The organism is Nonomuraea sp. NPDC048826, from assembly GCF_043198225.1.
Taxonomy (GTDB): Bacteria; Actinomycetota; Actinomycetes; order Streptosporangiales; family Streptosporangiaceae; genus Nonomuraea.
In genome coordinates this window covers 1,026,847-1,069,116 of the sequence record NZ_JBICUQ010000002.1, presented here as the reverse complement: position 1 = coordinate 1,069,116, position 42,270 = coordinate 1,026,847, and the positions used below count along the sequence as shown (strand labels likewise).

Annotated in this window: 33 protein-coding genes, 2 pseudogenes and 3 CRISPR repeat arrays (1 of these 38 only partly in view); of the genes and pseudogenes, 19 read left to right on the top strand and 16 right to left on the bottom strand. The window is 70.0% G+C overall.

All coding sequences use genetic code 11. The features are described 5' to 3' along the window. Nucleotides 1–203 precede the first annotated feature (203 nt). A pseudogene (locus ACGFI7_RS10570) lies at nt 204–866 on the top strand (DUF4389 domain-containing protein); the annotation flags it as partial. 936 nt (nt 867–1,802) lie between these two features. Here ACGFI7_RS10570 and ACGFI7_RS10565 read toward each other — a convergent pair. Both ACGFI7_RS10565 and ACGFI7_RS10560 read right to left on the bottom strand, forming a co-directional pair. Next, nucleotides 1,803–1,988: a dihydrofolate reductase family protein gene (locus tag ACGFI7_RS10565; protein WP_393401852.1), complete on the bottom strand. Its 186-nt coding sequence runs from the start codon at nt 1,986–1,988 to the stop codon at nt 1,803–1,805. Continuing rightward, entirely contained in the window at nt 1,954–2,385 is a 432-nt protein-coding gene (locus ACGFI7_RS10560) for a dihydrofolate reductase family protein (protein WP_393401850.1), read from the bottom strand. The genes ACGFI7_RS10565 and ACGFI7_RS10560 overlap by 35 nt, the downstream gene beginning before the upstream one ends. Before the next feature lie 310 nt (nt 2,386–2,695). Here ACGFI7_RS10560 and ACGFI7_RS10555 point away from each other — a divergent pair, with 310 nt between their 5' ends. After that, nucleotides 2,696–3,553, top strand: a complete 858-nt coding sequence (locus tag ACGFI7_RS10555) for an RNA polymerase subunit sigma-70 (protein ID WP_393401847.1) — start codon at nt 2,696–2,698, stop codon at nt 3,551–3,553. Nucleotides 3,554–3,556: 3 nt separating this feature from the next. On the opposite strand, the gene ACGFI7_RS10550 is transcribed toward ACGFI7_RS10555, so the two are convergent. Further along, a complete protein-coding gene (locus ACGFI7_RS10550) occupies nt 3,557–3,901 on the bottom strand; it encodes a transposase (RefSeq protein WP_393401844.1) in 345 nt (114 codons plus the stop codon). Nucleotides 3,902–3,922: 21 nt separating this feature from the next. Then, nucleotides 3,923–4,702, bottom strand: coding sequence for an SAM-dependent methyltransferase (locus tag ACGFI7_RS10545; protein WP_393401842.1), 780 nt, complete (start codon nt 4,700–4,702; stop codon nt 3,923–3,925). A gap of 232 nt (nt 4,703–4,934) precedes the next feature. Here ACGFI7_RS10545 and ACGFI7_RS10540 point away from each other — a divergent pair, with 232 nt between their 5' ends. The 15 genes and pseudogenes from ACGFI7_RS10540 (at nt 4,935) to ACGFI7_RS10470 (ending at nt 22,726) form a co-directional block, all read left to right on the top strand. Continuing rightward, nucleotides 4,935–6,599 (top strand): MFS transporter, encoded by a 1,665-nt coding sequence (locus ACGFI7_RS10540; RefSeq protein WP_393401840.1) that lies wholly within the window; start codon nt 4,935–4,937, stop codon nt 6,597–6,599. Between the two features lie 11 nt (nt 6,600–6,610). Next, nucleotides 6,611–6,826, top strand: a complete 216-nt coding sequence (locus tag ACGFI7_RS10535) for a hypothetical protein (protein WP_393401838.1) — start codon at nt 6,611–6,613, stop codon at nt 6,824–6,826. After that, nucleotides 6,823–7,584, top strand: coding sequence for an SDR family oxidoreductase (locus ACGFI7_RS10530; RefSeq protein WP_393401836.1), 762 nt, complete (start codon nt 6,823–6,825; stop codon nt 7,582–7,584). The genes ACGFI7_RS10535 and ACGFI7_RS10530 overlap by 4 nt, the downstream gene beginning before the upstream one ends. A 35-nt stretch (nt 7,585–7,619) precedes the next feature. Continuing rightward, nucleotides 7,620–8,783: an isochorismate synthase MenF gene (locus ACGFI7_RS10525; RefSeq protein WP_393401834.1), complete on the top strand. Its 1,164-nt coding sequence runs from the start codon at nt 7,620–7,622 to the stop codon at nt 8,781–8,783. Nucleotides 8,784–8,824: 41 nt separating this feature from the next. After that, nucleotides 8,825–9,469 (top strand): isochorismatase family protein, encoded by a 645-nt coding sequence (locus ACGFI7_RS10520; protein WP_393401832.1) that lies wholly within the window; start codon nt 8,825–8,827, stop codon nt 9,467–9,469. Between the two features lie 18 nt (nt 9,470–9,487). Further along, nucleotides 9,488–11,107, top strand: coding sequence for a thiamine pyrophosphate-binding protein (locus ACGFI7_RS10515; protein ID WP_393401830.1), 1,620 nt, complete (start codon nt 9,488–9,490; stop codon nt 11,105–11,107). Beyond that, nucleotides 11,107–12,405, top strand: a complete 1,299-nt coding sequence (locus ACGFI7_RS10510; protein WP_393401828.1) for a hypothetical protein — start codon at nt 11,107–11,109, stop codon at nt 12,403–12,405. The genes ACGFI7_RS10515 and ACGFI7_RS10510 overlap by 1 nt, the downstream gene beginning before the upstream one ends. A 26-nt stretch (nt 12,406–12,431) precedes the next feature. Next, entirely contained in the window at nt 12,432–13,868 is a 1,437-nt protein-coding gene (locus ACGFI7_RS10505) for a hypothetical protein (RefSeq protein WP_393401826.1), read from the top strand. 19 nt (nt 13,869–13,887) lie between these two features. Continuing rightward, on the top strand, nt 13,888–15,183 hold the full coding sequence (locus tag ACGFI7_RS10500) for a hypothetical protein (RefSeq protein WP_393401824.1): 1,296 nt from the start codon (nt 13,888–13,890) through the stop codon (nt 15,181–15,183). 680 nt (nt 15,184–15,863) lie between these two features. Further along, nucleotides 15,864–17,597 (top strand): type IV secretory system conjugative DNA transfer family protein, encoded by a 1,734-nt coding sequence (locus ACGFI7_RS10495; protein WP_393401822.1) that lies wholly within the window; start codon nt 15,864–15,866, stop codon nt 17,595–17,597. Further along, entirely contained in the window at nt 17,594–18,124 is a 531-nt protein-coding gene (locus ACGFI7_RS10490; protein WP_393401820.1) for a hypothetical protein, read from the top strand. Before ACGFI7_RS10495 ends, ACGFI7_RS10490 begins: the two co-directional genes overlap by 4 nt. A 76-nt stretch (nt 18,125–18,200) precedes the next feature. Continuing rightward, nucleotides 18,201–18,962, top strand: coding sequence for a nuclease-related domain-containing protein (locus ACGFI7_RS10485; protein WP_393401817.1), 762 nt, complete (start codon nt 18,201–18,203; stop codon nt 18,960–18,962). A 369-nt stretch (nt 18,963–19,331) separates the two neighbouring features. Further along, nucleotides 19,332–20,699 carry an ISL3 family transposase gene (locus tag ACGFI7_RS10480; RefSeq protein ID WP_393401815.1) on the top strand — a complete coding sequence of 456 codons (1,368 nt, stop codon included), beginning with the start codon at nt 19,332–19,334 and terminating at the stop codon, nt 20,697–20,699. Continuing rightward, nucleotides 20,633–20,869 (top strand): annotated as a pseudogene (locus ACGFI7_RS10475) (ISL3 family transposase); the annotation flags it as partial. The gene ACGFI7_RS10480 and the pseudogene ACGFI7_RS10475, both read left to right, overlap by 67 nt. Before the next feature lie 168 nt (nt 20,870–21,037). Next, nucleotides 21,038–21,249: a CRISPR direct-repeat array (repeat unit 29 nt; unit sequence GGGACCATCCCCGCGTGCGCGGGGAGCAC). A gap of 121 nt (nt 21,250–21,370) precedes the next feature. Beyond that, nucleotides 21,371–22,726 (top strand): IS4 family transposase, encoded by a 1,356-nt coding sequence (locus ACGFI7_RS10470; RefSeq protein WP_393401812.1) that lies wholly within the window; start codon nt 21,371–21,373, stop codon nt 22,724–22,726. Nucleotides 22,727–22,795: 69 nt separating this feature from the next. Beyond that, nucleotides 22,796–23,556: a CRISPR direct-repeat array (repeat unit 29 nt; unit sequence GGGACCATCCCCGCGTGCGCGGGGAGCAC). Nucleotides 23,557–23,691: 135 nt separating this feature from the next. Here ACGFI7_RS10470 and cas2e read toward each other — a convergent pair. From cas2e to cas3, 8 genes are read right to left on the bottom strand one after another with little or no spacing between them, the layout of a single operon-like run. After that, complete coding sequence (gene cas2e, locus ACGFI7_RS10465) at nt 23,692–24,042, bottom strand: type I-E CRISPR-associated endoribonuclease Cas2e (protein WP_393401809.1); 351 nt, start codon at nt 24,040–24,042, stop codon at nt 23,692–23,694. Further along, complete coding sequence (cas1e, locus tag ACGFI7_RS10460) at nt 24,039–24,995, bottom strand: type I-E CRISPR-associated endonuclease Cas1e (RefSeq protein ID WP_393401806.1); 957 nt, start codon at nt 24,993–24,995, stop codon at nt 24,039–24,041. Before cas1e ends, cas2e begins: the two co-directional genes overlap by 4 nt. Before the next feature lie 2 nt (nt 24,996–24,997). Then, nucleotides 24,998–25,687, bottom strand: coding sequence for a type I-E CRISPR-associated protein Cas6/Cse3/CasE (cas6e, locus tag ACGFI7_RS10455; protein ID WP_393401803.1), 690 nt, complete (start codon nt 25,685–25,687; stop codon nt 24,998–25,000). Beyond that, the gene (cas5e, locus tag ACGFI7_RS10450) at nt 25,687–26,388 is read right to left on the bottom strand and encodes a type I-E CRISPR-associated protein Cas5/CasD (protein WP_393401801.1); all 702 of its coding nucleotides are present in this window, start codon (nt 26,386–26,388) and stop codon (nt 25,687–25,689) included. Before cas5e ends, cas6e begins: the two co-directional genes overlap by 1 nt. Next, the gene (cas7e, locus tag ACGFI7_RS10445; protein ID WP_393401798.1) at nt 26,385–27,572 is read right to left on the bottom strand and encodes a type I-E CRISPR-associated protein Cas7/Cse4/CasC; all 1,188 of its coding nucleotides are present in this window, start codon (nt 27,570–27,572) and stop codon (nt 26,385–26,387) included. Before cas7e ends, cas5e begins: the two co-directional genes overlap by 4 nt. Then, nucleotides 27,569–28,222: a type I-E CRISPR-associated protein Cse2/CasB gene (gene casB, locus ACGFI7_RS10440; protein ID WP_393401796.1), complete on the bottom strand. Its 654-nt coding sequence runs from the start codon at nt 28,220–28,222 to the stop codon at nt 27,569–27,571. The genes cas7e and casB overlap by 4 nt, the downstream gene beginning before the upstream one ends. Then, nucleotides 28,219–29,925 (bottom strand): type I-E CRISPR-associated protein Cse1/CasA, encoded by a 1,707-nt coding sequence (gene casA, locus ACGFI7_RS10435; RefSeq protein WP_393401794.1) that lies wholly within the window; start codon nt 29,923–29,925, stop codon nt 28,219–28,221. Before casA ends, casB begins: the two co-directional genes overlap by 4 nt. Next, the gene (gene cas3, locus ACGFI7_RS10430) at nt 29,897–32,815 is read right to left on the bottom strand and encodes a CRISPR-associated helicase Cas3' (protein WP_393401791.1); all 2,919 of its coding nucleotides are present in this window, start codon (nt 32,813–32,815) and stop codon (nt 29,897–29,899) included. Before cas3 ends, casA begins: the two co-directional genes overlap by 29 nt. An 870-nt stretch (nt 32,816–33,685) precedes the next feature. Here cas3 and ACGFI7_RS10425 point away from each other — a divergent pair. Beyond that, entirely contained in the window at nt 33,686–35,278 is a 1,593-nt protein-coding gene (locus ACGFI7_RS10425; RefSeq protein ID WP_393401789.1) for an ISL3 family transposase, read from the top strand. Nucleotides 35,279–35,354: 76 nt separating this feature from the next. Next, a CRISPR array of direct repeats spans nt 35,355–37,031; the repeat unit is 29 nt; unit sequence GGGACCATCCCCGCGTGCGCGGGGAGCAC. 830 nt (nt 37,032–37,861) lie between these two features. On the opposite strand, the gene ACGFI7_RS10420 is transcribed toward ACGFI7_RS10425, so the two are convergent. The 4 genes from ACGFI7_RS10420 to ACGFI7_RS10405 form a co-directional block, all read right to left on the bottom strand. Further along, nucleotides 37,862–38,089: a hypothetical protein gene (locus ACGFI7_RS10420; protein WP_393401787.1), complete on the bottom strand. Its 228-nt coding sequence runs from the start codon at nt 38,087–38,089 to the stop codon at nt 37,862–37,864. 339 nt (nt 38,090–38,428) lie between these two features. Then, nucleotides 38,429–39,976: a YfjI family protein gene (locus ACGFI7_RS10415; RefSeq protein WP_393401785.1), complete on the bottom strand. Its 1,548-nt coding sequence runs from the start codon at nt 39,974–39,976 to the stop codon at nt 38,429–38,431. Next, entirely contained in the window at nt 39,973–40,842 is an 870-nt protein-coding gene (locus ACGFI7_RS10410) for a toprim domain-containing protein (protein ID WP_393401782.1), read from the bottom strand. The genes ACGFI7_RS10415 and ACGFI7_RS10410 overlap by 4 nt, the downstream gene beginning before the upstream one ends. A gap of 13 nt (nt 40,843–40,855) precedes the next feature. After that, a complete protein-coding gene (locus ACGFI7_RS10405; protein WP_393401779.1) occupies nt 40,856–41,110 on the bottom strand; it encodes a DNA-binding protein in 255 nt (84 codons plus the stop codon). 182 nt (nt 41,111–41,292) lie between these two features. Here ACGFI7_RS10405 and ACGFI7_RS10400 point away from each other — a divergent pair, with 182 nt between their 5' ends. Then, a protein-coding gene (locus ACGFI7_RS10400) for a helix-turn-helix domain-containing protein (protein WP_393401777.1) crosses the window boundary here: on the top strand, nt 41,293–42,270 show its 5' portion. The gene runs 66 nt beyond the window's last position; the window shows 978 of its 1,044 coding nt (coding positions 1–978); the start codon lies at nt 41,293–41,295; its stop codon lies off the right edge, out of view.

Sequence of the window (42,270 nt, the reverse complement as noted above, 5' to 3'; positions counted from 1 at the left end):
GGCCGAGAACGTCGACGGCGTCGTCGCCGTCCATGACAACCTCAGCTGGAAGCACGACGACATCGCCGACCTGCCCATCTGGGGCGGCGCGTGACGCCGAACCGGCCCCCGGCCCGGCGGGCCGCGCGGAAGGTGCCCATCGGCGCGCCGATCAGGACTTTCGCCCGGCAGACTGCCGCCCGCCGCAGTGATGCGCTGGGAGCATGAGCACCCATTCCGTACGGGTCGGGGCCCGGCTCGAGGAGCCGCTGAACCGGGGCCTGTGGATCGTCAAATGGCTGCTGGCGATCCCCCATTACGTCGCGCTCGGCTTCCTGTGGATCGCCTTCGGCGTCCTCACCGTCATCGCGTTCTTCTCGATCCTGTTTACCGGCCGCTACCCGCGCCCGCTGTTCGACTTCAACTTGGGCGTGCTGCGCTGGACCTGGCGGGTGGCGTACTACTCCTACGGCGCCCTCGGGACCGACCGCTACCCGCCGTTCACCCTCGGGCCGGCGGCGGACTACCCGGCCACGCTGGAGATCGACTACCCCGAACGGCTCTCGCGCGGCCTGGTCCTGGTCAAATGGTGGCTGCTGGCCATCCCGCACTACCTCGTCGTGGGCCTGTTCACCAGCGGCAGCGTCATCTCCTGGCGCGGCGACCTGCCGGATGGCGGCGGCGTCCTCTACACGCTCGACTGGGGCGGCCTCATCAGGCTGCTGGTCCTCATCGCCGCTGTGAGCCTGCTGTTCACCGGCCGCTACCCGCGCGGCGTGCACGATCTCGTCGTGGGCATGAACCGGTGGGCGCTGCGGGTGGCCGCGTACGCGACGCTGATGACCGACGCCTACCCTCCCTTCCGCCTGGAACAGGGCGGGCACGAGCCGCCCCGGTTGAAGGACCCGCCCGCCGCCCGCGGCCCGGTCCGGTACGGCGCCGCCTCCGTCGTGGCGCTCGCCACGGGAGCCCTGCTCGCCCTCGGCGGGATCGCCGCCGCGACCGCCGGCGCCGGGGCGGCGCTGCTCGGCACGGCCCGCGACGCCGCCGGGTTCGTCGGCACCGGCGCGCAGCGGGTGACCACCGCCACCTACGCCCTCACCGGCGAGGAGATGGCCGTCTCCGGGCAGGGCGTGCCGTTCCTGCGGGAGAGCGTGGGTCGCGTCCGCATCGAGGCGTCCAGCAGCCCCACCCCGGTCTTCCTCGGCATCGCCCGCCAGGACGACATCGACGCCTACCTCGGCGGGGTCGCCCACGAGCGGGTCACCCACCTTGCCTTCCCGCCGCGGGCCGCCGGCCGCGACTTCGTTCCCGGCACGGCCCTGCAGGCCCCACCCACGGCGCGGACCTTCTGGGCGGCCTCCGGCACCGGGACGCTGACCTGGGAGGTCCAGCCCGGCGCGTGGGCCGTCGTCGTCATGAACGCGGACGGCACGCCGGGCGTGACCGCCAATCTCCGACTGTCCGCCACGCTCCCCGGGCTGGGAGCGGCGACCGCCACGCTCCTCGCCGCCGCGGCCGTCCTGCTCGCCGGAGGTGGCGCGCTCATCCTGCTCGGCGTCCGCCTGGCGGACGAAGGCGAAGGACGTCACCCGGGCGGGACCTTTGCCCCTGCTCCTGCCCACCCCCAGCCGAAAGCCTGAAGGGACGACGAGGACCAGTGCTCCCCGCGCACGCGGGGATGGTCCCAGCCATGACCAGCCTGACCAGCATCATGGCCAGTGCTCCCCGCGCACGCGGGGATGGTCCCGCGAGAGCGGAATCTATGTCCCGGCGCAGTTCAAGCTCGCCCAGGTCCTTCAAGATGAACCGAACCCACCAGATTAGGCGTCTCGGACGAACTCGTAGGTGAGGAGGGCCAGGCTGTCACCGATGGTCTTGGTGTCTACGAGACGCATGGGCTTCCTGCCGCTGGCCTCGCCGAAGAGGCGCTCGCGTGCCCCGAGTACGACCGGGAATACGACCAGCCGCACTTCATCGATGAGGTCGTGTTCGATCAGCGTGCGCAAGCCGATAGCTGGCAGGGACGACGATTTCCGTGTCCAGTTCCTGCTTCAGCTTCGAGACCTGGGTCACCACCACGCCGCTGAGAACCGTCGAGTTGCTCCAGTCCGGTTCTTTGAGCGTCGAGGACACCACGTATTTGGGCATGCTGTTCAACCTGTCGGCAAGTTCGCCGGTGCGAGGCCGCCACCGCGCCCCGAAGAACTCGTAGCTTCGCCGGCCCAGCAGCCAGGCCTCGGCCCGTAGCGCCTCCTGGAGCGCGACCTTGTTCCACTCCTCGAGATTCTTGCCCCCGAACTGGGCGAACCAGCCGCCCCGCTCGAAACCCTCCACACCGTCGGGGTCCTGAACCACCCCGTCGAGCGAGACGTTCTGCGGGCCACTGAGCACGATCTTGCCCATGGCAATCCTCCTTCGCGTCGGCGCCGTTCGCCGGTCACCCTCACCCATACAGCCGCCGATGCGGCGGAGAACTGGGCGCCCGCCGACCGCCCAGTTCACGCCTCGGCCGACGCCTGAACAGGGTGGAAGTGCGGCAACCTGTGGGAAGAAGGGACGGTGCGAGCGGTGGCAGTCGATCTGATCGCGCGGGCGCGGGCCGGTGACGGTGAGGCGTTCGGGGAGCTGACCGAGCCGCACCTTCGAGAGCTGCTGGTGCACTGCTATCGGATGCTCGTCCTTCGAGGGTGCCGAGGACGCTCTGCAGAACACCTTGCTGACCGCCTGGCAAAGCCTCGGCGGGTTCGAGGGACGGGCCTCGCTGCGCACCTGGCTGTACCGGATCGCCACCAACCGGTGTCTGGACGCCCACCGCGCGGCTGGCCGGCATCCGGCCAGGAAGTGGGACGTGCCCGAAGTCGAACCGCCCGAGCCGACCCACCTCGGCGAGGTCGTCTGCTTGCAGCCGTTCCCGGACGGCGCGATCCAGGTGCCGCTCAGCCCCGAAGCCCGCTACGAGCAGAGCGAAGCCATCTCCCTGGCCTTCATCACCGCCCTGCAGGCTCTGCCACCCCGCCAGCTCGCCGTCCTGGTCTTGCGCGACGTCATGGGATTCCACGCCCGCGAGGTGGCCGACATGCTGGACTCCACCGTCGCATCGGTCAACAGCGCCCTCAAACGAGCGCGCACCGGCCTGCGGCGCCGCCAACCGACGACCGCTGACCAGCGGTTGCTTCCGCCTGCTGTCGGCTCACCCGCCGAGGATGCTCTCGTGGCCATGTTCGTCCGCGCATGGGAATCCGCCGATCTCGACGCGCTGGTGGCCTTGCTGACCGACGACATCTTGGTGTCGATGCCGCCCATGCCCTTCGAATACGAGGGCCGGGACGTTGTGGCCCGCTTCTGCGCCCGCCTGTTCGGCGCCGACCACCGGTTCGACCTCGTCCCGGCGCGAGCCAACAGCCAGCCGGCATTCGGGGCCTACCTGCGTGCCTCCAAGGGCGTCAGCCACGGGGTCGGCCTCTACGTCCTCACAGTCGCCGGCGATCGGATCTGCGCCATCACCCGATTCGACAACAGCGTGTTCCCGTGGTTCGGGCTGCCCCGATCACTCCCCAGCCGACAGCCGTGACCATCAACGTGGAAAGGGGACCGCTCTCAGGTAAGGCTCCACGTCCCAGCCTCGATCAACCAAGATCCCCAAGTGCGCCTGGAGTACTTTTTGGGCGCGAACCCGCTCGGCGGCAGGCTGGTCGAGGATGGTGCGCATCAGAATGGCCACCGACCGCTGCGCCGGCTCGGGCACGGGTGGAAGCAGATTGCGCAGGCAGTGGGACGGCAGCGCTGCTGGCACGCGCCCTGGCAGACCGGCGCCAATCGCTTCCAGCAGGCCACGGTGTGCGTCAGATGCCAGGTCAAGGGCCACATCAGAGCGACGCCATGATGTGCCCCCTACGTTCCGCAGTAGCGGGTGAGCCATACCCTGGCCGAGAATCAGCCTTCAGCGTTTGCGGGCCACACCGCCCAGCACCCGCACCCGCCCCGGGGTGAAGTCATCGGCGAGGCCGTCCGGTTGCCAGCGCTGCACATCCACCATGCCTGGCGGAAGCAGGTCCCAGTCCGGCTGGTCGAAGAAGAGGGCGATCTCCTCCACCGTCCGGTACGTGATCGGGTTGCTGAGATTGTTGGCGTTGGTCGCCATCAGGATCTTGTACAGCTCAGGATCGATGTCGGTCCTGCTGACGTGGGAGAAGAGCAGGTAACTGCCCGCCGGCGCCGCCTCCATCAGCCGATACACCACCCCGTACGGATCGTCGGCGTCGGGCACGAAGTGCAGCACCGAGCACAACACCACCGCCCACGGCTGCGAGGGATCGAGATGCCGCACGGTCTCCGGGTGACGGAGGATGCCGTGCGGGTCGCGGACGTCGGCCTGGATGTAGCGGGTCCGGTCATCGCCGATGATCAACGCCTGGGCCTGCGGCAGGACACTCGGATCGTTGTCGACGTAGACGGTCCGCGCGGACGGGGTGACCGACTGGGCGATCTCGTGCACGTTCTCCTGGGTGGGCAGACCGGAGCCGATGTCCAGGAACTGGCTGACGCCCTGGCCGGCGAGGAAGCGGACGGCGCGGATGAGGAACTGCCGGTTGGCCGTCGCGATGGTCTTGATCTCCGGCGCATAAGCCAGTCCGCGTTCGGCGGCGTCCCTGTCGATCTGGTAATTGGTGGTGCCGCCCAGGAAATAGTCGTACATCCGGGCGGGAGACGGAGAGGACATCTCTTCTTCGGGCTGTTGCGTGCGCACGCCACTCCTCGAGTCACAGGGTGAGTTTCTCTGACATCGGGCCCATCAAGATCATAGAGAGATCTCGTACGGATTAGCCAGAAGAAGATCGATTACATCGAATTAATCGATCCCACACGCTGACCAGGAGTTCGCGACCGAGCGGCGCCCTGGTCCCAACCTCGCCGCGACCGGGCCCACACCGGCCCTTCCTACCTTGCGGCGGGTGAGCATCGAGGTAACGAGCAGCAGCCCGTCCCCCGCCGCCGACGAGCCCAAGCCTCCGGTACGAGAGCGGCCGAACCCGATCGGCCGTCCCTTGAGCCAGGCCCGCCCCGGCCTCCGCCCCACCCGGGGCGGGCCTGCCAGACGCGGCAGCCACCGTGCGCGCCATCGCCGCGGGTTGCTGCTCACCGCCTCCTGCGCGGCGATGGCGGTGGTCATGGCGGACGCGGGGGTGACCACGCTGGTGGTCAGCGAGCTGGCGGCCGATCCGATGACCGATCAAGTACCGGCATCACAGCTCACCTGGGTCAACGTCGTCAACTTCGCGGCCGTCGCGGCGCTGCTGGTGCCCGCGGGCCGCTGGGCCGATGCGCTCGGCCGGCGCGGCGTGCTCGCGGTCGGTGTCGCGCTGTTCGGTCTGGGCGCGGTCGCGGTCGCCTGGACAGGCAGCTGGCCGGTGCTGCTGGGTGGCCGGCTCCTGCAGGGGATCGGCGCGGCGATGATGTTGCCCACCTCGCTCGCGCTGCTGCTGGGCGGGCTGCCTCCCGCCCGCCGCCGCGGCGCGCTGGCGATCTGGAGCGGCTGCTCCGGGCTGGGCATCGCGGTGGCGCAGGCCGGTGGCGGCATGCTGGTCGCCGCCCACGGGTGGCGGGCCATCTACCTGTGCAGCGCTGGGCTGGCGACCGCTCTCCTGCTGGTCGTCCCGCTGCTGCCCAAGGATCGGACCCGGACGGCCCGGCCCGGGATGGCGGACACGCTCGTACCCGCTGCCGGCATCGCGGCGGCGGTGCTGGCCCTCTGGTTCGGCGGCCAGTGGAGCTGGACTTCCCCACAAACCGTGGGCTGTGTGGCGGTGACCATGGCGGCGGCCGTCAAGCTGACGTTCTCGCTTCGCCGTGCCGGAGCTGGGCGGCGGCCGGGGGCTGCCGTCAGCGCGATCGCATCCGGGCTGTTCGGGGCGGTGCAGTACACGGTCCTGGTGATGATGCCGCTCTACCTGCAGCAGATCCACGGGTTGCGGGTCGCGGAGGCGGGCTGGTGGCTGATCCCGATCTCGCTGGCGGTCCTCGTCGCCGCTCCGCTGGCCGGACGGCTGGGGCGGCGGCGGGGCACTCCTGCGGTGATCTACACGGGGGCGATCGCGGTAGGAGCCGGGTGCACGCTGTTGCTGGGCGTCGGTGAGCTGTCGGCCTGGATGGTGCTCGCGCTGGCGGTCATCGGCGCCGGGATCGGCGCGCTGGCCACGGGGACGTTCACGGCAGGCACCTTGGCGGCCGAGCCGCAGGAGTTCGCCACGGCGGCCGGCGCGGTGACCGCTGCTCGCATGGTCGGCGGGGCGCTGGGGGTCGCCGGCTCGTCCGTCTTGCTGGAGCGGCACGTGCTGTCCGGCCCGCACGACGGTTTCACCGCGGTGCTCGTCGCTGTCATCGCTGTGGCCTCGCTCCTGGCGGTCGCGGCCGTCTTCACTGCGCTGCGCGCCGCCCGGGGAGCTCATGCCCGCGCGGCCAATGGGCGCGTCTCAGCCGAGCAGGAGGTGCAGGAGCTGCACCGGCTGCTGGCCGAACTGCGCGCCGCCCTGGTCCAGGTGCGCAGCGAAGCCGACTACGAGCTGTCCCGGCTGACCTCCGGTGTCCGTCCCGCGTACTCGCTGTCCCTTCACCCTTAAGGGGAAACCACATGACCTCTCCCGGTGACCTGCTGACCATCCCTCTCCCTCGCCGCTCCGCGGACTCGACTGCCGCAGCCAGGCCGCAGGAGGTGACGACCGCGCACATCCCCGTGCTGAACGTGGCGTCCGCCGACCGCCTGTGCCGGCTGCACCACGTGCGCGGCGTCTGCGAGAACGCCATCGCCGCCATCGACGCGGCGCTGAACCGCGGGGGCCATACGTGACGGCCACGGAGCCCGTCGCCGGGATCGCCGGCCGCGTCGCGCTGGTGACCGGCGCAGGTCAGGGCATCGGCGCGGCGATCTGTGCCAGGCTCGCCGCCGCCGGCGCGCGGGTCGCCGCGTTCGACCTGCACCACGGCGAGCCGCAATCGCTGCCGCGCGTGGTCGCCTTCCATTGTGATGTACGAGATCCGCAGACGGTTGAGGCCGCGACCAGGTCGGTCCAGCGTGAGCTCGGCCCGGTGGACATCGCCGTCAACGTCGCCGGTGTCCTGCGGCACGGTCCGCTAACTCGCCTGAGCGAGCACGACCTGCGCGAGCTGTTCGAGGTCAACACCTTCGGCGTGATCCGGGTCTGCCGGGCGGTGGCCGGGCCGATGGAGCGACGCCGCAAGGGCGCGATCGTCAACGTCGCCTCCAACGCCGGCCACGTCCCACGCGTCGGCCTGGCCGCCTACGGCGCTTCCAAGGCCGCCGTCATCGCCTTCACCCGTCACCTGGCGTTGGAGCTGGCACCTGCCGGAGTGCGCTGCAACAGCGTCTCACCCGGCTCGACCGACACGGCCATGTTGGCCGCGCTCACCAGCGCCGACCAGGCCATCGCGGGCGATGCCGGCAGGTTCCGGCTGGGCATCCCGCTGGGCCGGGTCGCCCAACCGGCCGACGTCGCCGAGGCCGTGCTGTGGCTGGCGTCCGAGCAGGCTCGCCACGTCACCATGCAGGACCTCGTCGTCGACGGCGGCGCCAGCTTGACCGGGTGACACCCCATCCCTCCCCTGCGAAAGGCCCTTTCACCATGCCCGTTTCCACGCCGCCGCTGATCCCGATGCGCGCCCCGACGCCGGGCGACGTCCCCGTACCACTGCCTGTGGAGTACAAGCCTTCCACCGTCTTGATCGGCACTCCTGACTACAGCCTGCTGGCCGACGGCGGGGAGGGGGCGTCGTTGACCGCGCCGCTGAAGGCGCTGCCGAACCAGGTCGCTTCCGCCCTGCACCGGCCCGGCATGGTCGCCGCGGGCCTGATCGCCTTCGACGCCGAACGGTCCCGCCTGGTGCTGTCCAGCACGCCGCTCTGGCGCGATCCGCTGCTCGCCCCGTACTGCTTCGACTGCCGTCACCCGTCCTGGACGCTGACCGGCGATCCCGGGCCCGCCGCTTACCTGGCGGCGGTGGAACAGGCACGGACGATGATCGCCACCGGGCCGCTGGAGAAGGTGGTGCTGGCTCGCAGCCTGCTGCTGGAGGCGGACCAGCCGCTGGTGGTTCAGGAACTGCTGGCTCATCTTCCCGGCCCGAACGCCCGGTACGTGTACGCCGCACCCGCCGGCGAGGATGCCACGCTGATCGGCGCCAGCCCCGAGCTGCTCGTCTCCCGCCACGGCCGGATGGTGGCCACCACCCCGATGGCGGGCTCGGCCCGGCGCAGTTTCGACCCGGCCGTCGATCAGGCCCGTGCGCTGGCCCTGCAGAGCTCCGGCAAGGATCTGCATGAGCACCGGCTGGTGGTCGACGCGGTCGCGCGGGCGCTGGCGCCGTTCTGCGAGCACCTGTACGTCCCGGCCCGGCCGCAGGTCACCGCGACCGCCACCATGTGGCACCTGAGCACCCCGGTCACCGGCCGGCTACGTGATCCGGGTGCGTGCAGCCTGACCTTGGCGGCCGCCCTGCATCCCACCCCGGCGGTGTGCGGCAGCCCCGAGAGCGTGGCCCGCCAGGTCATTGAGGAGCTGGAACCCGTGGACCGCGGCTTCTACTCCGGGCTGGTGGGCTGGCAGGACGCGGCCGGCGACGGCGAGTGGGCACTGGCGCTGCGCTGCGGCGTCGTGTCGGGAACGACGCTGCGGCTGTTTGCGGGGGCGGGCATCGTGGCCGGCTCCGAACCGGAAGCCGAGCTGGCCGAGACCGGCGCGAAGTTCTCCACTCTCCTGCGGGCGCTGCGCGTCCGCACCGACCCGTGACCTCTCCGCGCGCCCGCGCGGATCGGACGAGAGGAGCCGCCGTGGCCATCCCCGCCATAGCGCCCTACATGCTGCCCGCTCTGCCCGACAACCGTCTCAGTTGGACGATCGACCCGGATCGCGCGCTGCTGCTCATCCACGACATGCAGCACTACTTCCTGCGGCCCTACCAGATGGACGCCTCGCCGATCGCCGACGTCCTGTCCAACCTGCTGGCCGTCCGCCAGCGCTGCGCCGAGTCGAAAGTCCCGGTCGTCTTCACCGCCCAGCCGGGCTCCCAGTCCCCGGACGACCGCGGCCTGCTGGCTGATGTCTGGGGTCCCGGGCTGACCGATGCGCGGGAGGACACCGACATCTGCGCGCCGCTGGCTCCCGCGCCGGACGAGATCCTGCTTCCCAAGCATCGCTACAGCGCTCTGACGCGCAGCCCGCTGGCCGCCCTGATGCGTGACTCCGGCCGGGACCAGCTGCTGATCGGCGGCGTCTATACCCACATCGGCATCCAGGCCACCGCGGTCGACGCCTTCAGCCAGGACATCAAGCCCTTCGTCCTCGGTGACGCGACCGCCGCCTTCAGCGCCGAGGACCATCGGGCGGCGCTGGCCTACATGGCCCGGCACTGTGCCCGCGTCGAGGCCACCGGCGAGGTGATCCGCGCCTTGGGCCGTCCCACCTCTACCTCTTGATCCGGAAGGCGATCTTTCATGCTCTTTCCTCCTGAACAGCGGCCCGGCCACCCGAGCGCTCAGGCGGCGGCAGTTCCGGTCGCCGAGGCGGCCGGGCTGGCGCTGGCCGCGCTCGGTGTCCGCACCGTCTTCGCCGTAGCGAGCGACGAATGCCTTCTCACTCCGGCACTGACCGCGTGTGGCCTGGACGTGATCGACGTCTGTCGGCCGGGGGCGGCGACGATCATGGCGGAGGCTCACACCGGCACCGGCGGCGAGCCCGCCGTGCTGGCTGTTCCGCTCGGCTCGGCCTTGGTCAGCGCGATCCCGGGGCTTGCGCATGCGGCGCGCAGCCGTACCCCGTTGCTCGTGCTCGCGGCCGAAGCCTCGGACGGGCTCGGCGTGGCCAGACAGGCGGCGCTGCTGACCGCCGCCGGAGCGCTCATCGAACCGGTCGCCGACCCCGCCGAGACGGTATCCGTCATCGCCTGGGCTCTGCACACGACACGAATCCAGCGCCGCCCGCTGGTGCTGACGTTCGGGCGGCAGGTCCTGGAGGCATCTTGTCCGCGACCGCCGGACGATCTGCTCGCTTCCGTCGGCGACCTGAACACTCCCGAACCGCCGCCGCCCGACGCCGGGACGATCAGCTCCCTGGCTGGGCTGCTCACCACCGCGAGCCGGCTGGTGTTCGTCGCCGGACGCGGAGCCCGGGATGCCGGGCGGGAGCTGAAGGAGCTGGCCGAGCGGACCGGGGCGCTGCTCGCGACGTCCGCCTCGGCGCATGGTCTGTTCGCCGACGACGGCTGGGATCTGGGTGTCGTCGGCGACTGGTCGGCGCCGGCGGTCGCGGAGCTGGTCCGCGATGCCGACGTCCTGATCGGCTGGGGGTGTTCGATGCGCGAGTGGAGGACCCGCCGCGGCGACCTCGTCGGGCCGGGCGCTCGCGTGGTCCAGGTCGGTCTCGACCCGGTCGTCGGCGCCGGAGTCGATGTGGGCGTGGCGGGCGATGCCGCGGCCACGGCCCGCGCCCTGCTGCGTCAACTGACCGGGACCCGTACGGGGTACCGCACCGACGAGGTGCGCCGCCGCCTCGCCGACCTGGGCGACGGGCGCGACGCCGGCTATCAGCCGGTCCACGTCGAGGGCCGTATCGATCCCTGGACTCTGGCGTACCTGCTGGACGCGGTGCTGCCGCAGGAGCGGACGCTCGTGGTCGACCGCGGCGACTTCCTGCGTTATCCGATCAGTTTGATGCGGGTTCCGGATGCTTGCGGGTTCTGGTGCTCCCAGCTGATCGAGGAGCCGGGGCTCGCGCCGGCGGCCGGGATCGGTGCGGCGCTGGCGCGGCCGGAGCGGCTGGCCGTGGCGGTGCTCAGCGACCGCGGCGTGCTGCGAGCGGCTGCGGATCTGGAGACGGCCGTCCGGCTGGGGCTGCCCCTGCTCATCGTCGTCTACAACACCGGCGACGATCGCCTTTCCGGCTCGGTCGACCTGGCGGCGGTCGCCGCTGGTTACGGGTGCGCGGCGTCCGTCGTACGTCAGGGCCGGGATCTCAAGGCGGTCGGCGACTGGCTGGCCGGTCCGCGCGACGGGCCCTTGCTGATCGACGCGAGGATCGCGTCCGTGCGGTCCGGCAGCGTCCCTGAGGAGGCGTGATGCCGGCCATCCACGTGCTGCATCAGCTCGGGACGCGTTTTCCGAGCCGGCTGGAGCGGATCGAGCTCTCCTCCGGGGATCAGCCGGCGCGGCTCTTGACGGGCGGGTGGTGGCAGACGCCCGTCGAAGGAGCTCCGCCTGCCCTGCGCAGAGCCGTGATGCGGGCCGCCCGCCGCCAGGAGCGGCTGTTCGCCTACCTGGGGAACGCGGACATGCCGATGGAAGATGTCCTGTGCGAGCGGGATGCGCGTCCCGGCCACGAGACCGTCACCGCCTACGGCGGGCTGCGCCTACCGGGCGTCGCCCATCACGTCCTCATCGGCGGCGGCCCGCCCCGCGACGGTAGCGTGGCCGATCTGCACGAGATCACCTTCGTCTCGGGCGGATGCCACTTCAGCGCCCGCACCGCCCGGGTGATCACGGAGAGCGGGCGCAGTCTTCCGGTCACCGGGCTGCGGCGCGGCCGGGTCGGCGAACAGATCGTGCGGCTACGGCTGGACCACGAGCTGACCGTCTCCGAGGTCGACACCGCGGCCCGGCTGCCCGCCATGGGCGCTGGTGTGCTGTCACGCATCCCGCCCGGCGTGCCGGTCCGGGTGCTGCTGGACGTGCCGCGTGCCGCGACCGCGCTGATCCTGCTGGAGGCCGCCCAGCGCGGGGAGCTGTCCCCTCGGCTGCTGCTGCAGTGGTGCGAGGCGGTCGACGCCCGCCATCCGGCCCTGGTCCGGCTGCACGCCGAGCACTGGCGAGCCGGTCTCGGGCTCGGGGCGCGGCCGATGCGGGTGGAGGTCTCTGCCGAGCTCGACGTCGTCGGCGCCTACCTGCGGCATGTCCTGTCGTGCGGCCGGGTCCCGACGACGGACGAACTGGTCGACGTCGTCACCGCCCGAGACCGGTTCTGGCGCGCGCTCGTGCGGATCGCGCCTCCTGCCACGCCGGTCGACCTGGCCGAGCTGAGTTACCTCGCCGCCCAACTGCGCGCCGCCGCGTCCACCGCGGACGCTCCCCGGCTGGCGATCGCGGTGGAGAACGTCCACGAAATGAAGATCCAGCGGCGATCCGGCCTCCTGGCGCGCTCCTTGCGGACCGAACTGCCCGGCACCCGGTTCCCGCTTGTCGGGGTCTATCCGCTGAGCCGGATCTGGGTGCGGGGGACGGACGGCGCGATCCGGCTCAACCTGCACACTCACGACCCCGGCCGGTGGGCGGTCGACGAGCACGGGAACACGATCGACCTGATCCGGCTCGCCGACCATCTGTACGCGGGCGAGGCCCGTCCGCTGATGAGCCACCGATGAATCGCGGCCACATCTCAGGAGAGCCGATGTGGCACTCGCTGTCGAACGACGCCCGGCAGGCCATCGAGGACCTGCGCGGCCGCCACGGCGACCGGCTGTATGACTACCTGCGGACCATGCTGGATGCTGGCGAGGCCGAGCGCGCTCTTGCCGGAACGCTGATGTCGGCCGGTGTCCACGTGGACCGCGTGCTCGACGACGAGCACCTGCGCGCCTGGCTGTACGGACTTGCCCGGGCGCACCGTACCTTGGCCGCCTCCCGCAGCGGACCGCGGCCCTATCTGTTCCCGGACCTGGAAAGCCCGGTGAACGAGGCGATGGCGGGACTCTCACCGGCTCATCGCGAGGTGCTCGACCTGGCCGTGCGGCACGGGCTCTCCCCTGTCGAGATCGCCCTGATCTTCGACGCCGGGGCGGTGCAGGTCGAGGCGCTGGTGGACGAGGCCCGCGAGCACCTCGCGACGGCCGCCTGTTCGGCGGGCGAGCTGCCGATCCTCCCGGCGCCGGACACCCTGGCCGACTCGCTGTCCACGGCCGAACCTCTCGGCGAGGAGCCGGCGTTGTGGCGCGCGGACGGCTTCCCGGCCCAGCCGTCCCCCTTGCCCGACGCCCGGCGCACGCCCAGCGTCCGGTTCCCGGGCACGGCGAAGAGCCTGCCGTTCCGAGCCTGGGAGCAGGCGGAGGAGTTCTGGCAGCGGCGCCCCGACGAATCCGATCCCGAAGCCCGGCTCTCCCTGCGCCCTATGGTCCCAGCGTTGCGAGTCCTTTCGTTGATCGTCGCGGTGGTCACAGGTGTGGTGCTCATCGGCATGGCCTGGTCGGGACTGCAGCCGGCCGCCCGCCGAGCCCACATCACCCCGCCCACGGCGCAGACCATCACCTTGATCGCCACGGTTCCTCCCTCCGGACCGGCCGTGGAAGAACCTCCCGAGCCTGTCACCACCCCGGCTCCGACCGGCCGCGCCACCGCCGAACCGACCCGGGAGCGGGCCATGGCCAAGAAGCCTTCCGGCCCACCGACCGCCACCGGCCGTGCCACCTCCGGCGTCACGATCCGCCGGCTTCCCGAGCCCGCCGCGCCCTCCGCCCGGCTCTCCCCCGCCGGTATCAGCCTCGGACAGCTCCGCACGGGCTCGTTCACCCTCAAGATCTCCCCTGGCCGAGGCCGTGTGATCGCCGCCTCGGCCAGTGACGAGATCATCGTCGAAGGCACCCGCTTCACCGTGGCCGCCCCGCTGAGCAGGCCCGGCTGCTCACCGTCCAACGGGGCGGGGACGATCACGCTCACCTGGCGCGCCACCCACACCGGCGACGGGCGGACCTCGTCAGGCACCACCACCGCGAGCGGCACCGCCACCCTCCGCGTGAGCTGGACCGTCGCGGCCGACAAGGGCACCTGGATGCCTACCGGCAGCTACGTCAACGACGGCCAAGGCCACTGGTCGAACTGCCCCAACGGCTGACCCCCTTTCTGGAGCGAGCATGCAGATGACACCGTTCTTCTCCGGCATCACCCGGCGAGAGGCGCAGTTCACCGCGGTCGGCGTCGGCCTGGCCCTGGTGGCGTGCATGCCGCTGCTGGCCAGGGCCGACCCCGGCATGATTCCCGGCAACGACCCGGCGGACCCCGGGGCCGAGCAGGCATTGGACGTCCAGCGCGGCGACTCCTGCGAGGACCAGCTGCCCGCCGACACGCCTGCCCACGTGGTGTGCCGCTGGCTGACTCCGCCGCAGGACGCCGCCGAGGTCGCCGCGTTCTGGAGCGCCGACGACGGCGCCAACCTGGAGGCCGCCGAACCGCTGTCGCCCACCGCCTCCAGCACCGCCCGCCCCAGCCGGTCGGCCACGTCTTCTACGACACCTCGCGCAAGCGTGTCTTCCGCTGCCACGCTGGTCACCACCGCGATCGAGTCCGCGCGGTCGGCCAGGCTACGCATCTGGGTGGAAAGCGACCTGGCCGACGACTACCTCGCCGGCGCCGTACAGTTCCGCCGCGCTCTGGACGCTCTCGCCGAGGCCGCCCGTCAGCCTGGGGTGATCGGCATCAAGTTCGCCGACAACCTGGCCTACAGCGGCTTCACCAGCTCGGACGACGTCGAGGCTTTCCTCAGGCGAGCCACAGCTGCCCTGCGCGAGGCCGCGCCGGACAGGCGGCTCGCCATCGGCGTGGTGGTGCCTGAACTCGGCTGCGGCGCGGAGGCCACGTGCGTCTCGGCCATGCGCGCCAAGGCGCCGCTGGTCACCAAGAAGCTCGTCGAGCGTTATCTGCGGGTCGCCGCGGTCGAGCAGGTGTACGTCTCCAACGGGTTGTTCGCCTCCGCCTACCGCCGGTACCAGCTGACCGACCCGAGGACGGGCAATCAGCGCCCCATCACTCCTGCGGTCGCCACCCGGGCCCAATGGCTGAGCATCAAGGCCCTCGGCTGGGACACACTGGCCCAGCTCGGTTCGCGGGAGTACGGTCTGGCCCACAGCGGTCCCACCGCACCGTGGAACGACGCCCAGGCCACCGCCCAGCTCGACGCCCGCATCGGCACCGTGATCGGGCTGGGCGTGCCCACGGTGACGTTGTGGGGGCACCGCGCCGTCGACGGCGGCCGCACCTACCGGCTGCTCGACGCCGACCTGGCGAACAACCCGGTCTGGTCGCACCTGATCCGCCAGAAGCTGCGCGAACGGCTGTCAGCGGTGTTCGACCCGCGCTCGACCGAGGTGGGTATTCGCCAGGACATCGCCGCTCTCGGCAAGGCGGTCGGCGAGATCTTCATCGTCGTGTGATTCAGATCGAAAGAACGCCTCATGCCATCCGATTCTCGCGACGTGCCCGACGGCCTCTATGACGGTTATGAGGGACCTGCGGCGTTCACCGACGTCGGCGAGGGCTATCCCGTCGAGCTGGGACCGGCCATGCAGCGGTCGTCCGTCGAGGGCGTACATGCGGACGCACCTGCCACGCCGATCAACGCGGGCCGCGTGCGCCCTCTACCGCTTCCACCGGTCCCGGACGACGAGGACGAGTTCGAACCGGCCCGCACCGACTGGCGCAAGCTCATGCCCCTGGCCCTCACCTTGGCCGCCGCCATCGGCCTCGGCACCTGGCTGGCCTTCGTCCCGATAGGACAGCCAGGTGCCGAACCCGACGAGCCTCCCTCGTACGTGCACCACACCCCGTCGGACCGCCCACCAGCGGCGACCCGCGAGCCCAGTCCGACCCGTGCCTCCGCATGGCCCCGCCGGACCACCTCCGCCGAACCTCGCCCATCCCGCACGCCCTCGTCCCGCAGGCCCACCAGGCGGGCATCCAGCACCCCCACCATGACCGTCACCAGGACGGCACGCCCTGCGGCTTCCCGTACTCGTCCACCCCGTGACGGCGGTCCGGAAGAACCGCCGGGCACGCCTGCTCCGGGCTGCTTGATCTGGGCCGCATGTCATGACGAACCTCCCCGAGGACACCGATGACAACGGGGGCGAGCGGCGGCTGGCCAGACCTCCCGCACCCGGGCCTGCTCGCCGCCGTGGCCGCCGTCCTGCTGGCTGCCTCGGTGGCTGCCGTGGCCGTCCATCGCCTGCGCAACCCCCGCCGCCGTCAAGGCCTGGCGCTGTGGTGGCGGCTGCGGTTGCGGATGTATCCGGGCGCGGGCTTCGCCCGCCGTCTGGAGCTCTACCTGCACTACGGGCTTCCCGCCGCCCGCAAGGTCGCCCGCCACGCGCGCCCGTCGGTGCGGGGCTGGTGGCGGCGGCGGTTGCTCGCGCACAGCGAGATCGCCCTGTTCCTCGGCTGGGCACAGGGGTGGATCTTCCGCATGCGCGCCTACGCCACCTTCGAGGACGGCCTGCTGTGCCTGGCTCCGCAGAAGGAAGGCAAGACCGCCCATCTGGCCGGCCGCATCCTGGACGCCCCGGGCGCGGTGATCGTCACCAGCATCCGCGACGACATCGTCGCCCTGACCGCCGGTCTGCGCGGCCGGCGGCGGCGCGTCCACTTGTTCAACCCTGACCGGTTCGGCACCTGGGCCTCCACCGTCCGCTGGTCACCGGTGGACGGCTGCCACGATCAGGCCACCGCCATCCGGCGGGCCGCGCACATGGTCGCGGCGGCGGAGACCGGCGACGTGTCCGACGAGGGATTCTGGACCAACCAGGCCGCGATGGTGCTGGCCTCGCTCATGCACGCCGCCGCCCTCGAACAACTGACGATGGAACAGGTCTACGCCTGGGCGCTGGACGAGGACCCCACTCCGTTGAAGATCCTCACCCGCCCCCGGCCGGGGCTCGACACCGACCGCGCCGCCGCCCTGGTGCGCCGCTATCACACCCTGCACGTCCGTACGCGCGACAGCATCTTCCTCACCCTCCGGCAGGTGCTGCGCTGCATGGACGACCCGGCCATCGCCCACATGATCTGCCCACCGCCTGGGGAGGGGCTCGACCTGGACGAGTTGCTACGGCGCCGGGAAACCCTCTATCTGATCGCCGGTGACGACGTGACCCCGGCCGTCCCGGTGCTGTTCACCACGCTGGTCGCCGAACTCCACCATCACGCCCGCGAACTCGCCTCCCGCCGTCCCGGCCGCCGGATGGACCCGCCCGTGCTGTTCGTCCTGGACGAGGCGCCCGAGGTGTGCCCGATCCCGCGGCTGCCGGGCTGGCTGGCCACCGCCGCCGGCTCCGGACTGGTCTTCATCGTCGCCGGCCAGTCCCAGGCGCAGTTTCGCCAGCGGTGGGGGCTGGAGGGGGCTCGGACCATCTGGAACAACGCCAAGGCCAAGATGCTGTTCGGCGCCACCTCCGATCCCGAGGACCTGAAGACCATGTCGGAGTTGTGCGGCGAGATCGCGCTGCCGTACTGGGAGACCTCGGTGGACGGCTCCGGCCGGCGGCTGCGTACCCGCCGCTGGGAGAACGTCCCGGTGCTGCCGCCCGAGCAGGCCCGCCGGCTGCCAACCTGGCGGGCTCTCGTTCTGCGCCGCAACGCCACGCCCACCATCGTCCGCATCGAGCGGATCTGGAAACGCGCCGACTACAAGCGGTGGCGCAAGACCGGCGAGGTGCCGTTGCCGCCCCTGGAGTCACCGCAGGCCGCCTCGAGGTCGTCCCTCAGCCCGCCCGACCTGCCCGGGACCGTCCGCCGAAGGCCCCGTCTGGCCAGACCGTGGCACATCCGCCGCCCTGAGGCGGACGACCGGTGAGCGATAGCCGCCAGCAGGGTGGAGACGACGACCGGCCGGAGATCATCACCGGCCTGGCCGCCGAGCTGGAAGAACTCGCCCGTACCGTCGCTCAGCTGAACGCCTCTTCCAGCGGGCCCAAGCCCTCCTCCAAGGCCAACGTTCCCGAGCGGAGCCCGCGCCCGTGGTGCTGGCCTCGGATGCCGCACGAGGAGAAGGCCGAGCGGCTGGCCGAGCTGGCCGACTGGGTCCGCGACGTGCTGTTCGCCTGGCCTGAGGCCTCCCGGGCCGTCCTGAGCTGCTGGCCACGTCACTGGGACGTCATCGAAGAGCTGTCCATGCTGTACTGCGCCTGGCGCACCGCCTACACCTGGGACAGCGCCACCTCCAGCGACGCCGCTTACTACCTGGATCGGCTCCGGCCTAGCACCGTCGAACGCCTGCAGGTACGGATGCGGCCCTGCAGCCAGCACCACCAGCCGGACGGGCCACCGCGCGAGGACACCGACCTGGTCGACCGCACCATCACCGAGCTGAACCTGCTGTAGAAACCGAAGCGCGAGAAATGTCGGTCGTCATCCGTACCGTGAGGGCCCCTGCCGGCGACGCCGAGGAGGATTGTCGATGCCAGACTCGTACGGATCCGCCGGCGCGTCCGCCCGCGCCCACTACCACGCCCTCCACGCCACAGGCCGCACTAGCAGGCTGCTGGTCCTCCTGACCGTCGCACTCGTCGTCGGCGCGCTGGTGGCGTTGCTGAGCACCCTCTGGCTGGGGCTGATCGCCGCCGCTCTCACCTGCCTGACCATCCTGGTCCGGCGGAGACGTACGCACACGCCAGCGGCGGCCTGGCGCAAGGGTGCGGCCGGAGAACGCGCCACCGCCCGCCGCCTGCGCACCCTGGAGCTGGCCGGTTACACCGTGCTGCACGACCTGGCGATACCGCGCAGCAACGCCAACATCGACCACCTGGTCATCGGCTCGACCGGCGTGTTCGTCATCGACTCCAAGAAATGGCACCGCCGCACCACCCTGCGAGCCGCCTCCGGCACGCTGTGGATCGGCCGTCAACCGATCGACAAGGTGGTCCGGCCGGTGCTCTTCGAGGCCCGGCGAGCCGGCGAGGTTCTCAGCCAGGCGACGGGCCGACGCGTCGATGTCACGTCGATCATCGCAGTGCACGGCTCCCGCCTGCCCCGCTTCCGCGTCATCACGGCTCGCGGAGCCACCCTGCTACGAGCGGCCCGCCTTATCGGCTTCATCACTCGCCGCCCTCATCGCCACGACGTAGCCGAAGTCTCCGCACTGACCACGGCCGCAACCGCATACCTGCCGCCCTACGCTCAGGCGCCAGACCTACCGAACCCCCGGGGATCCCCTAGCTGACCAGAGCACAGCGCCATCTCGATGTTGGACACCCACCCTGAGGGCCATCCCCGCGTGCGCGGGGAGCACACGCGTCCGGCGCTGAGCCCCGCGAGGTAGCGGGGACCATCCGCGTGCGCGGAGAGCATTCATCCCCACCGAAGCCGGGCGAGCCCCACGCGGGACCATCCCCGCCTGCGCGGGGAGCACCGACGGCCAGCTCCATCTGCAGGCCGTCCGCGGGACCATCCCCACGCGCGCGGGGAGCACATCTGTCAACGACGGCCGAATTCTGGATCAGGCACACTTTCCGTGATCGAACCTGCTGAGTAGATCACAGTTCGGGCGTTCCGGCCGGTAGCCGTGCCTCTGATCACGAGCATCTGCAGCGTGTTGATCAAAGAGTTGGTTGCTGTCCTGTTCCCTCATCTGGTCGGTGTGTGCGTGGAGCAGGTGTTCCGGTCGGGAACCACGGTGCGGATTCGGGCCAGAAGCGGAACCGTGGAGGCCGCCTGCCCTGCCTGTGGAACGCCGTCGCAGCAGGTGCACAGCCACTATGAACGACGGCTGTCCGATACGGCAGTCGGAGGCCAGGAGGTGCTCCTCCACCTGCGGGTTCACCGATTCTTCTGCCGCACGTCCACGTGTGCGAAGGCGACATTTGCCGAGCAGGTCCCGGGGCTGACCGTCCGGTATGGCCGCCGCAGTATCCGGGCGGCGAGGGCGTTACAGGCCATCGCGCTGGCTCTGGGTGGCCGCGCCGGAGCCCGGCTCGCAAGCCGGTTGGCGGCCTCGGTCAGCCGGATGACGCTGATCAGGCTGATCCGCGTCCTGCCGGACCCGGCTGTGGAATCCGGTCCACGGGTGCTCGGCGTGGACGACTTCGCCCTGCGGCGAGGCCACTCCTACGGCACCATCCTCATCGACATCTCCACCAGCACCGTGGTGGACGTGCTCGCTGACCGGACGGCCGACACCCTCGCCGCATGGCTCCGCGCGCATCCCGGAGTCGAGGTCGTCTGCCGCGACCGAGCCGGCGCCTATGCCGAGGGCATCGCCCGGGGCGCGCCGCACGCGACCCAAGTCGCGGACAGATGGCACCTCTGGCGAAACCTCGGCGAGGCCGTCGAGCGTACCGTCACCCGCCACCGCGACCATCTCCAAGCCCTGGCCGCCGCACCACCTGGCATGCGCACCGACGCCTCGCCACCTGCGGCTCCGTCCGTCCCGCCCTGCTCGCCCGCCGACCGTCAGGACCGCATCGCCGCCCGAACCCGTGAACGGCACGCCGCCGTTCACGCCCTGCTCGAGCAAGGCCAAGGGCTGCGGGAGATCGCCCGCCTGCTGTCCCTGGGCCGCAACACCGTCCGGCGCTTCGCCCGCGCCGCCAGCCCCGAAGACCTGCTCGTTCACAACGGCACCGGCCGACGGCCCAAGAACCTGGAAGTTCACGATTCCTACCTGCGCAAACGCTGGGCCGAGGGATGCACCAACGCCGAACTCCTCCACCAGGAGCTGCAGGCCCTTGGCTACCGCGGCAGCGGCACCACCGTCCGCCAGTACGTCCGCCCCTGGCGTGACGAAAGGCCTCCCGCACCGGCATCAACGCGACCACCCACGGTCCGCAGGCCACCGGCTGGTTCCTTCGCAACCCCGCCCACCTCGACCCCGACGAACACCGCCAACTCCAGATGCTCACCGCCACCTGCCCCCAACTGGCGGTGCTTCAGCTGCGCGTGCGCCAGTTCGCTGAGATGATGACGCATCGCCACGGCCAGAACCTGGAGACCTGGATGAACGCTGTCCTAGGCGACGACTTACCTGAGCTGCACTCCTTCGTTGCCGGGCTACGCCGCGACCAAGACGCCGTCGCTGCCGAGCTCACTCTGCCCTACAGCTCCGGGCCCGTGGAAGGGCACGTAACTTGTAAAATGCTCAAGCGGCAGATGTACGGCCGCGCCAACCTCGATCTCCTGCGCAAACGCATCCTGCTGACCGACCGACTGACCTGGGTCCGATCACGAAATGTGTGTCTGATCCAGTATTCACGCGTCGTCGACACACATCGACTCCAGCGCGGCCGACCTGCGCGAGTCGGGACCATCCCCGCGTGCGCGGAGAGCACTCCTGCAGCAGCGCCATCACCGTTCCGGTGCCGGGACCATCCCCGCGTGCGCGGGGAGCACCGACCTGCGGCGACGCTTACCTGTTCGGTCTGGGGACCATCCCCGCGTGCGTGGGGAGCACGGTGTGGACGTAGTGGGTGCCGTGCGCGGCCAGGGACCATCCCCGCGTGCGCGGGGAGCACTAGGACCAACGCCGTTCAGTTAAGGGCGCGGGCTGTTTGTCAAAGCGGGTGAACGAAGCAGCGGAGCCGCTGTAGAAGAGGTCTGTCACTCCAAGACATCCTCACCACAGGAGCTCCGCTGTTGGAACAGGTTGCCATAGAACGAGCGGCCGGGGTAGCCGCGGGGGTGTTCGCGCCGGGACACCTGGGCGAACTAACCCGGATCATCCCGTTCGAGATGGTCGATGAGGTACTGGCGGAGACGCGTGCGCGCGAGCGCAGGGTCCGTCTGGTGCCGGCGCGGGTCACGGTCTATCTGCTGCTGGCCGCGGCATTGTTCACCGACCTGGGTTATCTGCAGGTGTTCGACCGGTTGTGCGCCGGGCTGGCGCATCTGGCACCGATTCGGCCCAGCGGCAGCGCTCTGCGCCAGGCCCGCCAGCGGCTGGGACCAGCCCCGATGAAAGCACTCTTCGATCTGATCAGCGGCCCTGCGGTGACGGCCGCTGCCGCTGGATGGTGGCGGGGACTGCGGGTGGTAGCGGTTGACGGCACCCTGTTGCCGGTCCCGGACTGCCCGGCCAACCTTGCGGCCTTCACCCGGCACCGGCTCGGCAACGGGATCTCGGGTTACCCGCAACTGCGTCTGGCCGCGCTGGTGGCGTGCGGCACCCGGACGGTGATCGGAGCCGTCTTCGGACCCGCCACGACCGGTGAGCTGGACTACGCCCGACGCCTGGCGGACAAGCTGCGGACCGGGATGCTGCTGCTGGGCGACCGGAACTTCGCCGCCACCGAATTGCTCAACCATCTGGCCGCCACCGGCGCCGACCTGCTGGTGCGCTGCAAATCCGGCCGGAAATTGCCCGTGGCCCGCTGCCGGGACGGCTCGGCACTGGCCCGGCTCGGCGCGCTGACCGTCCGCGTCATCAACGCCGAGATCACCATCCGCACCGCCGCAGGCAGCAGGACCGGCCACTGCCGGCTGCTGACCACCCTCACGGACACCTCCCGCTACCCGGCGGCCGACCTCGTGCGGCTCTACCACGAGCGCTGGGAGATCGAGACCACCTACGCAGAGCTGAAGTCCACCCTCCTGGGCGGACACATCCTACGAGCACGTACCCCCGACGGCATCGAGCAGGAGGTCTGGGCCCTGCTGACCGCCTACCAGGTCCTGCGGACCGCGATGACCGACGCCACAGACAGCATCCCGGGCCTCGACCCCGACCGGGCCTGCTTCACCACCGCTCTGGCCGCCGCCCGCGACCAGCTCGTCCTGGCCACCGGCGTCATCACCGACACCGACACCGACATCGACCTGATCGGCGCCATCGGCCAACACGTTCTGGCCCACCTCCTGCCCGCCCGCCGAGTCCGCACCAAAGACCGCATCGTCAAACGCGCGATCTCCAAATACAACGCCCGCGGACCCACCATCGACCGGACCACCTACAAAGCCACCATCAGCATGAGCATGCTCCCCGCCAGCCCTTGACGCCGCTACCCCAGCCCTAACTGAACGGCGTTGGCACTAGGACGCAGGAGGCTTCGCCGCTGCGCTCCAGGGACCATCCCCGCGTGCGCAGGGAGCACCGGGTCTCGTCGAAGGCTCTCTTCAGGTTCTGGGGACCATCCCCGCGTGCGCGGGGAGCACTACACCTCGACCGGGTCGCCCGCCTCGTAGTCGGGACCATCCCCGCGTGCGCGGGGAGCACGGCGAACGCCGCGGCGTCGGGATGCCCCGCCGGGGACCATCCCCGCGTGCGCGGGGAGCACCCGGACACGCCGGCCATCAGGCCGAGACCGATGGGACCATCCCCGCGTGCGCGGGGAGCACGACTCGGCGTGCGACGCCGTACGGGCGAACAGGGGACCATCCCCGCGTGCGCGGGGAGCACAGCGCGGGCACGCTGGCGTTCGAGTGCCACCGGGGACCATCCCCGCGTGCGCGGGGAGCACTGCGGGGTGACGAGCAGGGTGCCGTCGGACGTGGGACCATCCCCGCGTGCGCGGGGAGCACTGCACCACGGTGGGGGCGTCGGCGCGCTCGAAGGGACCATCCCCGCGTGCGCGGGGAGCACCGACGTGCGGCCGTAGGGCATGGGGATGATCCGGGACCATCCCCGCGTGCGCGGGGAGCACCAACGCCTTCAACGGGTCGGCCACCAGCTGGTCGGACCATCCCCGCGTGCGCGGGGAGCACGGTTCCTGCGTGACCGGCGCGAACACGACAACGGGACCATCCCCGCGTGCGCGGGGAGCACCTGGGCAGCGGCACGGCGGTGGTTGAGGGGACGGGACCATCCCCGCGTGCGCGGGGAGCACCCTCGACGACCTGCGGGTTTACCGCGCGATCATGCTGATTTCGAGCACTTGCAAGAAGATGGACATTTCAGACAGAAGCATACGAATAGACATTCTCACGACAGTCGACAGATAGCCTCTTGATACAACGTTGAGTCAGCGTTGTCCGTATCGGCGCCGCTTGGCCGCCTTGCTCCAGTTACGAGGCGGAGCATTCGCGGCACCCGGACCCGGGTCTTTCGGCCGACGGAGCAGGATGAGGCCCTCGTGGTCGATCGGATGCCACTTATGATCGTGGGTTTCGAACGTGAACCCCTGCTCGTTGTCGGTGGTGTACGCGAGCAAGGCTCGTCCCGTATCCGCGTAATTCTGAACTTCGAGCCATAAGGCTTCCCGGATCCTGGCTGATGGCCCGCCGATGAAGACGCCCGGCGAAATCTCCATCAGCCAGCGGGTGAGGAAGCCACGCAACCCCGAGGGACAGCGGGTCAGCACGATCACGGTCACCAGGGAACCTCGATGTCGTCCTGATCCGCGTAGTTACGGCCTGACTCGACTTCTCCGTCGTCGCTCTGCAGCGTGACGACGTCGATGTCGTCGGGATCATCCGGAGCGCTCTCCGAAAGGACCAGGTGCTTGATGTCGTTAACGCACCGCTTGAGCAGGCCGCTCTTGTTGACGTGGTCACGGACGGCCCTGCGCGTACGAGAGCCGATGTCGTCGATGCTCTCGGCGGCGACGTCGAAGCCGATCGGGATGGCGATCTCGGTCTTGTAGAGGTCGGCGATGTCCAGGACGAAGGCGAGTTCGTGCCCGGAGTGGATGAAGCCCAAGCCGGGAGCGCAGCCCAGGGCCGTGACCGTGGTCTGTGCGATGCCGTACATGCATTGGGCGGCCGCGGTCACCGCCTGGTTGGCGGGATCGCCGGCGTTGAACTCGCCGGGAATGTAGATCCTGCCGTTCCAGGGCACTCCAGTGCGCTCGGATTCTCGCCGGTAGCACTCCTTGACCCTGCGCCCCTCCCTGCCGAGGAGTTCGTGACGGGTCAGTCCGTCGGGGTTCTCGCCGGGGAAGCGCATGCGGTACATCTCACGGGCCACCTCCAGCCGGGTGCGGCGGTTGGCCCATTTGGCCGCCTGCGCTTCCACCAGAGAGGACGAGCGGTTGAGCGACCGCCCGCCCGAGTAGAAGCGCACGCCCCGTTCGCCCACCCAGACCACTCCGGCTCCGCAGTCACCCAGCAGGCTCATGGCCTGATGGGTGACTCGCGTGCCGGGGCCGAGCAGCAGGGTGCCGATCGTGGCGGCCGGGATGTGGGTCACGCCCTGAGCGTCCTCGGCGGTGAGGGCGTTGTCTTCCCGGTGCAGGACGCAGCGCTCCAGGTAGATGAAGGAGATGCGGTCGCCCATGCGGGTGAGTTCGCGCGGGGAGGACGCCCCCCGCTGCCCGACCGTGGCCATCGCTAGGCCTGTGCCAAGGTCATCAGGCCGCAGCCGTAGGCCTTGCCCCGGCCGAGACCTCGGGTGAGAGTACGGCGGAACGCTTCGGGGTCGGTGACTTCCAGACGACCGTCGAAAGTGACGGTGAGCAGGGTGACCAGCTTGGCGTTGCCGCGCTTTTTGAACGCGAGTTGCATCCGGTCGTGGATGACCAGTTCGTGGGTGTCGAGGCCAGGTATGAGCTGAAGCTCCGACGGCTTCTCGACCACCTTGAAGCCGGCGCTCTCTTGTCGTTGCAGCAGCCAGTCGATCTGGTGCTTCTGGCTGACGTGGGCGGTGCGCTTGGTGGGCTCTTCGGCCTTACGGCGGATGCTGTGCACCGGGTTGGCCGTCAGCCGGAAGGCCCATCGGCTGCCCGTGGAGAGCCGGGACAGCAGCGCTTGGTAGTCGTAGGTCTGCCAACGTCCGGTTTCCGGCCAGCCGGCCTGTTCCACCAGGTGGGTGAGGTCGGGTTTGTCCGGGCCGACGATGTAGAGGCAGGTCTCGGCCTTGCTGTTGCGGTCGATCCGCCACAGCACCCGCGGCCCCTCTTCGTTCGGGGGCGGAATCTCGGCGAAGGACGACATGACGGCGGCGTGCAGGGCCTGAGGCGAGGACAGCAGCTTGCGCGCGCCCACGCGAGCGGTGTTCAGGCGAAACCGTGTCAGATACATCAGGCATCTTCCAGCAGAAAGGTGGGGTCGTGGGCAGGCAGGGCGGCCGGATTGGGCACCCTGGCCGGGATCCGGCGCACGCCTCGCAGCGCGTAGCGGCGGTGCAGGGGATCGAAGCTGAGCGGCTGGTCGCGCAGGCTGTCGCCGCCGCCTTCGGCCGGTGTGGCCTCGACGAGGATCTCCAGGTCGATCTGCTGGTCGTGACGGCGGCGACGCTGATACCAGCGGGCGGCCTGCCAGGGCAGATCTCGGAGCGCTTGTTCGAGAGTGCGTTCATGGTCGACGCGAAGTTCTACGGGGCGGGTCGGAGGGCAGGAGCGGCGTCCGAGGTACGGCAGGAAGACCGGGGAGCGCAGCGCCGCGTGCAGGCTCTCGATGAGTCCCGTGTCGCCTTCCACGCCGGCCACGAAGACGGCGTCGGCCAGGTAGTAGCGCTCGGAGATCGGCTGCGCGTCACCGGTGACGAAGTGGTGGGCTGTCTGGAAGTCGCGCAGCAGCGCTCCGCGCTGATCGGTGCGCACGCCGAAACGCAGCGCCGCGAGGTCGGCGAGGTCGTCGGTGCGTTGCCGTCCCAGGGCCGCCGCCAGCAGGCCGATCACGCCGCTCTTGGTGGGCGCGGCTTCGGTGGAGCGCCGGGAGAACCGTGAGGACGCTCCCCACGACTGCAAGGGGCCGGCGAGCTGCATCAGCAGGACGCTCATCCCTGGCCCTGCCTCCCGGCGATCTCCTCGCCGACAGCCGCCACGAGCTCCGGGAGTGACACTTCGATCCCCAGCTCGGACAGGGCCTGGGTGTTTTTGCCGACCCTCATGACCCAGCTCGGCGTGTCGTTTGCGAGCCCGTACACCTGCTCGACCTCGGGCAGATAGGAGGCCAGGGCGTGGGCGGCGTGGCGCACGTGCCCGCCGGTCTCCGGCTCCGTGCGGCAGGGCTCCTCGAATGCTGCCACGGCGTTGATCGGGCGCGACGATCGCACCTTCACCACCACCGCGTCGGGCAGGGTGTGGTTGCCGAAGGTGTTGATCTTCCCCGTGGGCAGGGACGTGATGAAGCTCTCGACGAAGGCCTCCGCAGCCCGGCGCACGGGCTCGGTGACGGGTTCGTCGTCGCGCAGCCCCTTGCCGAGGTTCTTGGCCAGGAGGTCGACGTCGATGGCGGCGTACCGGTAGAGGGTGGCCGAGTTGAACTCGACCGTGCCGATCATGCCCGCGCCCAGGTCGTCGGTGTCCCGGTTCTTGTAGTCGTCGACGGCGGTGTAGTAGTCCGACTCGATGTCGGCCTGGTGGACGCTGATGGCATGCGCCACCTGGGCTGCGGCGTCGACGTTGACGTCGGCGCCATCGGCCACCATGCGGCCGAACAGGGCGATGTCCACCGAGTGCCGGGTGTTGGCGATCTGTCTGGCCTCCTCTTTGACCGTCTTGTCCTTGTAGAAGTCCTTGCCGCCGGCTCGTGCTTTGATCGCCAGGGCGGCCAGGCCGTCCAATTGGTGGGCGCTGAGGAACATCAGGTACTTGGACTCGGGTGCGGGTGGCTCTTCGGCGTTCGCCTTGGCCCGCTTGGGCTGCTCGATCTTGGACCCGGTGGCCACCTGGATCGTCTCGGCGGCCAGCGCCCACGCCTCGGTCGTCTCGACGGACTCGTCGAGCTTCCTGATCCGCTCGGCCAGCAGCTCGGCCACCTTGCGGGTGCGGACTCCGAGCTCGGACGGGTCCAGCATGTCGTGGAACCGCTGCCGGGTGGCGCGCTTCCACGCCTGGCTGGACACCCGGGCGCGGCGGACACCACCGTAGGTGGCGGTCTTCGGGGTGCCGGTGTCGTCGCGGTTGAGGCAGCTCGGCGGGACGGTGTGCAGCACGTGCAGTTCGAGGATGGTTCGGGTCATCGGGCTTCCTTCTCGGGGGGTGCGGCGTTGTCGGCGCTGGTTTGTGTCGGTGGCGTACGGCGGCGGTAGGAGTGGAAAGCGCGCCCCCAGCTGGCTCGTACGCGTCGCATGCCATCGGGGTGCTGGGCGAGGTAGAGCTGCTGCGCGAGCAGGGCGTAGTCGAGCGGGATGGAGTCGCGGCGCAGCAAGGTGATGATCTCGCGCAGCCGGTTGGCCAGCGCCTGGCGGGTGGTGGCGGTGCCGAGGCGGACGAACCTGCGCCGGATCGTCTCCTCGATGCCGTCGTCCGGCATCAGGCGGCGAACCGCCTCCCCCAGCTCGATCCCGTCTTCGTGCATCCGCTTGTTGTCCTGGGACTGCTGGTGGAGCGCGTACAAGGTCACGGCCAGGAAAAGCGCGGCCTCCGCCCTGACCGATTCCTTCTCGGTCAGGTCCCGCTCGTCGTAGAGCCGCTCCATGCCGCAGACGCCCCACAGCTCGGGCACCTCCTGTGGAAGCTTGCCCGCGCCACGGCGGAGTTGCGCGAGGGTCGCCACCGCCCAGCTCTGGTCGTCCAGGTAGCCCTTTTGCAGGTGGCTGATGTAGATGCCGGCGCTTGAGCCCACGAGTTCGGCGATCTGGCGGTAGGCCGCGGGAGCGGCGATGGTCATGACTGTGCCTCGGCTTTCTGTTGCTGGCCGGTTCCTGGGTCGTCTCCGGGTGGGGCGGCCATCGGCAGGGCCCTGCGCAGGCGGAATCGGAAGGACAGGTCAGCTTGGGAGGCGTTGAGCCAGAGGAGGCGTCCCTTCGTCTCGATGACGCGTCCTTCCCAGGCGGTGTCGCCCGCAGCGCGCAGGAGCTCGTCGGCGAGGCGGGCGATGAGGCGATGGGCCCGCCCCTGCCAAGTGGCCCGTCGTTCGTCCGGGTCGTGGTGAGGGGCGAGGTGCATCAGCCAGTCCCGGAACGGTCCATCGAGTGCGCTGAAGCCGAGAGACCGGGCGGCTTCCCTGGCCGGGTCGCTCTCGGCTCCCGCCGCTCGGGCCAGGGCGGCCGCGAAGTCGCCGAGCACGCTCACCGCGTCCTCGGCGTCGCCGACCGCGTCGATGGCCGTCTGTCCGAGGCGTTGATCGCGCTCATACAGCAGCACCAGGGGCATCGCCACCGCGTCGTCGATGATCTCGTCGATCACGGACTGCTGGGTGCCGTACTCCGCCCCGAACAACCGTGCCCGGATCAGCAGGTCGAGCGGCAGTTCGCCCTCCACGGCCAGCCGGGCGGCCCAGCCGAGGATCCGGGGCCGGACGATCCTCTCGGCTTCCTTTCGCTGCTGCCAGCCGGGGGCGCGCCCGGCGACCAGGGCGGCCAGGCCGCGCCAGGCGCTGCGGCTTTTGTCGTGCTCGCGCGGCATGTAGACCTGCGGCAAGCTCAGCTTCTTCTCCTGGGCTTCGCTGCGCCGCCAGCCGGTCATCGGCTCGTACTGGTGCTTGTTGTGCCCCTCCAGCGGATCTCCATAGGTGAGGATCGCGCCGTAGACGCCTTCGGCGTCGAAGGCCAGCCGGATGCGGCGGGACTGCCAGGTGTACAGATCGCGCAGCCCGGCCGGTCGCCGAGCCAGTTCCAGCTCATCGGCCTGGCCCGGCCCCGTGGGCGGGCGCCGCCAGGCCGGGCGGTCGTGGCCGGCGTCGATCCGCAGGCTGTCGGTGTCGAAGGCGATCAAGTTGAGCAACAGCGTCTGGCGGAGGTTCGCGCCCTCGATCAGGACACCGCCCAGCCTGCCCGCCCAGCCCACACCGCGGGGATAGGCCTTGCCTCCCTTGACCAGCGGGTCGCCTTTGACACCGGTCTTGATGCCGGAGGTGTCGTAGGCGTGGGCGTGGACCACCCAGCGGGCCGCTTCGGCGAAACTCAGCCGATCGACGCCGCGGGCGCGCATGGTGAAGAAGGGGGCACCGTTGGGGACGTCGGCCACCAGCCGGTCCAGGGACGTCATGTCTCCCCTGGTCGTCTCCAGGCGGGGGGTCTGGAAGAACGGCTGAGCGGGGTCGAGCAGGTCGAAGCGATCCCGGTGTTGATCCAGGTAGGCGTGGATGCGTTCGACGGGGAGCCCCGCACCCCAGAGTTCCTGCCACTCCTCCAGGTCTTGCGGACCCTCGATCGTGTCGTGGACGATCGCCAGCAGCAGCCGCAGCAGAGCGAACTCCTGTGTGGGGACGTCTGCGACCACGCGGCGAAAGTCATCGGCCTCCGTGAAGATTTCCCGGAGGGAGACCTCCTCCTCGCGGCCGTCCTGGCGCTGCACGGGCAGCCACCGCTCACGGGTCAGATCGAAGGACGATGCGGCGGGATCATTGAGCACGAGCCACCTCCAAGCCATCAGCAGGGGTGTAACGCAGGTCGAAGCCTGCCAGCCGGCGGCGACAGTTTTCGTCGAGCACGAGAATCAGCTCACCCGCCAGCCAGTGGCACTCCTTGTTCTGCCATGCCGCGATGTAGTCCTTCTCCAGTTCCTCGATCGCCTGGTCGAGGACTTTCGGAAAGGTGAAGGCGAACGGCAGTCGCAGGCCGCACCCGGCCACCACCCGTGCGGCTTCGGGGTCGGGCGGGGAGTCGGCGGACAGCTCCAGCCCTCCTCGCCCGTTGGTGAGGTGGGGCAGGGTTGCGAGGGTGCCGTCCGGGCGGCGCTGAACGACGAGCACTTCCAGACTTTCCCGGCTGTCGCGGACCTGGGCGCGGCCCTTGCGCGTGTCGTCGGCGTCACCAACGCCCGCCTCCAGCCAGCCGAGCAGCGGGCGGCCGGGCCGGCCTTCGGCCGCGATCTGGAAATCGAGAGCCCTCTTGTGCTGGTCGGCGTGATGGAGGTCCTGCTGCCGGCGCGCCTGTTCGAGAGCCTCCTGCCACTGCTGCGGCCCGACCTGCCCGCCGCCGTAGGCCGCCTGTACGAGCGCGCTGATGTCTTCGGGCAACCGCACGACGTGACCGGTGACGGCGGTCCCGGACAGGTACGGCTCCAGCACCGCGGCCGAGCGCAGCAGCGCGTGCTTGCGGTAGACGGAGACGGAACCGGCCACCGGCTCAACCGGAACCGTGGTCCAGTCCGCGCCCGTCACCAGGCAGCGCGCAGTACGCAACCGAGGCGGCCGCTCACTTTGGCCTTGGCCGCGCCCGTGCCGATGTGTCCTTCCCATACGCTGCAGAAGGAGGTCGATGGGACACAGATCCGACACCAGGAGATCAAAGTCGATGTCGAGGGATTGCTCGGCCACCTGGCTCGCCACCACGATGTGCGGCCCGGCTGGGCGTCGGCCTTCGCCGGCCGCCGGCGGGCCGAACCGTTCCAGCAAATCGGCGTCCTTGGCCGCGCGATCCAGATCGATGAAGCGCGCGTGCGCCACGGTCACGTTGTCGGCGCCGAAGCGGCCCCGAAAGAAGGCCGCGGTCTCCAGCACGCGGTCGACCGTGTTACGCACGACGAGCGCGCAGCCGCCTTCCGCGAGTTCCTCGGCCAGCCTGTCGCCCAGGACCGTCAGGTCGTCGTCCAGCCGTTCCACGTGCACGTCGGCTCTGCGGCCGGAGGCGGCCACGGTCTCGGGCGCGTGCGTCCGGCCCGGCTCGACGGCGGTGAGCAGCGGGTAGCCTCTGGCTGCTTCGACCTGGGCGAAGTCAGGGCTCGGTTCAGTGGTTCCCGCGTACGCCTCGGCCAGTTCACGCCTGCGCCCGGCCGGCAGAGTCGCAGACAGCACGATCACGGGCACGCGGTAGGCGCCCAGCCACGACAGCACCCGATCCAGGTACGCGTTCATGTACGTGTCGTACGCATGAGCCTCGTCGATGACGACGACCTTGCCCGCCAGCGCCAGGTGCCGCAGCGCCAGATGACGGCTCTTCAATCCCATGAACAGCAGCTGATCGATCGTTCCCACGACGAACGACGCCAGCATGCCCTTCTTCCTGCCGCGCAGCCAATGATGGGCCACCATCGCGGCGGAGTTGACGGCGTGATCCGCCAGCGGGCGATAGTCATCAGCACGGCCGTCGACGTCGACACCGAGCATCGGCCGGGGCGCGGTGCGCGCCAGCCGGGTGTAGTCGTCGTTGAGAGCCGCCTTGGAATGCGCCAACTGCACCGAACGGACCCCGATATCGGCCTGGTCATCGGGCACCTGCTCCAGCCACCGGAGCATGCGCGGGAACATGGCGCTGCTCGTGGCCATGGTCGGCAATCCGACGAATATGCCTCCGGCGCCGGACCGGGCGGCGAAGACCTCGGCCACCGCCAGCGCCGCCTCTGTCTTGCCCTCCCCCATGGGCGCTTCGATCATCATCAGACCCGGCGTCGACATCGCCCGCGCCGCCTCAACCGCGCGTTCCTGTACGGGCCGGACGCGAGCTCCGTTCGGAAGCCGGAACCGGGAGAAGATCAGTTGCTCTGGCTCGCCCGTGAGTTCGCACGCACGCCACGGGGACGGCAGGCCCAGTTCCCGCCAGGCCCCCTCCACCCGCTCGCGTTCACTTCTCCTCCATGCTTCCGGCGAGTACGGAAACAGGTCGGCGTCGCTCGCGATCCAATCGGCCACGATGACCAAACCGGTCAACAGGACCTGAGCGGGCTGGGACAGCTTGACCGCCGCCCAGTCCGGCAGTGCGCCGACGACTCCACACGCTTCGGCGCAGCGATCCAGGATCTCCCATTGCACCTGCTGCCACAGCGCGGCACACGCCGGAGTACGCACCAGATGCGAGTGGGCGTCCAGATCTCGGATGCTTTCGTGGGTGGGCGGGACACCATGGTGCCCGCCAGCGATAACCGTGAACTGATATGTGGCCGAACGCTTCCAGCGATAACGCTCGACCAGCCAATCACGCAGAAGCACCTGCCCGGCAAGGCCGTGAGGGGCCAACTTCCTATCGGGCATCCGGCTCTGCAGCGGCATATCCAGGCCAGCCGATCGCATCCCATCGGCAAGTGACTCCACCTGGCAGGCGAACGCCGGAGTCAACTTCCCGATGTCGTGAGTGGCGGCCAACCAGACGGCGAGCCGACGCCCGTCTTCTAGGCCGCCGGGAAGCGGTTCAGCGATCACCTGCTTGACCTGCTCAGGGAGCCATCGATCCCACAGCCTTCCCGCAACCGCACCGGCGTCTGCCAAATGCCGCCACAAAGGCATCCATTCGTCCGTAGAACGATCATGTTTTGCCCAGACCGAAATTGCAGCTTTCGATAGGCCGGCAGCAAAATGGGCTTGGAGATCTCGATCGTTCTGCACGATGGCATTAAAGGTCATGATCTAGGGCGGCGCTCGGCAAACGATGAAATTTCCCAAAAATCCCGTTTGAGACGCGCTGCAATTTCACGCACTTATTGGCTACGTTCCAATCAAGAAGTCCGAACTATACAGAGCCACCAAAATCAACCGTTTCGTTGGCCCTCTGGGCTATCCCATGCGGGGGGAGCGCCAGGTCGCGGACCTGGAAAGACATCCTTGGTCGGGGACCGTCCCCACGTGCTCGCAAGGAGTACGTCCTCCGGGCTGATCTTCACGGCCGCCTGCCGGTGGGCGCAGGCGAGGCTCTTCTGGGGACCATCCCCGCGTGCGGGAAGCACTTGTCCGTCCTCGAAGGTGATCGGGAACCGGAGGGGCCATCCCCGCGTGCCCAGGGAGCACGCCGCCCCGGGCGGGACCATCCCCGCGTGCGCGGGGAGCACGGCGAGCGCGGCGCCGAGCTGGTGCGGCTCCCGGGACCATCCCCGCGTGCGCGGGGAGCACGGCGAGCGCGGCGCCGAGCTGGTGCGGCTCCCGGGACCATCCCCGCGTGCGCGGGGAGCACAGCTCTTGGCCCGGGCGGCGGCCGAGCGGGTCGGGACCATCCCCACGTGCGCGGGGAGCACTACGACGCCTACGACATCGAGCCGATGGAGTCGGGACCATCCCCGCGTGCGCGGGGAGCACGGGGGCCCTGGGGGGTCGTCACATCCGGTTCAGGGACCATCCCCGCGTGCGCGGGGAGCACCCGAGGCGGTCGAGCAGCTGGTCGAGTGTCAATGGCCTGTGAGAGTTCGGTTCTGATCCACTCGCTGTGAACCGATCACGTGACCTCGCCCAATCCGGCATGATCTTGGCGCGTGTGACTTTGGTGTGCTCTCTCCTCTACGTGATCATGCTGGAGCCGTCGCTGTGGAGGAGGTCAGGGTAGAGGAGTTCGCGGTGACGGTCGCGGCCAGGACCACCACGCCTGAGGCGAGGTGCCCGGCCTGTGGCACTCGGTCGGAGCGACGGCATGGAAGCTATCGGCGCCGGCTGGCGGATGTGACGCTGACCGGACGCCGGATGGTAATCGACCTGCTGGTGCAGCGTTTTCGTTGCACGGCACGGACGTGTGAGCGGACGACGTTCGTGGAGCAGGTCGAGGGCTTAACCGAGCGGTTCGCCCGTCGCACGCCGAGGCTGCGACGCTTATTGGAGCGCCTCATGCTGGTTCTGGCGGGTCGGCCCGCAGCGCGGCTCACCGAGGACCTGGGAATCACGGTCAGCGCGAACACGCTGCTGCGGCTGCTGCGCCGCCGCCCCGAGCAGTCGCGGGCCAGGGCGCCGCGCGTGCTGGGGGTGGACGACTTCGCCACCCGCAAGGGGCATGTGTATGCCACGATCCTGATCGACATGGAGACCGGCGAGCGGGTGGACGTACTGCCCGACCGGACTGCCGACACCCTGACCGCGTGGCTGCGCGCCCATCCCGGTGCGGAGATCGTCTGCCGTGACCGCGGCGGCGCCTATGCCGAAGCCGTACGCACCGCCGCGCCGGAAGCCGTGCAGGTCGCGGATCGTTTCCACGTCTGGCGCAACGTGTGCGACGCGGTGGAGAAGTGCGTCCTGCTGCACCGAGCCTGCCTGTCCGAGCCGGTCGAGGACGCCTCCGAGCAGCTGGCGTCGACTCCGCTGCAGGCGGTTGCCATCGGCGGTGTCCCGGCCCAGTGGGAGGGAGCACGCGCCGCCAAGCGCCGTGAACGGCACGCCGCGGTCCGTGACCTGCTGGCCAAGGGGGTGGGGATCTCCGCGATCGGTGAGGCGCTTGGCTTGGACCGCAAGACCGTGCGCCGCTACGCCCACGCCGTCACACCGGAAGACCTGGCTCCCGTCCGGGACGGACGACGCGGCTCGCGGGTCGATCCGTTCTTGCCTTACCTGCATGAACGATGGAATCAGGGTTGCACTGACGCGGCGCGGTTGTTCGAGGAGATCCGCGAACGCGGCTACACCGGTAGCCAGAGGACGGTGCGCCGCCACCTGCAGGCCGTGCGCGTGAGCGGAAAGCCCGCCCCCAAGGTCACCCGGCACCTCACGGCCCGCCGCGCCACCCACCTGATCACGAGCGATCCCGAGCACCTGGACGAGAACGCCACAATCCGGCTGAAGAAACTGCTGGCCCGATGCCCCGAACTTGAGGCTGTCGCAGCTTGCGTGGAATCGTTCGCGCAGATGATGGCCGCCCTGGACGGACACCGGCTACCTGCCTGGCTGGACCAAGCCGAAGCCACTGACCTCCCGCCCCTAAAGAGCCTGGTCAACGGCATCCGCCAGGACCTGGCCGCGGTGACCGCGGGACTGAGCATGAGGTGGAACTCCGGCCGAGTCGAAGGCAACGTGAATCGGATCAAGCGGATCAAGAGGGACGGCTATGGGCGCGCATCCTTCGAACTGCTGCGTCTTCAGATCCTTCACGCAGACTGAGCTTCGTGACTATCGGTTCCGATCACAGCGAGTGGATCAGAACCGCTTCTCATGGCCGCCGTCAGTCGAGCTTGTCGGGACCATCCCCGCGTGCGCAGGGAGCACTCGTCGGCGGCACGGAAGCGATGATCTTCGATGGGACCATCCCCGCGTGCGCGGGGAGCACGCTCCGCCTCCGGTGGCGCGGAGCTGGACCGTGGGACCATCCCCACGTGCGCGGGGAGCACCACCCCGTGCGCGCATTGTTGCTCGATCAGATGGGACCATCCCCGCGTGCGCGGGGAGCACAGCAGAGCCCATACCGTCACACTGAGGTCAGGGGGACCATCCCCGCGTGCGCGGGGAGCACGGGCCGCCCGCTGGGCCACCCTCGCGTTCGCCGGGACCATCCCCGCGTGCGCGGGGAGCACGTCTTCGACGAGCGGACCGACCCGTCCCACACGGGACCATCCCCGCGTGCGCGGGGAGCACGTCTGCGGCGCCGCCTCCGGCGGACTCGAGTTGGGACCATCCCCGCGTGCGCGGGGAGCACACCGTCCGGCTGCCGGACCGGCACGTGCCCGCGGGACCATCCCCGCGTGCGCGGGGAGCACGCGCTCGACGCCGTCGAAGCGGGCGGGGTCGGGGGACCATCCCCGCGTGCGCGGGGAGCACCTGCGTGGCTCCACGTACTTGGCGAGCTGCACGGGACCATCCCCGCGTGCGCGGGGAGCACCCGGCCCTGGAGCGCGCCCACATCGTGGCCGTGGGACCATCCCCGCGTGCGCGGGGAGCACGCTTCCCGGAACGAGATCGGCCGGCCGCGGCCGGGACCATCCCCGCGTGCGCGGGGAGCACCAGCCTGGCGGCGAGGTCCCACGAGTTCGTCGGCGCACCATCCCCGCGTGCGCGGGGAGCACCAGAGTCTTGAGGTCGGCGCCGCCGGCGTCGTGGGACCATCCCCGCGTGCGCGGGGAGCACGGGGAGGCGGTCAGCGGCGTGCCGGGGGTGCCGGGACCATCCCCGCGTGCGCGGGGAGCACCGCTTGAAGCGGTCGGTGACGAACCCTGTGCCGGGACCATCCCCGCGTGCGCGGGGAGCACCCAGGCACGGAACGCGCCCGGGTCGAACAGGCGGGACCATCCCCGCGTGCGCGGGGAGCACGGCGTGATCGAGGCCCGCGAGCTGGGCGGGCTGGGACCATCCCCGCGTGCGCGGGGAGCACGTCACCAAGGCTCCGGAGGTCGTCGCGGAGCTGGGACCATCCCCGCGTGCGCGGGGAGCACATGACCGGCCCGGGTGCCGACCGGCCGCTCGGGGGACCATCCCCGCGTGCGCGGGGAGCACGGCGACTCGCTCGACCTGGGCGCTGCTGGGTCGGGACCATCCCCGCGTGCGCGGGGAGCACATGTGCTCGCCGCCGCGGACGACGCTGCCCCAGGGACCATCCCCGCGTGCGCGGGGAGCACCAGACGGCGAACACGATGCGCATGGTTCGGGCGGGACCATCCCCGCGTGCGCGGGGAGCACCGCCAGCGCGTCGGCCACCTGGTCGCCCAGGCGGGACCATCCCCGCGTGCGCGGGGAGCACCGACGCAGGTTCTCCGCCTTGCCCAACAAGCCGGGACCATCCCCGCGTGCGCGGGGAGCACGAGTCCGCGGCTCTCACCGAGTCGGACCCGAAGGGACCATCCCCGCGTGCGCGGGGAGCACAACGCCTGCGTCGGCGCGGCCGGGACGATCCTGGGACCATCCCCGCGTGCGCGGGGAGCACACTGAATGACCTGCACGTTCATCACGCGATGAATTTGAAATTGAGCACTTTTAGAGAAGCGGACATTTACCCCCAAATGCCTCAAATAATGCAAATGTGACACTCTGGCAATCACATAGAGCTCCTAAGTTACGCAGCGGGCTCTCATCGGGCGCCAGAATCGCGTTCACGACCGAGGCACGTCACCCATACGCCACCTGGCTATAGCGCAGGTACGACGCTCTCTACCATGCCCGTCCGGGCATCCGCGCCGAGCGCATGTTCTTCGAACTGTACGCCCACAACAGATACAGGCCGAGCTCGTCAAACTGAGCCACATCCCACAGCTCCACCAGTGCGCGCCGCCAAGTCGTACCCGCTGATCATGACTTATCGGAGAACGAGGCTGCACTGGACTGACCGGGAGGCCGGGTGTCCACCGCAGGCTCCGGCCAACTCGACCAACCCGCCATCCGATAGATCCGCCAGCGAGGCACCTACGGGCGTCCTGACAGGCGGTCGTCAGCGCGTGAGTCGTGGTGATCGGTGCGCGGCAGGTAGCGTCCGCACACCGATCAGACGGCCGGGTTCGCGCCGCGGGAAGCTGGCCGCTCCCGCCGGACCTGCCGATGACGACTTGGTTCACCTGCCTGGTGTTCCGCGATGGTCAGGATTCTTACGCCCGTAACGGTTCTACAGCAGCAGGGCTCCGCGCGGGACGGAGCGTTCGCCGTACTCGTGGCAGAGACAGTGCCCACCAGTGTCGTTGACGACAAGACCAGCAGCAGACTTCTCCCCGGCACGTCGGCGCGCTCTCACGTTGCCGGCGAAGAGAGCACACTCCGACCGTTTCAGAAGATCGCGTCCTGAAGCAGGGCGGGGATTTGCTGCCGCTCGATCAGCCGCAGGCATCGCCGGCAGTTCACCGGTGCCGTAGAAGCACGCAGTCGTCGCGGATCCCAACCCGAGATCGCCGTGTGACAGGCCGGTGCGGGGAGCGCAACGTCGTAGCGGTCGACGCTGGTGCCTGCCAGATGGATGGTGTGCGAATTCTCCACTCGTAAGGCGCTGGGCTCCATACGGGCGATTCTACCAAGGGGCCATTCGTTTCAGATGTTATTCGAAACGCTCATGTGTATCCCTGCTCCTATCCCTGTGTGGTCTCCGATTCGAGGGTTGGTGACAAAATGACAGAACATCCGGGACCTGCTCTGATCTGGCCCGTTGTCGTCTGATGCCGCAGGGACGGCACCGTGACAGATGCCCTCTGCACATGACAGAACTCGAATCCTGCCCGCAGTCGCGGCGAAGAGGAGTGACGGAAAGGAGTTCTGTCACTGTTCCGAAGTTCCGTCATCGTTCTGTCTCGCCTTCTGTTCAAGCTGTTTCTGCAGGCCACAGGCACCCCATCGGTTCTGTCATGGCTGTCCGAAGAGAAGGGGGTTGACGGCGTACTTCGGAGAAGGCTTGCGTCCGCCTCGGGACCCGGCGGAAGGCTCAGGAAGGGGGCGGATATAACCGTGGGCGTCCAGCAGCGACAACACCGAGCCCACCGTCGAGGCATCCTTGAACTTCGCCTGCATCCCTCGGTGGAGGTCGCGCCGGCTGAATCGCCGGATCGTCCTGACGTTCTCGTTCCGGGTCAACCAGGCCACGGCGTCGCGGGCCAGTTGGGTGTGCCGGTCTTCCGCCATCGCGCCGAAACAGGTCACGGCGTGGGCGCTGTAATAGCGGGCGATGTCGATGGCCCGCCGCATGGTCTCCTCGGCGACGGGTTTGCGAAAGGCGTCGCCGAGGTGCTCCGCCAGGTGCAGCAGGCCCGCGATGCGGACGGCGGCGCCGACGAGCTTGCCCGCCCAGTCGCGCAGGCTGTCGAGCTCGCCCACACCCGCCCGGAGCTTGGGCTCGATCTCGTCCTGGAACTCGGTGACGAGTTTGGTGGCCGGCGGGGACAGGGTGAGGATCTGCGGCGGGTCCCAGTCGGCGAGGCTGATGACCAGGTGCCTCATGTTCCGCTCGTAGGTGTGGCGGACGTCGTCGGGGACGAGGTCGGGTTCGCTCTTGCGGTAGCCGACGGTGTCGTGGGGAAGCGCGTACAGGAAGCGGGCCAGCAAGCCCTGGCCGCGCAGGCGGGGCTTTCGGGCGATGTAGGTGAGCACGGCGGGCTGGATGCACACCGCGATGGTCAGGGCGGGAGAGCGCACGTACTCGGCCCGGCCCCGGCGGTTGACCTTGAGCACGTCGCCGGCGTGGGCTTCGAGGAACGGGCTGAGGGCGGGCACGCCGTTGCTGTAGCGGCCGCACACGATGTCGAACAGGTCGCCTTCGGCCGACAGGATGGCCAGACGGCCCCCTTGTTCGGACAGGATCGTGGAGCACTCCTCCGGGGTGACGTTCTTGGCGATCAGCTGGACCTCGGGCGGGACGACCGCTTCTTCCAAAGCGAGGGCGGTGGATTCGGCTTCGGCCAGGTCGCTGGCCGAGCCGCTGCGTACCGCTTTGGTTCTGGCCTGCTTGTCGGTCTCCTCCAGTTGCAGGCGGAACAGTTCGGCCTGGCGGGCTTTGGCTCGGCCGGAGAGGACGAGTTGTTCTTCTGCCTGGTAGAGCGGGGCGGTCATGGCCCGGAAGACGGCCGATTTGCGGGTGGCGGGCGGGGCCACGCACAGGAGGAAGAGGTTGAGCGGTTCGTGCCAGCCGCCCCGTACGCGGACGACGGCTTTGCCGCCGGCTGCGGTGGACAGCCCGCCCAGGGCGAAGGCCGCGGCCAGGTCGGGGGCGGTCTGGGTCTCTTCGGCCACGGCCTGGACGATGTCGGCGAGCCAGGATGGCAGGCATTGGAGCGGGAATGCGGGCGGGGCGAGGTGTGCGTCGAGTGGGATGATCTCGTCCCAGGGTTGCTCCTGGTCGGGAGGGTGGCCGGGTTTCGTGATGTCGGGGGCCCAGTTCGGCCCGCTGGCGGCGTTCACCCGCTGATGCCCTGCAGGGTGGAGGGCTTGGGCGCCCACACCTGGAGGAAATCGCCGAGGGTGCCGCCGGCGGCGAAATGATCACAGACGTCCTTGCCGTGGCGGGCCTGCAGCACGTGGATGGAGCGGGCCACGGGCATGAGGGTGGCCACGATCGCCTGGGCGTGGTCGCGGCCGGCCTGGTCGCGGTCGGCGACGATGGAGACGTCGGCGCCGTGGAAGTAGCGTGCGAAGTCCGGTTGCCATTTCCCGGCGCCCATGGCGTTGCAGGTGGCGGTGATGCCGGGGCGGGCGCGGAGGGCTTCGGCGTCCTTCTCCCCTTCGGTGATCATCACGGCCCGGGATTCGCGGACCGCGGTGATGACTTCGGGCAGGCGGTAGGGCACCAGGCGCACGGCCATCGTGCCGTCGGCGCCGTAGAGGCTCCAGCGCCGGCCGGAGCGTTGGGCCGGGTCGGGTCGCCACTGGCGAAAGCCCTGGCAGCCGTTGCCTTTGCGGTCGCAGCGGGCGACGCCGTACAGGACGGTTCCCCGCTCGTCCTGGTAGAGGTAGTCGGCCACCCGGTCGTGGCCGCAGGGCATCCAGCGATCCGGGCGGTGCTGGCGCGGCGGCGGGGTGCGCGTGGTGTCGGGCCAGAGGGCGGACAGGGGCAGGCCGAGGGCTCGCATGACGTCTTCGGCAGGGCATCGGGGTCCGCCGTGGCAGGTGATCAGGACGACGCCGGTGCTGGTGACGCCGACCGACAGGGACGGGTGCCGGTCGTCGTGCGCCGGGCAGCGGGCGCTTTTCTGGGTGGCGGTGCCGCGTGGGGCGTAGCCGGTGGTGGCGTAGAGGGCTTGCAGGATGCGCGTGTACGGGGTGCTCATGAGGGAGCCCCGGTCAGGACGCGAGGTCGGTGGTCTGGGCGGGCGGCGCCGGGGTGAGCGCGGGGTCGTCGATGTCGAGGCAGCGCAGCAGGGCGGCGCGGCCGACGCGGTAGGTGTGGCCGACGCGCAGGACGGGGCAGGGGAACTGGCCGCTGCGGGCTAGTTCGTGGGCTTTGGTCCGGCCGATGCCGAACGCTCGTGCGGCGGTGACGAGGTCGACGGTGACGGGCAGGGCGAGCAGTTCCGCGGTGGTCAGGGCCTTGGCCATGGAGGGCGTGCCTTTCTGACGGTCCGCTCGGGGTCGTGGTGGCGGCGCCGGGCGGTCGATGTCTTTCGGGATGGGATCTCGCTCGCGGTCAGGATGGCATGGACAATGCCGACCCTTCAACCCTAGTGTTGGCAATCTTCCATCCCTTCGGGATGAATCATCGTGATGCCGAGGAGTGACGCATGCCGGCGGACCAGACGCGCCACCACCCCCACCGCGAGCCGGGCGGCCGCAGCCTGAGCGAAGAGAACGTCGCCCTGCGGATCGCCTGGGAGATGCGCAGGCGCGGCTGGTCCCAGGAACGCATGGCCCAGGAACTCACCAACGCCGGCTGCCCGACCCACCAATCCGCCATCTCCAAGATCGTCAACCCCAGGCCCGACGGCAGCCGCCGCGCGATCAGCGTGGACGAGGCGATCGCCCTATCTCGCGTGTTCGGCGTCCCGCTGGAAGAACTCCCGCTCCCCATGGACGACGCCGAAGGCCGGGACCTGCACGACCTGAGCCGCACCGTCACCCACGAAGGCCGCAACGCCGCCGAGCAGTACGCGCACTTCCTCCTGGCCTGGGCCCGCGTGCGCCACCGCCTCACCCAACCCGAGAGCCGCACCGCCTACGAAGGCTTCCTGGCGCAGCGAAGAATCGACCCGGACACGGCCGCGCAGGCGATCGCCTTCTGGCGGGACACCGACTCCTGGCGCGAGGCGACAGCCGCCTACGACGTGCTGCACCGGACCCTGCGGGCCATGGGCGACGGACGCGATCTGACTCCGCCGGCGCACCGGTCCCGGCGGCGTCACAGCCTCGTGGCCGACCTTGTCCGCCTGCGCGACCTGTTCGCCACCAAGATCCCGGGCTCTCCCGTACGAGTGGTGCCGGACCTCGTCTATCACGCCACCGAACTGCTGGTACGCGCCGGGATTCTGGAGGCCGCGATCGGCGTCATCAACGCCTACGAGCGCGGCACCGCTCACCCCACCGACCCGGTGGTGGAGGAGATCGACCGCAGGCTACGGCAGATCAGCGACCGGACACCGCAGGACCACGAGGATCAGATCGAAAGCCTGGCAGCCCGGCTCGCTTCGAGCCCGGGAGACCACGGCGCCGGGCAGCCTCAGGAGGACTTGGCCGCCGAACTGGGGGTGAGCATCGAGGACTAC

Coding starts and splice junctions, on each gene's coding strand:
- ACGFI7_RS10560 (WP_393401850.1), bottom strand. CDS start 2,385: ATGGGCAAGATCGTGCTCAGTGGCCCGCAGAACGTCTCGCTCGACGGG.
- ACGFI7_RS10550 (WP_393401844.1), bottom strand. CDS start 3,901: ATGGCTCACCCGCTACTGCGGAACGTAGGGGGCACATCATGGCGTCGC.
- ACGFI7_RS10545 (WP_393401842.1), bottom strand. CDS start 4,702: ATGTCCTCTCCGTCTCCCGCCCGGATGTACGACTATTTCCTGGGCGGC.
- ACGFI7_RS10535 (WP_393401838.1), top strand. CDS start 6,611: ATGACCTCTCCCGGTGACCTGCTGACCATCCCTCTCCCTCGCCGCTCC.
- ACGFI7_RS10525 (WP_393401834.1), top strand. CDS start 7,620: ATGCCCGTTTCCACGCCGCCGCTGATCCCGATGCGCGCCCCGACGCCG.
- ACGFI7_RS10515 (WP_393401830.1), top strand. CDS start 9,488: ATGCTCTTTCCTCCTGAACAGCGGCCCGGCCACCCGAGCGCTCAGGCG.
- ACGFI7_RS10510 (WP_393401828.1), top strand. CDS start 11,107: ATGCCGGCCATCCACGTGCTGCATCAGCTCGGGACGCGTTTTCCGAGC.
- ACGFI7_RS10505 (WP_393401826.1), top strand. CDS start 12,432: ATGTGGCACTCGCTGTCGAACGACGCCCGGCAGGCCATCGAGGACCTG.
- ACGFI7_RS10500 (WP_393401824.1), top strand. CDS start 13,888: ATGCAGATGACACCGTTCTTCTCCGGCATCACCCGGCGAGAGGCGCAG.
- ACGFI7_RS10495 (WP_393401822.1), top strand. CDS start 15,864: ATGACAACGGGGGCGAGCGGCGGCTGGCCAGACCTCCCGCACCCGGGC.
- ACGFI7_RS10485 (WP_393401817.1), top strand. CDS start 18,201: ATGCCAGACTCGTACGGATCCGCCGGCGCGTCCGCCCGCGCCCACTAC.
- cas1e (WP_393401806.1), bottom strand. CDS start 24,995: ATGGCCACGGTCGGGCAGCGGGGGGCGTCCTCCCCGCGCGAACTCACC.
- cas6e (WP_393401803.1), bottom strand. CDS start 25,687: ATGTATCTGACACGGTTTCGCCTGAACACCGCTCGCGTGGGCGCGCGC.
- cas5e (WP_393401801.1), bottom strand. CDS start 26,388: ATGAGCGTCCTGCTGATGCAGCTCGCCGGCCCCTTGCAGTCGTGGGGA.
- cas7e (WP_393401798.1), bottom strand. CDS start 27,572: ATGACCCGAACCATCCTCGAACTGCACGTGCTGCACACCGTCCCGCCG.
- casB (WP_393401796.1), bottom strand. CDS start 28,222: ATGACCATCGCCGCTCCCGCGGCCTACCGCCAGATCGCCGAACTCGTG.
- casA (WP_393401794.1), bottom strand. CDS start 29,925: ATGGCTTGGAGGTGGCTCGTGCTCAATGATCCCGCCGCATCGTCCTTC.
- ACGFI7_RS10420 (WP_393401787.1), bottom strand. CDS start 38,089: ATGGAGCCCAGCGCCTTACGAGTGGAGAATTCGCACACCATCCATCTG.
- ACGFI7_RS10410 (WP_393401782.1), bottom strand. CDS start 40,842: ATGAGCACCCCGTACACGCGCATCCTGCAAGCCCTCTACGCCACCACC.
- ACGFI7_RS10405 (WP_393401779.1), bottom strand. CDS start 41,110: ATGGCCAAGGCCCTGACCACCGCGGAACTGCTCGCCCTGCCCGTCACC.